The sequence below is a fragment of the Ruegeria sp. F12 genome, assembly GCF_056533885.1.
In genome coordinates, this window is record NZ_JBQFOV010000009.1 from 110546 (window position 1) to 156916 (window position 46371).

49 protein-coding genes are annotated in these 46371 nt (G+C 60.4%); 32 read left to right on the forward strand and 17 right to left on the reverse strand.

What is annotated here, in order from left to right; genetic code table 11:
• Positions 1-71: 71 nt before the first annotated feature.
• A complete protein-coding gene (locus ACR0CA_RS13495; RefSeq protein WP_480899629.1) occupies positions 72-563 on the reverse strand; it encodes a DUF3576 domain-containing protein in 492 nt (163 codons plus the stop codon).
• 282 nt (positions 564-845) lie between these two features.
• On the opposite strand from ACR0CA_RS13495, the gene ACR0CA_RS13500 reads away from it, so the two are divergent.
• The gene (locus ACR0CA_RS13500; protein WP_170774811.1) at positions 846-1880 is read left to right on the forward strand and encodes a porin; all 1035 of its coding nucleotides are present in this window, start codon (positions 846-848) and stop codon (positions 1878-1880) included.
• Between the two features lie 104 nt (positions 1881-1984).
• A complete protein-coding gene (locus ACR0CA_RS13505) occupies positions 1985-2644 on the forward strand; it encodes a YggS family pyridoxal phosphate-dependent enzyme (RefSeq protein ID WP_480899556.1) in 660 nt (219 codons plus the stop codon).
• On the opposite strand, the gene ACR0CA_RS13510 is transcribed toward ACR0CA_RS13505, so the two are convergent.
• Both ACR0CA_RS13510 and ribA read right to left on the reverse strand, forming a co-directional pair.
• Positions 2628-3128, reverse strand: coding sequence for a L,D-transpeptidase family protein (locus tag ACR0CA_RS13510; RefSeq protein ID WP_170783080.1), 501 nt, complete (start codon positions 3126-3128; stop codon positions 2628-2630). The two genes, ACR0CA_RS13505 and ACR0CA_RS13510, sit on opposite strands and share 17 nt — an antisense overlap.
• Positions 3125-4219 (reverse strand): GTP cyclohydrolase II, encoded by a 1095-nt coding sequence (gene ribA, locus ACR0CA_RS13515; protein ID WP_480899558.1) that lies wholly within the window; start codon positions 4217-4219, stop codon positions 3125-3127. The genes ACR0CA_RS13510 and ribA overlap by 4 nt, the downstream gene beginning before the upstream one ends.
• Positions 4220-4381: 162 nt before the next feature.
• Here ribA and ACR0CA_RS13520 point away from each other — a divergent pair, with 162 nt between their 5' ends.
• From ACR0CA_RS13520 to ACR0CA_RS13545, 6 genes are all read left to right on the forward strand, one after another.
• Complete coding sequence (locus tag ACR0CA_RS13520; protein ID WP_170355386.1) at positions 4382-5068, forward strand: response regulator transcription factor; 687 nt, start codon at positions 4382-4384, stop codon at positions 5066-5068.
• Positions 5069-5317: 249 nt separating this feature from the next.
• Positions 5318-6310 carry an NAD(P)H-dependent flavin oxidoreductase gene (locus tag ACR0CA_RS13525; RefSeq protein WP_480899560.1) on the forward strand — a complete coding sequence of 331 codons (993 nt, stop codon included), beginning with the start codon at positions 5318-5320 and terminating at the stop codon, positions 6308-6310.
• A gap of 75 nt (positions 6311-6385) precedes the next feature.
• Positions 6386-7174, forward strand: a complete 789-nt coding sequence (locus tag ACR0CA_RS13530) for an exodeoxyribonuclease III (RefSeq protein WP_480899562.1) — start codon at positions 6386-6388, stop codon at positions 7172-7174.
• Between the two features lie 76 nt (positions 7175-7250).
• The gene (trxA, locus tag ACR0CA_RS13535; protein WP_480899564.1) at positions 7251-8168 is read left to right on the forward strand and encodes a thioredoxin; all 918 of its coding nucleotides are present in this window, start codon (positions 7251-7253) and stop codon (positions 8166-8168) included.
• Positions 8169-8195: 27 nt separating this feature from the next.
• Positions 8196-8837: an LON peptidase substrate-binding domain-containing protein gene (locus tag ACR0CA_RS13540; RefSeq protein ID WP_480899567.1), complete on the forward strand. Its 642-nt coding sequence runs from the start codon at positions 8196-8198 to the stop codon at positions 8835-8837.
• The gene (locus ACR0CA_RS13545) at positions 8834-9013 is read left to right on the forward strand and encodes a Trm112 family protein (RefSeq protein WP_170355381.1); all 180 of its coding nucleotides are present in this window, start codon (positions 8834-8836) and stop codon (positions 9011-9013) included. Before ACR0CA_RS13540 ends, ACR0CA_RS13545 begins: the two co-directional genes overlap by 4 nt.
• Here ACR0CA_RS13545 and ACR0CA_RS13550 read toward each other — a convergent pair.
• Positions 9010-10236 (reverse strand): FAD-dependent monooxygenase, encoded by a 1227-nt coding sequence (locus tag ACR0CA_RS13550; RefSeq protein WP_480899569.1) that lies wholly within the window; start codon positions 10234-10236, stop codon positions 9010-9012. The genes ACR0CA_RS13545 and ACR0CA_RS13550 overlap by 4 nt on opposite strands.
• An 89-nt stretch (positions 10237-10325) precedes the next feature.
• Here ACR0CA_RS13550 and ACR0CA_RS13555 point away from each other — a divergent pair, with 89 nt between their 5' ends.
• The 4 genes from ACR0CA_RS13555 (at position 10326) to ACR0CA_RS13570 (ending at position 16479) form a co-directional block, all read left to right on the forward strand.
• A complete protein-coding gene (locus ACR0CA_RS13555) occupies positions 10326-11654 on the forward strand; it encodes an amidase (RefSeq protein ID WP_480899571.1) in 1329 nt (442 codons plus the stop codon).
• 107 nt (positions 11655-11761) lie between these two features.
• The gene (locus tag ACR0CA_RS13560; protein ID WP_480899631.1) at positions 11762-12943 is read left to right on the forward strand and encodes an aminotransferase class I/II-fold pyridoxal phosphate-dependent enzyme; all 1182 of its coding nucleotides are present in this window, start codon (positions 11762-11764) and stop codon (positions 12941-12943) included.
• A gap of 14 nt (positions 12944-12957) precedes the next feature.
• The gene (locus ACR0CA_RS13565) at positions 12958-15843 is read left to right on the forward strand and encodes a DNA translocase FtsK (RefSeq protein WP_480899573.1); all 2886 of its coding nucleotides are present in this window, start codon (positions 12958-12960) and stop codon (positions 15841-15843) included.
• Positions 15844-15882: 39 nt separating this feature from the next.
• A complete protein-coding gene (locus ACR0CA_RS13570; protein WP_480899576.1) occupies positions 15883-16479 on the forward strand; it encodes a LolA family protein in 597 nt (198 codons plus the stop codon).
• Positions 16480-16491: 12 nt separating this feature from the next.
• Here ACR0CA_RS13570 and ACR0CA_RS13575 read toward each other — a convergent pair whose 3' ends face one another.
• On the reverse strand, positions 16492-17073 hold the full coding sequence (locus tag ACR0CA_RS13575; RefSeq protein WP_170774790.1) for a transglycosylase SLT domain-containing protein: 582 nt from the start codon (positions 17071-17073) through the stop codon (positions 16492-16494).
• A 60-nt stretch (positions 17074-17133) separates the two neighbouring features.
• Positions 17134-18015, reverse strand: coding sequence for an AEC family transporter (locus tag ACR0CA_RS13580; RefSeq protein WP_480899578.1), 882 nt, complete (start codon positions 18013-18015; stop codon positions 17134-17136).
• An 80-nt stretch (positions 18016-18095) separates the two neighbouring features.
• Here ACR0CA_RS13580 and hspQ point away from each other — a divergent pair, with 80 nt between their 5' ends.
• On the forward strand, positions 18096-18422 hold the full coding sequence (hspQ, locus tag ACR0CA_RS13585; protein WP_170774786.1) for a heat shock protein HspQ: 327 nt from the start codon (positions 18096-18098) through the stop codon (positions 18420-18422).
• 24 nt (positions 18423-18446) lie between these two features.
• Here the strand turns inward: hspQ and ggt are convergent, their stop codons facing one another.
• The 3 genes from ggt to ACR0CA_RS13600 all read right to left on the reverse strand — a co-directional run bounded on the left by ggt (position 18447) and on the right by ACR0CA_RS13600 (position 21045).
• Positions 18447-20024, reverse strand: a complete 1578-nt coding sequence (ggt, locus tag ACR0CA_RS13590; protein ID WP_480899580.1) for a gamma-glutamyltransferase — start codon at positions 20022-20024, stop codon at positions 18447-18449.
• Between the two features lie 209 nt (positions 20025-20233).
• Positions 20234-20674, reverse strand: coding sequence for an ATP-binding protein (locus ACR0CA_RS13595; protein ID WP_480899582.1), 441 nt, complete (start codon positions 20672-20674; stop codon positions 20234-20236).
• Positions 20675-20706: 32 nt separating this feature from the next.
• Positions 20707-21045: an STAS domain-containing protein gene (locus ACR0CA_RS13600; RefSeq protein ID WP_170791196.1), complete on the reverse strand. Its 339-nt coding sequence runs from the start codon at positions 21043-21045 to the stop codon at positions 20707-20709.
• A gap of 105 nt (positions 21046-21150) precedes the next feature.
• On the opposite strand from ACR0CA_RS13600, the gene ACR0CA_RS13605 reads away from it, so the two are divergent.
• A complete protein-coding gene (locus ACR0CA_RS13605; RefSeq protein WP_170791194.1) occupies positions 21151-22323 on the forward strand; it encodes an acetyl-CoA C-acyltransferase in 1173 nt (390 codons plus the stop codon).
• A gap of 94 nt (positions 22324-22417) precedes the next feature.
• On the forward strand, positions 22418-22870 hold the full coding sequence (locus ACR0CA_RS13610; RefSeq protein WP_170774774.1) for a GAF domain-containing protein: 453 nt from the start codon (positions 22418-22420) through the stop codon (positions 22868-22870).
• Positions 22871-22876: 6 nt separating this feature from the next.
• On the opposite strand, the gene ACR0CA_RS13615 is transcribed toward ACR0CA_RS13610, so the two are convergent.
• Positions 22877-23158 (reverse strand): DUF1294 domain-containing protein, encoded by a 282-nt coding sequence (locus ACR0CA_RS13615; RefSeq protein WP_170783661.1) that lies wholly within the window; start codon positions 23156-23158, stop codon positions 22877-22879.
• Between the two features lie 87 nt (positions 23159-23245).
• On the opposite strand from ACR0CA_RS13615, the gene ACR0CA_RS13620 reads away from it, so the two are divergent.
• From ACR0CA_RS13620 to rarD, 9 genes are all read left to right on the forward strand, one after another.
• Positions 23246-23845 (forward strand): helix-turn-helix domain-containing protein, encoded by a 600-nt coding sequence (locus ACR0CA_RS13620; RefSeq protein WP_237218064.1) that lies wholly within the window; start codon positions 23246-23248, stop codon positions 23843-23845.
• The gene (locus tag ACR0CA_RS13625) at positions 23846-24469 is read left to right on the forward strand and encodes a LysE family translocator (RefSeq protein ID WP_480899586.1); all 624 of its coding nucleotides are present in this window, start codon (positions 23846-23848) and stop codon (positions 24467-24469) included.
• A 4-nt stretch (positions 24470-24473) separates the two neighbouring features.
• The gene (locus ACR0CA_RS13630; RefSeq protein ID WP_480899588.1) at positions 24474-24854 is read left to right on the forward strand and encodes a GFA family protein; all 381 of its coding nucleotides are present in this window, start codon (positions 24474-24476) and stop codon (positions 24852-24854) included.
• Positions 24855-24869: 15 nt separating this feature from the next.
• A complete protein-coding gene (locus ACR0CA_RS13635) occupies positions 24870-27317 on the forward strand; it encodes a GcvT family protein (protein WP_480899589.1) in 2448 nt (815 codons plus the stop codon).
• Positions 27318-27319: 2 nt separating this feature from the next.
• Positions 27320-28372: a zinc-binding dehydrogenase gene (locus ACR0CA_RS13640; RefSeq protein WP_480899592.1), complete on the forward strand. Its 1053-nt coding sequence runs from the start codon at positions 27320-27322 to the stop codon at positions 28370-28372.
• 14 nt (positions 28373-28386) lie between these two features.
• Positions 28387-29280, forward strand: a complete 894-nt coding sequence (locus ACR0CA_RS13645; protein ID WP_480899594.1) for a homocysteine S-methyltransferase family protein — start codon at positions 28387-28389, stop codon at positions 29278-29280.
• Between the two features lie 4 nt (positions 29281-29284).
• Positions 29285-30229 (forward strand): GlxA family transcriptional regulator, encoded by a 945-nt coding sequence (locus ACR0CA_RS13650; protein ID WP_480899597.1) that lies wholly within the window; start codon positions 29285-29287, stop codon positions 30227-30229.
• A gap of 89 nt (positions 30230-30318) precedes the next feature.
• Entirely contained in the window at positions 30319-32772 is a 2454-nt protein-coding gene (locus ACR0CA_RS13655) for a GcvT family protein (protein ID WP_480899599.1), read from the forward strand.
• Between the two features lie 256 nt (positions 32773-33028).
• A complete protein-coding gene (rarD, locus tag ACR0CA_RS13660) occupies positions 33029-33934 on the forward strand; it encodes an EamA family transporter RarD (protein WP_480899601.1) in 906 nt (301 codons plus the stop codon).
• Here the strand turns inward: rarD and ACR0CA_RS13665 are convergent.
• Together ACR0CA_RS13665 and ACR0CA_RS13670 are read right to left on the reverse strand one after the other, a co-directional pair.
• Positions 33925-34629 (reverse strand): SGNH/GDSL hydrolase family protein, encoded by a 705-nt coding sequence (locus ACR0CA_RS13665; protein ID WP_480899603.1) that lies wholly within the window; start codon positions 34627-34629, stop codon positions 33925-33927. The genes rarD and ACR0CA_RS13665 overlap by 10 nt on opposite strands.
• A 1-nt stretch (position 34630) precedes the next feature.
• Positions 34631-35041, reverse strand: a complete 411-nt coding sequence (locus tag ACR0CA_RS13670) for a nuclear transport factor 2 family protein (protein WP_480899605.1) — start codon at positions 35039-35041, stop codon at positions 34631-34633.
• Positions 35042-35136: 95 nt separating this feature from the next.
• Here ACR0CA_RS13670 and ACR0CA_RS13675 point away from each other — a divergent pair, with 95 nt between their 5' ends.
• Positions 35137-35784 carry an RluA family pseudouridine synthase gene (locus tag ACR0CA_RS13675; RefSeq protein WP_480899607.1) on the forward strand — a complete coding sequence of 216 codons (648 nt, stop codon included), beginning with the start codon at positions 35137-35139 and terminating at the stop codon, positions 35782-35784.
• Here the strand turns inward: ACR0CA_RS13675 and ACR0CA_RS13680 are convergent.
• Positions 35781-35966 carry a hypothetical protein gene (locus ACR0CA_RS13680; RefSeq protein WP_480899609.1) on the reverse strand — a complete coding sequence of 62 codons (186 nt, stop codon included), beginning with the start codon at positions 35964-35966 and terminating at the stop codon, positions 35781-35783. The genes ACR0CA_RS13675 and ACR0CA_RS13680 overlap by 4 nt on opposite strands.
• Positions 35967-36068: 102 nt before the next feature.
• Here ACR0CA_RS13680 and ACR0CA_RS13685 point away from each other — a divergent pair, with 102 nt between their 5' ends.
• The 4 genes from ACR0CA_RS13685 to ACR0CA_RS13700 all read left to right on the forward strand — a co-directional run bounded on the left by ACR0CA_RS13685 (position 36069) and on the right by ACR0CA_RS13700 (position 39028).
• Entirely contained in the window at positions 36069-36761 is a 693-nt protein-coding gene (locus tag ACR0CA_RS13685; RefSeq protein WP_480899611.1) for a helix-turn-helix transcriptional regulator, read from the forward strand.
• A gap of 118 nt (positions 36762-36879) precedes the next feature.
• On the forward strand, positions 36880-37542 hold the full coding sequence (locus ACR0CA_RS13690) for a YiaD family glycine zipper/OmpA-like lipoprotein (RefSeq protein ID WP_480899613.1): 663 nt from the start codon (positions 36880-36882) through the stop codon (positions 37540-37542).
• 112 nt (positions 37543-37654) lie between these two features.
• On the forward strand, positions 37655-38197 hold the full coding sequence (locus tag ACR0CA_RS13695) for an NADPH-dependent FMN reductase (RefSeq protein WP_480552307.1): 543 nt from the start codon (positions 37655-37657) through the stop codon (positions 38195-38197).
• 39 nt (positions 38198-38236) lie between these two features.
• Complete coding sequence (locus tag ACR0CA_RS13700; protein ID WP_480899615.1) at positions 38237-39028, forward strand: HTD2 family dehydratase; 792 nt, start codon at positions 38237-38239, stop codon at positions 39026-39028.
• On the opposite strand, the gene ACR0CA_RS13705 is transcribed toward ACR0CA_RS13700, so the two are convergent.
• On the reverse strand, positions 39020-40054 hold the full coding sequence (locus tag ACR0CA_RS13705) for an NAD(P)/FAD-dependent oxidoreductase (protein WP_480899617.1): 1035 nt from the start codon (positions 40052-40054) through the stop codon (positions 39020-39022). The genes ACR0CA_RS13700 and ACR0CA_RS13705 overlap by 9 nt on opposite strands.
• Before the next feature lie 55 nt (positions 40055-40109).
• Between ACR0CA_RS13705 and mnmC2 the strand changes: the two genes are divergently transcribed.
• Together mnmC2 and ACR0CA_RS13715 are read left to right on the forward strand one after the other, a co-directional pair.
• On the forward strand, positions 40110-40775 hold the full coding sequence (mnmC2, locus tag ACR0CA_RS13710; RefSeq protein WP_480899619.1) for a tRNA (5-methylaminomethyl-2-thiouridine)(34)-methyltransferase MnmC2: 666 nt from the start codon (positions 40110-40112) through the stop codon (positions 40773-40775).
• Positions 40772-41641, forward strand: coding sequence for a DMT family transporter (locus ACR0CA_RS13715; protein WP_480899621.1), 870 nt, complete (start codon positions 40772-40774; stop codon positions 41639-41641). Before mnmC2 ends, ACR0CA_RS13715 begins: the two co-directional genes overlap by 4 nt.
• On the opposite strand, the gene ACR0CA_RS13720 is transcribed toward ACR0CA_RS13715, so the two are convergent.
• A complete protein-coding gene (locus ACR0CA_RS13720; RefSeq protein ID WP_480505336.1) occupies positions 41615-43579 on the reverse strand; it encodes a lytic transglycosylase domain-containing protein in 1965 nt (654 codons plus the stop codon). The genes ACR0CA_RS13715 and ACR0CA_RS13720 overlap by 27 nt on opposite strands.
• Before the next feature lie 134 nt (positions 43580-43713).
• Here ACR0CA_RS13720 and dapA point away from each other — a divergent pair, with 134 nt between their 5' ends.
• A complete protein-coding gene (gene dapA, locus ACR0CA_RS13725; protein WP_480899623.1) occupies positions 43714-44586 on the forward strand; it encodes a 4-hydroxy-tetrahydrodipicolinate synthase in 873 nt (290 codons plus the stop codon).
• Positions 44587-44683: 97 nt separating this feature from the next.
• Here the strand turns inward: dapA and ACR0CA_RS13730 are convergent, their stop codons facing one another.
• Complete coding sequence (locus tag ACR0CA_RS13730; RefSeq protein WP_170791156.1) at positions 44684-45556, reverse strand: dimethyl sulfoxide reductase anchor subunit family protein; 873 nt, start codon at positions 45554-45556, stop codon at positions 44684-44686.
• Positions 45556-46305: a 4Fe-4S dicluster domain-containing protein gene (locus tag ACR0CA_RS13735; protein WP_170783045.1), complete on the reverse strand. Its 750-nt coding sequence runs from the start codon at positions 46303-46305 to the stop codon at positions 45556-45558. The genes ACR0CA_RS13730 and ACR0CA_RS13735 overlap by 1 nt, the downstream gene beginning before the upstream one ends.
• Between the last annotated feature and the right edge of the window lie 66 nt (positions 46306-46371).

A 46371-nucleotide genomic window follows, 5' to 3' on the forward strand; every position in this document is an offset into this window, starting at 1 on the left:
GTGCGGTCCTTCGTGAATGAAAACGCCGGGACAGAGCCCGGCGTGGTAATATTGTGATTTGCAGCGGGTGGCTAGAGCTTGTTGTCCGCAATCCGCAACTGACGGGCCCGCGACAGGATTGCATCTTCAACCGCGCGCGTGGTTGCAGCGCTGACAGGAGCGCCTCCGCTGGTTTGAAGCGATACCGAAAGCGAACGCGCCGCGAGGGCCGGATCACTGATATGCACTGTGGCGCGATATTGACGACCACCACCCGGAGGTGTGCCGTAACCCGTTACGATTACACCGGTAAAGGGGTCCACCTCTTCGACAGGTAAGAAGTTCAGAATGTCCAGAGACGCCGACCACAGGTAGCGATTCACATTGGTGACCTGCTCGGCATCAGCGGTATCGAACACATCCCAGATCGTCGAGCGATTCGGGTCGTTCAATTCGCGCTCGGAAGAGCTGGTGCCATCCGACGTCAGCTGCAGGTTTGGATTCGGTGGTTCAGAGTTGCCCAACCCGCAAGATGAGACCAGGGTGGTCACAAGGATCAAACCGAAAATCGTCTGCGGGCGCATCGTCGAAGGGTCCTGTATCATTGGGTCTCACTCGTTCAGAGATACTCCTAGACAAGGTCAGGTGCCGCAACAAGTCTATTCTTGTCACTTTAGGGTGGGATTGGCGGTGTGACAGGACGGGTAACCGACTGTGGCATCCTTGCACCAATCCGTAGCCAATGCGGCGCGAGGCTTTATGCCAAGCTTGCGCGAAGGGGGTAAAAAGAGCGAAACGGTTCCCGTGCTGAGACACGTGCAACGACATGTGTCGAGTAGAAAAACTTTGAAACCGAGGGAAACAAGATGAAAAAAGTTCTCTTCGCATCGACCGCTCTGCTGGCAACCGCAAGCATGGCGTCGGCCGAAATCAAATTCAGCGGCTACGGCCGCTTCGGTATTGGGTACCTGGAAGATCGTTCCGGTGCCGTGACCAACATCACCGTCACCACCACCGCATCTGGTGCAATCAATGTTGGCACCGGCACTGCCGTTGTTGACACCGACGACGTGATCCTGATCTCGCGTTTCCGTCTGAACATCGACGGCATCGTTGAAACCGATGGCGGCGTTGAGTTCTCGGCTCGTGTTCGTCTGCAAGCTGACGAAAACGCCGGTAACGGCGAAGCTGGCGAAGCTCAGCTGAGTGGTGCACGCTTCACCGTTCAGTACGGTGGTCTGCGTGTTGACGCGGGCAACGTATCGGGCGCCTTCGACAACTTGGCAAACTACTACGGTAACGAGCCTGGTCTGGAAAACTTCATCGGCCAGTACTCGGGCGTGAACTATGACTTCCTGGCCTTCTCGTCGACCGGCGCAGGTTCGAACGCTGTGTTCTTCCAGTATGCTGTTGGTGACTTCGCGTTCGGCGCGTCTTACGACCAGCTGACCGGTGGTCTGAATGGCGAAGCGATTGATCTGGACCGCTGGGACATCAGCGCGACCTACACCTTCAACAACATCACCGCGGCGATCGCTTATGGTCAAACCGACGCTGGTGACCTCGGCCTCGAAGATCCGAGCCTGCTGGTTCTGACCCTGGGTGCTGACTTCGGCGACTTCTCGGGTACCGTGTTCATCGCTGACGATAAAACCGAAATCGACGCAACCGACGGCACTGCATGGGGTGTTTCGGCAGCCTACAATGTTGGCTCTGCTCTGACCCTGACCGCAGCTTACGGTGACGGTAACGCAGATGCTGACACTCAGCAGTACGGTATCGGCGCGATCTACGACCTGGGTGGCGGTGCATCGCTGCAAGGTGGTATCGGCAACAGCGACTGCGACATCTGCGAAGACTCGACTCTGCGCGCAGACTTCGGTGCTCGCTTCAACTTCTAAGTTGAGCTGAACCGCAAGGTTTAAGGGGGCAGGTCTTCGGGCCTGCCCTTTTCTTTTGCGCCGACATGGTGTTTTCCTGCGCGCAGGTCAATTCGAGGGAACCCATGCCGCTGCACGATATCTCAACCCGTATCACCAAGGCCGAGGCTGCCGCAGGACGCGTTGCTGGCAGTGTCAAGCTGATCGCGGTGTCCAAGGTTCAGCCGAACGACCGCGTACTGGACGTTCTGGCGCAGGGCCAAAGGTGCTTTGGGGAAAACCGGGTGCAGGAAGCGGCCGGAAAGTGGCCCGGTTTCATGGAAATATATCCCGATGTCGATTTGCACCTGATCGGCCCTTTGCAAACCAACAAAGCCCGTCAGGCGACCGAGCTGTTCAGCACAATACACTCAGTTGATCGCCCCAAGCTGGCCAAGACACTCGCACGGTTGGCGCAAGAAGTGGGCGCATGCCCTGACCTGTTCATTCAAGTCAACACGGGGGAAGAGGCGCAAAAGGCTGGCATTAAACCATCCGAAGCTGACACGTTTATTGCCGAATGCAGGGCGCTGGACCTGCCGGTCGTCGGGCTGATGTGCATCCCTCCGGTCGATGAAGAAGCCGCACTGCATTTTGCATTGCTGGCGAAGATCGCCGCCCGCAATGGGCTTGAGGGGCTGTCGATGGGTATGAGCGACGATTTCGAAAAGGCCATCGCCTTGGGTGCAACCCATGTGCGTGTCGGCTCGGCGATCTTTGGCGAACGCGTCAGGCCCGAGGAATAACTACCCGCGTCCCGGGCAGCACCCTTTGCGCGATCCAGTGCAGATGATCGCGCCGAAAGGCAATGCAACCTTCGGTCGGAAATCCGGGTCGCCGCCATTGATGCAGAAAAATGGCCGACCCACGACCCGGAACTGCATTGGGCCAGTTCCAATCCGTCAGCAGCACAACATCGTAGAGCGGATCAGCGCGGCGCAGTCTCTCGTGGCTGAACGGGTAGGGCGCACGTACCAATTGATTATATCGAGAATCGCTTGCGTCATCGGACCACAGATCCTGCGGTCCAGTCGGGATGGCCCAAGAGATCGGAGCCACAACACGATCCGGTCGGTACAGAAGCCCGACGATGTGATGAATGCCGGTCGGGGTCGCCCCATCGCCCTCGCGTTTGTCGTTGCTCAGCCCGCCTTTACCGATTGAGCAAGGAAACAAACGCCCGGCAAACCGAACGCCGCGCGGGGTCAGAACCAGATCTTGCGGGGTCACAGCAAGTGGCCGGACTTGGCCGCCTTGGTCGCCAGATATCCGCGGTTATGCGCGGTTTCGCCCACCTTCAGCGGTACACGCTCGGTCACGGCGATGCCGGTTTTCTCCATCATCGCAATCTTGGCAGGATTGTTCGTCAGCAATCGGACCGAGTTGAATCCCAGCGATTTCAGAATATCCGAACCCAATCGGAAATCACGCTCGTCATCCTCGAAACCCAGCCGGTGGTTGGCTTCGACCGTGTCGAACCCCTGATCTTGCAGGAAGTAGGCGCGCATCTTGTTGGCCAACCCAATACCCCGCCCCTCTTGGTTGAGGTAGAGCAGCACCCCGGCGCCCTCCGAACCCATCTGCGCCAGTGCCCCCCGCAGTTGCGGGCCGCAATCGCATTTCAAGCTGCCCATCAGGTCGCCGGTGAAACAGGCCGAATGCAGCCGCGCCAATACTGGTTTGCTTCGGTCCGGTCGGCCGATTTCGATGGCGTAATGTTCTTCGCCGCCATCTTCGGGGCGGAATACGTGCAACCGGCCTGCCTCGGACACCTCCATCGGAAGGCGCGCGGCGACAACGGCATTCAGGATGCTGCGATCGGCCAGATGCGGTGCGGCGCGAGTGTGGTCGATGCAGGTCAGACCGTGCGCCGCGGCAAATGCGCGCCCGTCCTCGACCGGGACCACAACGGCTGCGGGCAGCAGACGCGCTGATTTGATCAGCGCAATGGCGATGCGGTGCAGATTGGCATTACCCTGACGTTCCGTCATCAGGGGGCCCTTCATAGGTGCGTTCAGATCGTCCGAAGGGTCGGCCACAGCCTGAACCCAACCGATATCGGTATCTGCCGGAATGACCACCCGCGCGAGATCACCGTCATAGGCCCGCGCTTTCAGAGTCTCAGCTCGTCTTACGGTGATTGCAACCACTGGCTCGCCGCCTAGGCTGCGCAAATCCGCAAGCCGTTGGGCGCTCAGGGTTTCTGAGGCAATGGCCAGCACGTTGAATCCACTGTCATCCGTTAGCACGACCGGGACACCCATACGCAGGTCCGCGCGGGCGCGTGCCAGCAGTTCCGATATGTCGGGGATAAGACTCATTTATGTTACCCTGTAACGATCAGCCTCTTTCTGTATCCTGATCCGCAGGAAATGTGAAATAATTCCTACTCGCCGGACACGAGGGCGTGAGACGATTGCAGCAAACCTTGTTGATTGCATATTCGACACGCAAGTGTCCGAAAAGGCTTAGGAGGACCGGGAATGGCACAGCTTAAGAAAATCCTGCTGGTGGATGATGATGAAGACCTGCGCGAGGCGCTGAGTGAGCAGCTCGTGATGACAGAAGACTTTGACGTGTTCGAAGCGTCAGATGGTGCCTCGGCCATGGAGCGAGCCCGCGAGGCGATTTATGACCTTGTTATTCTGGACGTCGGTCTGCCTGATACGGACGGGCGCGAGCTGTGCCGCCTGATGCGCAAGCAGGGCGTCAAAAGCCCGATCCTGATGCTGACCGGTCACGACAGCGACGCCGACACCATTCTGGGCCTGGATGCCGGTGCCAATGACTATGTTCCTAAGCCGTTCAAGTTCCCGGTTCTTTTGGCCCGCATCCGTGCCCAGCTGCGCCAGCACGAACAGTCCGAAGACGCCGTCTTTGTTCTTGGGCCGTATACGTTTAAGCCTGCGATGAAGATGCTGATCACCGAGGAGGATCGCAAAATCCGCCTGACCGAGAAAGAGACGAACATCCTTAAGTTCCTCTACCGCTCGGCGGATGGCGTGGTCGCGCGCGACGTGCTGCTGCACGAAGTGTGGGGTTACAACGCTGGTGTCACCACCCATACGCTGGAAACCCACATCTATCGCCTGCGTCAGAAGATCGAGCCTGATCCGTCCAATGCTCGCCTTTTGGTCACAGAATCGGGCGGATATCGTCTGGTCTCTTAACTGCCGGTGGATTGATGTGGATCAAAGTGATACCCTGAAGTCATCATTAGGTTACTCCCAACCCGCGCATGTCCGGGTTATGACATGCACCTCCCTGTTGGACTGCCGGGCCTGATGGCCCGGCCTTTTTTTGTGGAACGAGTCTGTATGACGCCCGGCCACCGTCCGTGACCACCCAAATTCCGGACGCGCTTGACTTGTCCCCCGGTACCGGTGCCAACTCGGCCCATCGTTTTGGGGGGATGGGATTTGTCCAGTGACATTCGTGAATTGTTGAAGATTGAAAAGCCAATTTTGTCAGCGCCGATGGGGGGCGCGGCGGGACCGGATCTGGTGGCGGCTGTCTGCAATGCGGGCGGTTATGGCGTCATCCCGTTGTGGGGCAAACCCGCGGCGCAGGTTGCAAGCGGCATTGAGGCGGTGCGTGCCCTGACGGACCGTAACTTTGCGGTCAATATCAACCTTGAATTTCCGTATGAGGAACAGCTTCAGACCTGTATCGACAAACAGGTTCACGCGGTTTCGCTGTTCTGGGGGATGGAGCCTGAGGCGATTTCCAAAGCCAAAACGGGCGGCTTGCTGGTGATGGCCAGCGTCGGCAACGCAGCCGAGGCCAAGGCGGTGGAAGAGGCTGGCGCAGATATCATTGTCGCCCAAGGGTGGGAGGCCGGAGGCCACGTCTGGGGCCAGGTCGCCACCATGGCGTTGATTCCCGCCGTTGTGGACGCGGTTTCGGTTCCGGTTGTTGCGGCGGGGGGCATAGCGGATGGGCGCGGCATGGCGGCTGCATTGATGCTGGGGGCTTCGGCCGTTTGGGTCGGCACCCGGTTTCTAGCCAGCGTTGAGGCCACGATTCATGACGAATACCGCCGCCGCGTCCTGAACGCGACCGAGGCGCAGACCGAATGGTACTACGACCTCTATGATGTGAAATGGCCGCAAGCCCCGCATCGGGCGCTGGCCAATTCCACCGCGCAAAAGTGGAAAGACGCAGGGTCCGCCGCGCCGGGCCAGCGTCCCAACGAACAGGAAATTATCGGCCACCGTCCTGATGGTGAGGCCGTGGTGCGGTACCAAAGCTATACCCCGCTGCCCGAAACACAGGGCGATGTCGAGGCAATGTCGCTTTGGTCCGGGCAAGGCGTTTCGATGGTGCACGAGGTGATGCCCGCCGCACAGATCGTCGATGAGATATTCAACGAGGCGCAAGCCCTGCTGAATGCGGCGCCGTGCCGGCTCTGACATACCGGTTTTTCCGATGGCACCCCGCCCCGCACCGCGCTAACGTCGCGCCCAACCGCGACAGAGGAGTCCCCCATGCCCTTTACTCTTGCCACCTGGAACATCAACTCGGTCCGCCTGCGCGAGCCTATCGTGCTGAAATTGTTGCAGGAAGAGGCCCCAGATGTGTTGTGTCTGCAAGAGTGCAAGTCACCGGTCGAGAAGATCCCGACCGAAGGCTTCGCCGAGCTGGGGTATACCCACATGGTTGCGCGGGGGCAAAAGGGCTACAACGGTGTCGCCATCCTGTCCCGCATCCCTATGGAGGAGGTGGGCGACAAGGATTTCGCCAGTCTCGGCCACGCCCGCCACATTGCGGCACGGCTGGAAAACGGCGTGACCATCCAGAACTTCTATGTCCCCGCAGGTGGCGATGTGCCCGACCGCGAGGTGAATGAAAAGTTTGGGCAAAAGCTGGATTACCTCGCCGACATGCGCGATTGGTTTCGCGCTGAAAAGCCCGAAAAATCCATTCTGGTCGGCGATCTGAACATCGCCCCACGCGAAGATGACGTGTGGTCGCACAAACAACTGCTCAAGGTTGTCTCGCACACCCCGATCGAGGTCGAGGCGCTGGCTGAGACGCAAGATGCAGGCGGTTGGGTTGATGTTACCCGTCAGGACATCCCCGAGGGGCAGCTCTATAGCTGGTGGTCCTACCGCGCGCGTGACTGGGAGGCAGCGGACAAGGGGCGGCGACTGGATCACGTCTGGGCCACGCCCGATATCTCGAACGCGGGACATTCCAGCCGCGTTCTTCGCGACGCGCGCGGGTGGGAAAAACCCAGCGACCACGCCCCGGTCTTTGCCACATTCGACCTGTAATCGCGCAAGTCAGCCCTTGGTTTCTGCCTGTTGCGGTTGCATATAGGGCGCAAGTACGAACGAAAGAGTGACTGCCATGGATCTTCTGAATACCGCCCCCGACTCTGCCGCTGCCGACCTGATCAAGGAAGGGTCCGAGGCCACTTTCATGGCCGACGTTGTGGAAACCTCGCAAGAGGTGCCGGTCATCGTCGATTTTTGGGCCCCGTGGTGTGGCCCGTGCAAAACGCTGGGCCCGATGCTGGAAGAGGCCGTCACCGCCGCCAAGGGCGCGGTCAAGATGGTCAAGATCAACGTGGACGAGGCGCAGATGATCGCCTCGCAAATGCGCATTCAGTCGATCCCGACGGTCTATGCCTTTTTCAAGGGCCAGCCTGTCGACGGGTTTCAGGGCGCGCTGCCGGGGTCCGAGATCAAAGCGTTCGTTGATCGGGTGATCGAGGCGGCAGGCGGCGAAAGCCCCGGTGGTCAGTTGGACGAAGCCGTTGCCGCTGCCGAGGAAATGCTGGCCGAGGGCGCGGCAAGCGATGCGGCCCAGACTTTTGCCGCGATTTTGGGCGAAGATCCCAACCATGCCGGCGCTTACGGCGGTCTGGTGCGCGCGCATATCGCCGCAGATGATCTGGAACAGGCCGAGGCAATTCTGAACGGTGCCCCGGCCGAAATCTCCAACACTCCGGAACTGGAAGCCGCCCATGCGCAGTTGGAACTGGCCAAGCAGGCTGCGGATGCGGGTCCCGTGGCCGAGCTGACTGCGGCGGTTGAGGCGGACCCAGACAACCATCAGGCACGCTTTGATCTGGCGCAGGCGCTGCACGCGAACGGGGACGTGGAAGAGGCCGTCGCGCAATTGCTGGACCTGTTTCGCCGCGACCGCGAGTGGAATGACGGCGCCGCCAAGGCGCAGCTCTTCACGATCTTTGATGCGCTCAAGCCAAATGACCCGATTGTCTTGAACGGGCGGCGTAAACTTAGCTCGATGATATTTGCCTAATTTCTGAACAGAGCTACACTCCGGTCTATGATGCATCCCGCCGACCTGCCGGAAACGGTATCCGTTTTTCCTTTGCCCGGGGCGTTGCTGTTGCCCCGTTCGCGCCTGCCGCTGCACATTTTCGAGCCGCGCTATTTGCAGATGCTGGACGATGCCCTGAAAACGCCTGAGCGGTTGATCGGAATGGTGCAGCCGAACCCCTGTCAGAGCAACGACTCCAAACTGCATCAGATCGGTTGCGCCGGACGCGTCACTCAGTTCTCTGAAACCGAGGATGGGCGCTATCTGATCACGCTGACCGGCATTTCCCGGTTTCGGGTGAAATCTGAACTCGACGCTTTTACCCCTTATCGGCGGTGCGCGGTGTCATGGGACGGGTTCGACCGGGACTTGGGCAAAACCGAACAGGATGACGGGTTCAATCGACCGCGGTTCCTGAATCTGTTGGAAAAATTCTTTTCGTCGCAGAATCTTTCGACCGATTGGGGCACGCTGAAAGACGCGGATGATGAGTTGCTGGTAAATTCGCTGTCCATGCTGCTGGATTTCGACCCTGAAGAGAAACAAGCCCTGCTTGAGGCCCCGTGCTTACGGACCCGGCGCGAGACGTTGGTAACATTGATCGAATTCGCCATGCGCGGCGGATCGAGGGAGGAACATTTGCAATGACTGAACACGCGTTTGACCGTCACATGCTCGAGGCGCTGATTTGCCCGCAGACCCACACGACCCTGCACTATGATGCGGACAAACAAGAACTGGTGTCGAAAGCCGCCGGTCTGGCCTTTCCGATCCGCAATGGCATTCCGGTGATGCTGGTGGATGAGGCGCGCGAGCTGGACTAAATCGCGCGACCCTGCAGCAATTTGGGCAGGTCCCCGGTCAACCCGGCGGCCTCGCGCACAAAGCCGCGTCGTAGGCCTGGCAGCGATCCGACGATTCCCATCCCGATATCGCGGCCTGCACGCAGAAGCGGATTGTCGTTGGAAAACAGCTTGTTGAACACGTCTGTCGCCATCGCCAGCGAGGCCGTGTCGAAGCGCCGCCACTCCTGATAACGCTCTAACACCAGCACCGATCCGATATCCTCACCCCGTCGCCCAGCTAGGGTCAGAACCTCGGCCAATGCGCCCACATCGCGCAGACCGGCATTCAGGCCTTGCCCTGCGATTGGGTGCATACCGTGGGCGGCGTCGCCCACCAGCGCCATGCGGTCACCGATAAAGGAATTGGCTATGGTCAGGTTCAGCGGATAGGTGAACCGGTCACCTTGCAGCCGGATGTCGCCCAGAAAATCGCCGAAGCGGGGGCGCAGGACTTGCATATAGTCGGCCTCGGACAGAGCATTGATGCGCTCGGCAGCTTCGGACCGTTCGCTCCAGACGATCGAACTGCGATTGCCAGTCAGCGGTAGGATGGCCAGCGGGCCGGGCGGCATGAAGAACTGATGCGCGATACCGTGATGGGGCAGGTCATGTTCAATCGCACACACCAGCGCGGTTTGGCCGTAATCCCACCCCGTCCGCTTGATGCCCGCGCGCGCAGCGGTGCCGCTGCGGCGGCCATCGCAGCCCACCAGCAGCCCGCCCGTCACGGTCGCGCCATCATCCAGTTTCACGGTCACGCCGGTCGCGTCAGCCTCTTGCGCGACAACCGTGCGTCCGTTGATCTGCGTGATCCGGGTCTCGTCGGCCATGGCGTCCAGAAAGGCACGACGCAGGTGGCGATCTTCGACCATGTAGCCCATCGGGCCCTCTTCGATCTCGGCATGGTCGAAATGCATGAAGAACGGCGAGGGGCCCACGCCCGCATGTCCATCCGTGACCTTGATTTCAAGCATCGGCTGGGCGTGACCAGAGACCTTATCCCACACGCCCACAGCATCCAGCAGCCGTTGCGAGGCCAGCGCCAGTGCATAGGCACGCCCGTCAAACGCAGCGTTCTTGCGGACTTTCTGGGCCAAGCTGTCGATCACGGTGACAGAATGCCCTGTTTGGGCCAGCGCCAAAGCCAAAGCCGGGCCGTTCAGCCCGCCGCCTACGATCAGGATATCGGTCTTGTGTTCCATGCCTCGCAATATGCGCGCCCTTTCGGGATTGTCCATGTGCGGTCCTGTCGCTACCGTCGCCTCATAGCAGAATTTCCAAGGGGGTAGGGATGCAGGACTGGCTGACCATGACGGCGTGTGATCTGGGGCGGGGGATCGGCATGGGCCAGATTGACCCGGTCGAGCTGACCGAGATCTATCTGACCGCCATCGACGCCCATCCCTACCGCGACCGCATCTATGCGCGCGTCACCCATGATCGCGCCCGGGCCGAGGCGAAAGCCGCGCAGGATCGCGCCGCGCTGGGTCTGCGCCGGTCGCTGCTGGACGGGGTGCCGATCAGCTGGAAAGACCTGTTCGATACCGCTGGTACCGGGACCGAGGCCGGATCAGCCCTGCTGAAAGGCCGTGTGCCGCAGGCGGACGCGGTTGTCGTGCGCAACGCCACGGCCATGGGCACGGTGTGTCTGGGCAAAACCCATATGAGCGAGTTGGCCTTCTCGGGCCTTGGTCTGAACCCCATCACCGACACACCGCCCTGCATTGATGATGTGGATGCCGTGCCGGGCGGGTCATCCTCAGGCGCGGCGGCATCGGTCGCTTGGGGCTTGGCGGCCTGTGGGATTGGGTCCGACACCGGAGGCTCGGTTCGTATTCCATCCGCATGGAACAATCTGGTGGGTCTGAAAACAACCGCAGGGCGGGTCAGCCTTGAAGGCACGGTACCACTGTGCCTGCGCTTCGACACTGTGGGCCCGCTGGCCCGGTCGGTTGAGGACGCGGCGCATATGCTAGCCCTGTTGGAAGGCCGCACACCCGCCGACCTGCGTGGCGCTGGCTTGAAAGGCAGCCGCTTTGCCGATCTGCAAAACATCGCCAAGGATGACCTGCGCGACGCTCCTCGTGCCGCCTATGACAGCGCGCTGGAGCGTCTGCGCGATGCAGGGGCCGAGATCGTGCCGCTGGAAGTGCCCGAACTGGCGGATGCGATGGCGCTGTCTGGTGTGCTTTACACGACCGAGGCCTATGGGCTGTGGCGCGATGTGATCGAAGCCAACCCGGATGCGATGTATCCAGAAATCCTCGAACGGTTCCGCACGGGCAAGAATGTCTCGGGTGCGGATTACATCGCGGCGTGGTCCAAGCTGAAGGCCTCTCGCGCTGCCTGGGATGCGGCCACATCCGGGTTTGATGCTGTTCTGGCTGCAACAGCGCCGATTCTGCCGCCCAATCTGGAGCGTTTGCTGACCGATCACGACTACTACGTCACCGAAAACCTGCTGGCCCTGCGCAACACGCGGATCGGCAACCTGATGGGTCTGGCCGCGCTGACCTTGCCGACAGGAACACCGGGCTGCGGGTTGATGATGATGGGCTATCCGGGGTCCGAGGAGGCTCTGCTACGGATCGGATCAGCGGCCGAGGCGGCATTGGCCTGAATGCCACAATCCCCTGATTCGCCGCCACTTTGTCTGGACGAAGTGGGGTGCGACCTGTAACCTGCCTTAAAACGGGGCGGTATGATCCCGAACTTGAGGCAGTAGATATGAATTTCCCCGAGCGGTTTTCGAACCTACCGGAATACGCTTTCCCGCGTCTGCGCACCCTGTTGGACCACCATCAGCCGGGCGGCGATGTGATTCACATGACTATCGGCGCACCGATGCATGATTTCCCGGCCTGGGTGACGGATGTCATCTCTGAGAATGCCGCAGGGTTTCAAGGTTATCCGCCCAACGAAGGCTCACCCGAGCTGCGTGGCGCGATCACCGACTGGATCGCGCGCCGCTATGGCGTGACGATGGACCCCGACACCAACGTGATGGCACTGAACGGCACGCGCGAGGGGTTGTATAACGCCGCCATGGCGCTGTGCCCCGAGGAAAAGAATGGCGAGAAGCCGGTCATCCTGTGCCCGAACCCGTTCTATCAGGTCTATATGGTAGCCTCGATCTCGGTCGCGGCGGAACCTGTTTTTGTATCGGCCACTGCCGCCACTGGCCATCTGCCCGACTATGTAGGCCTGCCCGAGGATGTGCTGAACCGCACTGTCGCGGCTTATATCTGTTCGCCCGCCAACCCGCAGGGCGCTGTGGCCTCGCGCGACTATTGGGCCGAACTCATCGGGTTGGCCGAAAAGTACGATTTCCGCATCTTCGCGGATGAATGCTATTCCGAGATTTACCGTGAAGAGGCACCAGTGGGCGCCCTGACCGTCGCGCAAGAGATGGGCGCAGACCCCGAACGTGTGGTGCTGTTCAACTCACTCTCGAAGCGGTCGAACCTGGCAGGGTTACGCTCGGGTCTGATTGCGGGCGGGCCGGATACGATCAAACGGGTCAAGCAGCTGCGCAACTATGCCGGATCGCCACTGCCCCTGCCGTTGCAGGCCGCCGCTGCACGTGTTTGGGCCGACGAAGAGCATGTCATCCAAAACCGCGCGCTTTATCAGGAAAAATACGCTATCGCGGATGAGGTGTTTGCGGGCGTGCAAGGTTACATGTCACCCGAGGCCGGGTTCTTCCTGTGGCTACCGGTCGACAACGGCGAAGAGACCGCATTGAAGCTGTGGCGTGATACCGGGGTTCGGGTTCTGCCAGGCGCATATCTTTCCCAAGGCGATCCGGGGCAAAACCCGGGCGAGCATTTTATACGGGCCGCGCTTGTGGCTCCAAAAACAGAGTTGCAGCAGGGGCTAATCACGCTCCGCGACTGCATCTATTCGTGAGGTACGAGGGCAAAATGGCATCATTGAACGCGCGCAACCGCGATCCATTGCTGGACAGTACAACGCAAGCCGCCATTGAACGGCGCAGCAAAGAGCTGATCGGGATTGCCTTGATCCTGCTGGGGTTGGCCTCGGCGGCGATGATCTGGTCCTACACGCCGGATGATCCGAACTGGATGGTCTCGACCGATGCGCCGGTGCAGAACTGGATGGGGCGGATTGGGGCCTCGATCGCGGCACCCTTGTTCATGATCGTGGGCTGGGGCAGTTGGAGCATCGCCTTGGTCCTGATCGGCTGGGGCGTGCGCTTTGCCGGGCATTTTGGCGAGGATCGCGCGATTGCACGGCTGATCTTTGCGCCGATTTGGATTGCCGTCGTCTCGGTCTATGCAGCGACTTTGGTGCCCGATGAGGCTTGGCGTTCGACCCATAGTTTTGGTCTGGGCGGGCTGTTTGGCGACACCGTCATGGGCGCGTTGCTGACACTGTTGCCGGTCGCATCGCATTTCATGGTCAAGCTGATGTCACTGGCCATGGCGCTCGGAATGCTGGCGCTGGGCGTTTTTGTTCTGGGCTTCACGCGCGACGATGTGCGCAAAGGATTCCGGGCGTTTCTGCTGGGTTTGGTTATGTCCTATGACGGGTTGATGAACCTGCTGGGTCGTGGGGCCGCCGCGACCGCGCAGGCCGCCCGTGATCGCCGAGCGCAATGGGATGAGCGCAAGGTCGCGCGCGCCGAGGCCGCGGAGGCTGTATTCGAAGATGAACTGGCCTACGCCGACCCGGTCTTTGACGAACCGCCGCTGACCGCGCCCGAGCCCGCGAAACCGGGCCTGCTGTCACGCATCCCCGATCTGATCCGCCGCCCCGATCCGATGCCCGAGCCCGAACTCATTGACCGGGAATCTCTGGTCGATGTTGACGAGATGCCAGGCGAGGACCGCATCCGGTCGAAGATTTCCGCCGCTGTACGCAACCGCAAGGTCGCCGCGGGTGAGATGGCGCCCGAATATGACCCGAACCTGCCGCTGACCAAGGGGCGGGGGCGTGGGCCTGATCCGTTGATCCTGAACTCAGGTGCGGGCGAATTGCCGCCGGAACCGCCGATGACTTCGACTGGTTTCCCGCCCAAGTCTATGCTGACGGCAGAACCAACCGAATGGCAGGAGCCCTTACATCAGGACTTCGCGCCCGAGCCGGACTATGACGACGCCGTATTCGAGGACACGCCCGAGCCTGCGCTGCAGTCTCGGCCCGCGATGAAAATCCCCGTGGCGGAGCCACGCAAACCGGTTGTCGCGCAACCTGTGCGCCGCGCGCCTCAGCCTTCGCGCCGCGCGCAGGCCGAAGCGCAGCCTGCGCTGTCGTTCGAGGACAAGCATTCCGATTTCGAATTGCCGCCTTTGGGCCTGCTGGCCAACCCGGCGAACATTCAGCGCCATCACCTCAGCGATGAAGCGTTGGAGGAAAACGCCCGGATGCTGGAAAACGTTCTGGATGACTATGGCGTCAAGGGGGAGATCGTCAGTGTTCGCCCGGGTCCGGTTGTTACTATGTACGAACTAGAGCCCGCGCCCGGTCTGAAAGCCAGCCGTGTGATCGGTTTGGCCGACGATATCGCACGCTCGATGTCGGCGCTGTCGGCGCGTGTTTCGACCTTGCCAGGGCGCTCGGTCATCGGCATCGAACTGCCCAACGAAAATCGCGAGATGGTGGTGCTGCGTGAAATCCTTGCCAGCCGTGATTTCGGCGACGGCAACCATGCGCTGCCGTTGGCCTTGGGTAAGGATATCGGCGGTGAGTCAGTCGTGGCGAACCTTGCCAAGATGCCTCACCTGCTGATCGCAGGGACCACGGGGTCCGGTAAGTCGGTGGCGATCAACACGATGATCCTGTCGCTGCTCTATAAGTTGACGCCTGATGAATGCCGCCTGATCATGATCGACCCCAAGATGCTGGAACTGTCTGTTTATGACGGTATCCCGCATCTGCTGTCGCCCGTTGTGACCGACCCGAAAAAGGCGGTTGTCGCCCTGAAATGGGTCGTTGGCGAGATGGAGGATCGTTATCGCAAGATGTCCAAGATGGGCGTGCGCAATATCGCGGGCTATAATGGCCGTGTGAAGGATGCGTTGGCCAAGGGCGAGATGTTCAGCCGCACGGTCCAAACGGGCTTTGACGATGAAACCGGCGAACCCACCTTCGAGACCGAAGAATTCGCGCCCGAGGCAATGCCCTATATCGTCGTCATCGTCGACGAGATGGCCGACCTGATGATGGTCGCGGGCAAAGAGATCGAGGCGTGTATTCAACGTCTGGCGCAGATGGCGCGGGCCTCGGGTATTCACCTGATCATGGCGACGCAGCGGCCCTCGGTCGATGTGATCACCGGCACGATCAAGGCAAACTTCCCCACCCGGATCTCGTTCCAGGTGACCTCGAAAGTCGACAGCCGCACCATTTTGGGCGAGATGGGTGCCGAGCAACTGCTGGGGCAGGGCGACATGCTCTATATGGCCGGCGGGGCCAAGATCACCCGTTGCCACGGCCCGTTCGTGTCGGACGAAGAGGTCGAAGAAATCGTCAACCACCTGAAACAGTTCGGCCCGCCCGATTACATGAGCGGTGTCGTCGATGGTCCGGCCGAGGAAAAGGCCGACAATATCGATGCAGTTCTTGGCCTGAATACCGGTGGCAACACCAATGGCGAGGACGCTCTCTATGATCAGGCTGTGGCGATTGTGATCAAGGATCGCAAGTGCTCGACCTCTTATATCCAGCGGAAACTTGCCATCGGTTACAACAAAGCCGCGCGTCTGGTTGAGCAGATGGAGGACGAAGGCGTTGTTTCCGCTGCCAATCACGTCGGAAAGCGCGAAATCCTCGTCCCCGAGCAATAGGATATTTAATAACAAGGGCAGAAGGCCTATCTGTGCCTCATGAAACAGATTGCTTTTGCCCTTGCTTTGACATTGTCCGCACCCGCCGCGTGGGCGGCGGACAAGCTGCCGCTATCGCAGATATCAAACTACCTGAACGAGCTGAAAACCGTTGAGACCACGTTCACGCAGATCAACGATGATGGCTCGCTCAGCACCGGGAAATTGTGGATCGAACGCCCTGGCAAGATGCGGTTCGAATATGATCCGCCCAACAGCGCAGTGGTACTGGCGCGGGCTGGAACCGTTCAGATATTTGATCCCAAGTCCAACCAGCCGGCTGAGCAATATCCACTAAAACGTACGCCCCTGTCGCTGGTGCTGGCGCGGAATGTGAATCTGGGACAGGCCAATATGGTGGTCGGTCACGATTTTGACGGTACCGCCACGGTCGTGACGGCGCAGGATCCCAAGAACCCGGATTCAGGTCGGATCGAGCTGATGTTTACCGGTGATCCGGTCGAACTGCGCAAATGGGTGATCCACGATAACGCAGGCAGCCAAACGACCGTTCTGCTGGGTCAGCTGGAAACTGATGGCAAGCTGAACAGCGACCTGTTCACGAAAAGGGCGCGGAGCGGGTCAGGCGATCGCTGACCCGCTGGGCTGTTAAATTCGGCAGCCCGCCAGCTGCGCCTGATAGAGTTTGGCGCGCGCGTCCACATCATTGGCCACGTTCAACAACCATGTTTTGCTGTAATGGCTGCCACGTGCGTAGCCAGTATGCCCTTCGTGATAGGCCAGATACTGGTTGCGGGTGTCATGCAGCTGGATGCCGTTGCGCTGGTTGGTTTTGTTCATGTACCAGCCGATGAAATCCGACGCGTCGCGGATACGGTCGCGCTTGGCGCGGCGTTTGCCGGTCTCGCGCTGGTATTCCTCCCACGTGCCGTCCAAAGCTTGACTGAACCCATAGGCGCTGCTTTGGCGGCCCATCGGGATGACACCCAACACGTATTTATGCGGGGTGCGCGCATCGTGGCGATAGCGGCTTTCCTGATAGATCGTCGCCATCTGAACGTGAACGGGGACACCCCATTTCCGCTCGGTGCTTTTGAAGGCTTTGATAAAATCAGGACGTTCGCGCGCAATGCTGCACGCGTCATTTAGCTTGCTGGGCGGCTGTTTGGAACCGCCACTACAGGATGCCAAAAGCAGCACCCCGAAGAGTACGATAAGAATTCTGCTCATGTGCCTCGTGCCTTTTTTCTTTATTCTAGCGCAGATTGAGGCTTTAGGAAATCACAATCGCTACAACACAATAGCTAGAATTAAAGGCAACGCGCCCACAGATAGGACAGTTGACACCATAACCAGGCCTGCGACGGCGTCTGCATCGGCCTCGAACCGTTCGGCCAGCAGGTACGAGGTCACAGCCACCGGGGTGCACAATTGCAGGACCAGAACGCCAAACGCGACGCTATCCAGGTCAAATACCAGCGCGATGCCCCAGCCCAGCCCAAAGCACACGGCCAGTTTCAGCGCAGACAGCCAAAGCGCCTGTCCCAAACTGCGCGAGGTCAGCCGCGCGATCGCCACGCCCAGCGTGATCAGCATCAGGGGGATGGCCATTTGCCCAAGCAGGTCCAGCGTATTGGTCAGGAAAACGGGCGTTTCCCAACCGCGCCACAGGAACAGGGCACCCAGCAGGGTGGCCCAGACCATCGGTTCGCGTGCGGCTTTGCCGAACGCGCCTTTGCCCGCCACAAGATAAATCCCATAGGTAAAGGAAAACAGCGCCGTTACGGCCAGAAAAACCACCGCAAAACCCAGCCCCGCCTGCCCAAAGGCGAAGATGCACAGCGGCACCCCCAGATTGCCTGTGTTGCCAAAGATCAGCGGGGCCAGAAATGTACGGCGATCCAAGCCGCTGAGCCGCACGAACAGGCCAAAGGCCACCGCAAGCACCACATGCCCGGTGATGGCCGCCAACGTGAACCGCGTCAGCTCGGTGGCTGTGATCTCGGTCTGCATCAGGGCGACAAAGATCAGACAGGGCACCGCCAGCGTAACGCCCAGACGGGTCACAAATTGCAGCCGGTATTCGAACCCCAGCTTGACCCACGCAAATCCGATCCCGGCCAAAAGAAAGACCGGAGACGCAATTTCGAACACTGTTAGTAGAAGGTTCACAGACTGTTTCCCTTAAAATCCGATCATTGATTGGCATTTCCGCCGGGAAAAGAGTAGTAAGTTCTTTGGGGGCTGAAGATATGCTGAAGACACATGCCAAGTACAAATTGGGCCAGGTGGTCCGTCACAAGAAACATCCCTTCCGAGGGGTGATTTTTGACGTGGACCCGGAATTCTCGAACACCGAAGAATGGTATCAGGCCATCCCCGAAGATAGCCGCCCGATCAAGGATCAGCCGTTCTATCATTTGTTGGCCGAAAACGACCAATCCTTCTATGTTGCTTATGTTTCTGAACAAAATCTGGTTGCCGATCAGTCCGGCGAGCCGGTGGAACATCCTGATATTCCAGACATGTTCGGCCCGTTTGAAAACGGCGCATACCCGCTGCATTTCCACCTAAACTGATCGGCGCATCGTGCGCGTTCAGGATCAGTAGCCAAGAGCGCAACCGTCTTTTCGGGGGTCGCTGGCACCTTCCAGAACACCGTCATCGCGGATTCGGATAGCCTGCGCTCCACCCAGTGGCGTTTCCGGGATTTGAACGTTGTGGCCCAGATCTGACAATTGTTGCACGACGCTGGGCGGAATTCCGCGTTCCAGTTTCATAACGTTTCCATCGGCGAAGGCGCGCGGGGCGTCGATGCTGTCCTGCAATCCCAACCCGTGATCCGTCAGGTTGGACAACAGGCGTGCGTGTCCGGTGGGTTGAAACGATCCGCCCATTACGCCGAATGGCATGGTGATGCGGTCGTTCTGTTTCAGCATACCGGGAATGATTGTGTGCATCGGGCGCTTGCCCGGCCCCATCTCATTCGGATGTCCGGCCTGCAAGGTAAAGCCAGCGCCCCGGTTTTGAAGCAGTATCCCGTATTTCGGTGAGGCGATGCCCGACCCAAAACTGTGAAAGATCGAATAGATCAGAGACACGGCCATCCGATCCCGATCGACGACGGTAATATAAACCGTATCCTTGTGGATCGCCTCGGTCAGCGGAGCGGCGGCTGGCATCGCCCGCTTAGGATCGATCAGGGCGGCGAGCTGATCTGCCAGCGCCTGATCGGTGAACTTTTCAGCCTGCGTGGCGTGATCAGGATCGGCGATAAAGCGATTACGCGCGTCATAGGCCAGTTTTGAGGCCTCGGCCTCGATATGAATACGTTCCGCGCTGAACGGTTCCATCCCGGAAAGGTCGAAATTTTTCAGGATATTTAACAACAAAAGCGCCGTCGCCCCCTGACCGTTGGGGGGGTGTTCGTACATCTCGACACCGTTGTAGCTGCTGTTGACTGGTAGGGTGACGGTACATTGGGTGGTCCGAAAATCTTCGATCGTGTGAACACCGCCCAATTGCGACAGTGCGGCAACCATGTCCTCGGCAATGTCGCCGGTATAAAACGCATCGCGCCCGTGTTGTGCGATTTGGCGTAGAACTTCTGCCTGACCCGGAGAGCGGAAGATTTGCCCCGTTTTGGGGACCTTGCCGTCGATCAGGTAGTGATCTCGCGCGGATCCTTGCAGCGTGGCTGCTCCAATATTCCAGTCCAAAGCCACGCGCGGGGCCACAGGCACGCCGGTATCCGCATAGTGGATGGCAGGGCTAAGGACCGAATCCAACCCGATCCGGCCCTCGGTTTCGGCCAGGTGGCAAAAGGCATCGACCGCGCCTGGTATTGTCACCGCCTCGGGCGAGGACAGGGGAACCGCATTCAGACCCTGTGAGCGCAAGGCGTCCGCATTGGCCATCGCGGGAGCGCGGCCTGATCCGTTAAGGGCGCGGATTTTGGTTTCGCCAGCACGGTTGAACAGGACAAAGCAATCTCCGCCCAATCCGGTCATCTGTGGCTCGCACAGTCCCAGCAGAACTGCGCCCGCAATCGCGGCATCCATCGCATTACCGCCCTGTTCCAGAATGCTTATCGCAACTTGCGCAGCCAGCGGGTGCGATGTTGCGCACATGCCTTCCGTTGACAGGACTTCGGACCGACCCGGAACGTGAAAATCGCGCATAACAGTATTCCCCAATAACTCGCGCCGAAGGTATCGCGCGTCGATCTATTGTCCAGTCAAATCAAGGGGAAATTCCTCGGCGCCGTTCACTGGGTGGGGGCTGTGACACTTGGCGCCGAGGGAAGCTATCTGAGCTACAGGTAAATGTATGACCCTGATTTGCGGCGCGACAATGGTTCGATTTGGGCGTTATTGTGACCTTTTACCTGTCACTCGGCGTCCGGGAAATCAAAGCGCAGGGACAGCCTGTTGCAGCCGTTACTGCGCTCATACCGGATATCGCTGGTCAATTCATGGATCAGAAACCAGCCAAATCCGCCCTCGGGCAGTTCGTCGCGCGATGACCCCAGCGCTGCCGGCACGCCTTCGGGTACCCGAAATCCGGGCAAAGGGTTGCCGGTGTCTGAAATCAAAATCTCCAGCCAGCCATGGTTCAGCCGACACCGCACCTTGACCTGAGCGGGTGTGACCCCGGCATAGGCATGCTCAACCACGTTGTTGATCGCCTCGGCCAGCGCGATTTTGACGTCCCCCGCCTTGTGCGCGGGCAGGCCTTGCGCTTTCAGGCAGGCGCTGAGCTGAGCGATGCCCGCGCTGGCATCGGACGCTGTGGCTGAGAACTGAAGATCCAGGCAGTTACCGGTACACATGGGCAGGGCGCTTATTCATTCGATCTGCGGGCTCAGTCGGCGGTGGACGCAAGCGCGTCGCCCAGCGTCGGGTATAGCTTGAAAACCGTGTCCATACGGGTCAGGCGAAAAACCTTTTCGACAAAGGGGTGCAACCCCGCCAGATCCAGCCTGCGATCACTGCCAAGCTGTTTCATGGCGGCGACGATCGCCCCGAGACCGCTGGAGTCGATGAATTCCACCCTCGTCAGATCTAGCACCACCCGCGCAGCACCGCCTTCGGCCTCTTGCCGCATCTCTTCCTTGAATTGGATGGCCATGGCGGCGTCGATCCGGTCGGAATGCACCGTGATAATCTGGGCCGAGTCGGTTGTTTTGCTGGTCAGGCTCATGCGCGCCGGTCCTCTGAATTGCAAATCATGCGTAGAAATACGCTAGACGCCAATTCTTACCATTCGGTATCCATCCATACGGAAAAGCAGAAAAGGAGCCTCCCGATGAAGCAAGTTGTAATCGCAGGTGCAGCACGGACCCCGATGGGTGGGTTTCAAGGGATGTTCGATGGCATCAGCGCCGCTGATCTGGGCGGAACGGCAATCCGCGCCGCCTTGCAGGGCGCCGGGGCCGATACTGCGGACGAGGTGCTGATGGGCTGCGTCCTGCCCGCGGGTCAGGGCCAAGCCCCTGCGCGGCAGGCAGGTTTCGCCGCCGGTCTGGGTGAAGAGGTTCCCGCGACCACCCTCAACAAGATGTGCGGGTCGGGAATGAAGGCTGCGATGATGGCCTATGACCAGATCGCCTTGGGGCACGCAGACACGATGGTTGCTGGCGGGATGGAGAGCATGACCAACGCCCCCTATCTGTTGCCCAAAATGCGCGGCGGCGCCCGGATCGGCCATGGGCAGGTGGTTGACCACATGTTTTTGGACGGGCTCGAGGACGCCTATGACAAGGGGCGTTTGATGGGTACCTTCGCCGAGGATTGTGCCGAGGCCTATCAGTTCACCCGCGAGGCACAGGATGACTACGCGCTGCAGTCTCTGTCGAACGCGCTCGAGGCACAAGAAACCGGCGCCTTTGCGGATGAGATCACGCCTGTTACCCTGAAAACGCGCAAAGGGGACGTCACACAATCCACCGACGAGCAACCTCTTTCGGCCCGGCCCGAGAAAATCCCGACCCTGAAACCGGCCTTCCGCAAGGATGGAACGGTGACAGCGGCCAATGCCTCGTCGATCTCGGACGGGGCTGCGGCCTTGGTGCTGGCGTCGGAGGAAGCCGCCCAGGCGCAAGCCCTGACCATCCGCGCCCGTATTCTGGGCCATTCCAGCCACGCACAGGCCCCCGGCCTGTTTACGACTGCCCCGGTGCCTGCCGCGCAAAAACTGCTGACGCAGATCGGTTGGACCACTGATGATGTGGACCTGTGGGAGGTGAACGAGGCCTTCGCCGTCGTGCCCATGGCCTTCATGCACGAAATGGGTTTGCCGCGCGACAAGGTGAACGTGAATGGCGGCGCGTGCGCTCTGGGCCATCCCATCGGCGCATCCGGCGCGCGGATCATGGTCACATTGCTGAATGCGCTCGAGAAACGAAACCTCAAACGCGGCGTTGCGGCCATCTGCATCGGGGGTGGCGAAGGCACCGCCATTGCCATAGAACGCGTTTGACCATTCTTCTTGTTCCAAATACGGCGGAGGTGAATTGAGCCACCGGCTCATGAGGGGGCAGCGCCCCCTGATACCCTTGCCTCAAAGTGCTGCCATGACCGTTGACTATTCCACCCTCGCAAAAACCATCGCCGCCCTGACCGAAGGCGAAACGGATCAGGTCGCCCTGATGGCCACTGTCACCTGCGAGGTGCATCACAGCGATGACCGCTTCAACTGGACCGGGTTTTATCGCGTGACCGAGCCCGAGGTGTTGAAGATCGGGCCGTATCAGGGCGGACATGGCTGTCTGGTGATCCCGTTTGCACGCGGCGTCTGTGGAGCAGCAGCCCGCACCGGAGAAGTGCAAATTGTACCCGATGTGGAGGCTTTTCCTGGTCATATCGCCTGTGCGTCCTCGACCCGGTCGGAACTGGTACTGCCTGTCTTTGACTCGCAGGGTGAGGTGATCGCGGTGTTTGATATCGACAGCGATCTACCAGATGCGTTTACCCAAGCGGATGCTGATGAGCTCGCTGCCATCTTGCGCGATGTGTTTGCGCGTTAAGGTCGGTTAGCCCAGCAACGGGGGCAGATAGGTGAAGGCCGCATAGCAAGCAGCGGCCTGAACTATCAGAATTGCAAACAGCCATGCTGAAAACCGGCCTTTGCGGGTTTTGTGGCGAAAAATCCAGCGCCCAACCACGGCTCCGGGGCCGCCACCCAGCGCCGCCAGCCACAAAAGGCGGCGTTCCGGCACCCGGCGCTTGCGCCGCCGCGCGCGAAGTTTGTCCCAGCCAAAGGCCAGCAGAGTCAGGGTATTGATCGCCCACAGATACATCACTGCTATCCACATGCGTGACCGATACCGAACCCGGCCGCGTGACCCAAGTGAAAAAACGCTTGGTTTTTTCATCGATTCGCGCCATCGTGAAAAACAGGGATGAAATTTCACGACAACGCGGAGCGGCAATTGAACTCGCAGGCCCCCCAAAGCGCGACCCTCGGTGCCGATATCCGCGCCTTGCGCAAAGCGCGCGGACTGACGCTGAGCGAGATCGCGGCGCGGTTGGGCCGCTCGGTCGGCTGGCTGAGCCAGGTCGAGCGGGATATGTCTGACCCGTCCATCTCGGACCTGCGACAGATGGCCGATTGTCTGGGCGTGCCCATGTCGATGCTGTTTGCCCATTCTGCCGCCCCGGCGGCCGAACAGGGATATGTCGTCCGCGCAGGCTCGCGCCGTCCAATGGGATCGGGTGAGGAAGGACTGATCGAGGAATTGCTCTCACCCGATCTGACCGATGATTTTGAGATGGTGCATTCCACCTTCGAGCCCCGCTCGCAGATGCAGACCCCTGCCAATCGTCCGACGCAAGAGGTGGGCTATATGATCTCGGGGCGGTTGGACCTAACGATTGGAGGACGGCAGTTCTCGGTCGGGCCGGGCGACAGTTTCCGTATCAAACACGAACCCTATCACTGGGCGAACCCCTATGATGAGCCCGCCGTGGCCATCTGGGTCATCGCCCCGCCGGTGTATTGAATGAGCTTCGAGGCTTGGACCATATTCGCTCTGTTCTGGGTGGTGTTCGTCACCACACCGGGGCCGAATGCGGTCAATTGCATCTCAAACGGAATGAGCCTGCCCTTTGCCAGGGCTATGTTGGGCGTGCTGGCGATCCTGACACAGGCCAGCGCCTTTTTGATCCTGTCCGCGCTGGGCGTCACGGCGCTGATCGCGGCGTCACCCACCGGGTTTTTCATCGCCAAACTGATCGGCGCGGGGTTCTTGATCTGGATGGGCATCCGCGGCTGGATCAATGCCAGCAAACCCGCGCCCGCGTCCGAGCGACCCGCGCGCCACGTCTATCTGTACGCACTGGCAGTGGCGACCATCAATCCCAAAAGCGTGGCCGGGTATCTGGCGGCGTTTTCGCAATTCGTTCAACCCGAGGTTCCGGTCTGGCAGCAGATGGGAGTGATCATGCCCACCGCGTTGGTCATCACAACGCTCAGCTATACCGGGTTCACCTTGCTGGGCGCGCTGATGGGCAAGGCTGCGCTGGGGGCTGTGTTCAACATCTGGGTCCGCCGCGTGATGGCGACCTGTTTCATCATCTACGGCGTGTTGCTGGGTACCAGCGCAACGCCTACAGCAAGGGGGTAAAGACATGCACACCGGTTCCTGCCTCTGCGGCAAGGTGGCGTTCACCATTGACGGAGACCTCGCCGCACCCAATGCTTGCCATTGCGGCCAATGCCGCAGGCAATCTGGGCATCTCTGGGCCTCCTGCGAGACGCATGAAGACAACCTCAACTTTACCTCCAGAGAGACGTTGGGCTGGTATCGCGCCTCGGACATCGCCAAGCGCGGCTTTTGCAGCGCCTGCGGCTCGTTCCTGTTTTGGCAGCACAATGATGAGGACACGATTGCGGTTTCGGTAGGGTCTTTGGATGAGCCCACCGGGCTGAAACTCGCCCAACATATCTTCGTCGCCGACAAGGGCGACTACTACGATATTCAGGACGATCTGCCCCAGCGGGCATACTAACAGGGAAGCAAAACCATGAGTAATTTTCCAACCAAGGCCCGTGTGGTCATCATCGGCGGCGGCGTCGTCGGCTGTTCATCGCTTTACCATCTGGCCAAGAAGGGCTGGACCGACTGCGTTCTGCTGGAAAAGAACGAACTGACAGCGGGCTCGACGTGGCACGCGGCGGGCAATGTGCCGACCTTTTCGACCTCATGGGCGATCATGAACATGCAGCGCTACTCGACCGAGCTGTATTCGCGGCTGGCGGATGAGGTCGATTACCCGATGAACTACCACGTCTCGGGCTCGATCCGACTGGCGCATAGCAAGGAACGGATGCAGGAGTTCGAACGCGCCCTGTCCATGGGCCGCTATCAGGGCATCCCGATGGAGATGTGGACAGCAGAAGAGGCCAAAGAGCGCTATCCCTTCCTTGAAACCCATGATCTTGAGGGCGTTCTGTATGATCCGACCGACGGCGACATTGACCCGGCGCAGCTCACGCAGGCTCTGGCCAAAGGCGCGCGGGACATGGGGCAAAAGATCATCCGTTTCTGCCCCGCAACCGGGGTGACACAGCACGACGATGGCACATGGACCGTTCACACCGAAAAGGGCGACATTGCCTGTGACTATGTGGTCAACGCCGCCGGGTACTATGCGCAGCGTGTAGGTGAATGGTTCAAACCCTTTGGTGGGCGCACGGTGCCTGCGATGGTCATGAGCCACCAATACCTGTTGACCGATGAAATCCCCGAGGTCGAGGCATGGTCGAAGGAAAATGGTGGTAAGCTGCCGCTGCTGCGCGACGTGGATATCTCGTACTATCTGCGGCAGGAAAAGAACGGTTTTAACCTTGGCCCGTATGAGCCCAACTGCAAGGGCCATTGGATGACCGAAGACGATCCGATGCCTGAGGATTTCAGCTTCCAGCTGTGGAACGACGATCTGGACCGTATCGAAGACATCGTCACTGACGCGATGGAGCGGGTGCCGCTGATGGCAACTTCGGGCGTGGGTCGGGTGATCAACGGACCGATCCCCTATGCGCCGGACGGTTTGCCTCTGATCGGGCCGATGCCCGGCGTGACGAACGCGTTCGAGGCGCACACCTTCACCTTCGGCATCGCGCAGGGCGGGGGGGCCGGCAAGGTGCTGGCCGAATGGATCGTCGATGGCGCGACCGAATGGGATATGTGGGCCGTCGATCCCCGCCGCTACACCGATTACACCGATCAGGACTACTGCAACCAGAAGGGCATGGAGGTCTACGGCAACGAATACGCCATGCACTTCCCGCATCATGAATGGCCTGCGGCGCGCGACAAAAAGCTGTCTCCGGTCCATGACAAGATCAAGGAACTGGGCGGCGTGATGGGCGCCTATAACGGTTGGGAGCGTGCCAACTGGTTCGCCAAGCCGGGCGATGACACCTCGCTGGACGCGACGCATACATGGGCCCGATCCGGCCCGTGGGCGCAGCGGATCAAGGAAGAATGCGAGGCCGTGCGCGATCACTGCGGCGTGCTGGACTTGCCGGGTTTCTCGCGCTTCATGGTCAAGGGGGAAGGCGCGGCCGAGGCGCTGCGTGGGCTGGTGACGGGTGGTCTGCCCAAGGTGGGCCGGATCAATCTGGTCTATATCGCCGACGACCGGGGCCGCATCCTGACCGAAATGTCCTGCCTGCGTCTGGGTGAGGATGAGTTCGTCATGATCACCGCCGCCACCGCGCAATGGCATGACCGGGACATTCTGGTGAATGCGATGCCCTCAGGTGTCAGTGTCGAGGATGTGACCACCACACGCGACACGCTGATCGTCACCGGCCCAAAATCGCGTGAGATCCTGTCGGGTCTGACCGATGCCGACCTGTCGCTGGGCTGGCTGACCCATCAGGCCGCCACTGTGGCAGGGAAACCCGCCTATCTGATCCGCGTATCCTTTGCTGGCGAACTGGGTTGGGAGGTTCACGCTCTGAACGACGACATGCCTGCGATCTATGACGCGATCCTTGAGGCTGGTGCCACGCCGTTTGGCATGTATGCGCTGAACTCGCTGCGGATCGAAAAAGGCTACCGCGCGTGGAAGGGCGATCTGTCCACCGATTACTCGCTGTTGGAAGGCGGGCTTGGGCGTTTTGTCAAACTAGACAAGCCGCAGGATTTCCCCGGCAAGGCCGCGATCCTGAATGAAAAGCAGCAGGGGGTGAAGAAGTCGTTCGTGACTCTGACGGTCGAGGCAGGTGACTGCGACGCGCCCTATATGTCCTGCATCTGGCAAGGCGATCAGATCGTGGGTGAGACGACGTCCGGCGCATGGGGCTATCGCGTGGGCAAATCCATCGCGCTGGGCATGATCAAGTCGGAACTGGCAAATCCGGGCACCGCGTTGGAGGTCGAAATCTACGGTCAGAAATACCCCGCTGTGGTGCAAGAGGATCAACCCCTCTGGGATCCGGCCAACAACCGGCTGCGGGCCTGACCATGGCTGTTCCGCGCGTTATGCAGGGCGTTCACCTAACCCGCCACGGCGGGCCCGAGGCGCTGGAATTTCGCGCGGATATTCCCGTGCCGCAACCCGGACCCGGTCAGGTTCTGGTCCGGGTCGCGGCAGCCGGGGTGAACAACACCGACATCAACACGCGCGTCGGCTGGTATTCCTCGGATGTGACCGGCGCGACAGATGCTGTGGATCAGGAGGTCGACGCGGGCGGTTGGGGCGGTGCGCTTGAGTTCCCGCGCATTCAGGGCGGCGATCTGTGCGGCATCGTTGAACTTGCCGGACCCGAGACTGGGTTCCAACCCGGCCAGCGTGTAACCTGCCCGATCAACCTGCCGCGCCCACGCCCCGGCAACCCGACCGGGTTTATCGCGCTGGGGTCCGAGATTGACGGGGCCTTCGCGCAATATTGTTTGGTTGAGGCGTCGGACCTGTATGACGTCTCGGCCTCACCGCTGTCGGATGCCGAGATCGCTGCCATCCCCTGTGCTTTTGGCACGGCGGAAAACCTGCTGACCCGCGCAGGCGTGACTGCAGGCCACGAGGTTCTGATCACCGGGGCCTCGGGCGGGGTCGGACTGGCCGCCGTGCAACTGGCCCGACTGCGCGGGGCGACCGTGTGGGGCGTCACCGGTCCAGCCAAGGCTGAGGTGGTAAAGGACCAGGGGGCAACGGATACGTTCGATCGTAACGCGCCCTTGCCGAAAGACATGTTCGATGTGGTGATTGACGTGGTCGGCGGCCCCGCGTGGCCCAACCTGATCCTGTCGCTGAAACCCGGCGGGCAGTATGCGGTATCCGGTGCCATCGCCGGACCCATCGTTCAGGCCGATCTGCGCGACGTATATTTGCGCGACATCACCATCCACGGCTGCACTCATCAGGCGTTCGAGGTTTTCGGACGATTGGTTGAACTTATGAACGCAGGCCGGATCAAACCTTTGATCTCAAAAACCTATCCGCTAAGAGATATCGCCAAAGCGCAAGAGGACTTTCAGTCCAAAGCATTTGCGGGAAAACTGGTTCTCATTCCCTGAGGAAAGGTAAGGCTATGGCGGATATAACCCTGTTGGACGGCTCGATCGGGCAGGAATTGGTCAAACGCGGCGGCGAAAAACCCACACCTCTGTGGTCGACGCGCGTGATGATCGACCAACCCGACCTGGTGGGTCAGGTCCACGCGGATTACTTCCAACGGGGCGCGACGGTTGCCACCACCAATACCTATGCCATCCACCGCTCGCGCTTGGTGCGGGAAGGGATCGAGGATCAACTGCCTCATCTGATTGACCAAGCGTTGACCCAGGCCGAACGTGCGCGCGGATCACGCCACAAACGGATTGCGGGGGCGCTGGGGCCTCTGCTGGCGTCGTACAGACCAGACCTGAAGCCCGATGTAGACGATGCAGCGGTGAAATTTTCCGAACTGGTGCAGATGATGAACGACCGGGTGGACCTATTCCTGCTGGAAACCGTCTCGTCCCTGCAAGAGGCCGAAGGCGCGTTGCGCGGGACGGAAAGCGCAACCAAACCCGTCTGGCTGGCGCTGTCAGTGATGGACAATGACGGCACCCGCCTGCGTTCGGGTGAGCATCTGGCGCAGGTTGCGCCGCTGGTCGATCGCTTCGCGCCCGATGCGGTTCTGATCAACTGTACTCGCCCGGAATCGGTGATGCCCGCGCTAATGATCCTTGAAACGATGGGCCGCCCTTACGGGGCCTATGCCAATGGCTTCACTGGCATCACGCAAGGGTTTTTGGAAGACGCCCCCACTGTTGATGCGCTGGAAGAACGTCGTGACCTGACCCCGGAAGCCTATGCCGATTTCGCGATGAAGTGGGTCGAACACGGGGCCACCATTGTCGGCGGCTGCTGCGAGGTCGGCCCCGATCATATCGAGGCGCTGGCCCACGCGCTGCACGCCGCCCGACACCGGATCGTCTAGGGCGATGGCGGGTCAGCAGCATTTCGATATCCTCGTCGCCCCCGGCTATGTGCTGCTGGAACTGGCGTCGCTGGTCGAGGTGCTGCGGCTGGCCAATCGCGTCTGCCCGCACCCGCCCTTTACCTATGCGTATAAGTCGCTGAAGGGTGGACCGATCCATTCCAGCAGCGATGCGATGATCCAGACCGAGGCTGTCTGCACCCAGCCCAAGGCGGATTACCTGTTTGTCATCGGCAATACCGACCCTGACCATCCCGACCTTTCGCTGGGCCGCGTGGTTTCGGATTACACATATCGCGGCGCACAGGTGTTTCTGCTGGCCGAAGCCGCCAGTCGTTACATCGACGAACACGGGACCGAGGATATGGCAACCCATTGGGAAAACGCCTCATTCCTGCGCGAACGCGGCGCCCGGTTCGAGGCCAAGCTCTCCATCGCCACCCAGCAAGGCGCCGTCGTCACCTGCGCGGGGATGGAGGCGACGACGGATGTGGCGCTGTCGGTGATTGGCCGTCACATCTCGGGGCCCGCCAAGATGACCGTGGCCGATATCATGTTGCACGAGAACATCCGCGATTTTTCTTCGATGCAGCCGTTTTCCGGCTCGCGTTTGACCGCCACCGGGGATGCCAAACTGGACCAGTGCATCAAGCTGATGCAGGCCAATATCGAAGATCCCCTGCCGATCCATCAGATCGTCGAGGAACTGCATCTGTCCAACCGCTCGCTTGAGCGGAAGTTCAAGACCTTCTTCGGCACCACCCCCAACGGTTTCTACCGCGAGATGCGGCTGGCCAAGGCCAATAACCTGCTGCTCAATACCACCATGAGCGTGCGCGAGATCGGCCTTGCCTGTGGATTCCCAAACGGGTTTTCCTCGGTCTACAAAAGTTTTTTCGGCGTCACGCCCTTTGTTCTGCGTCGCGAAAAGCGCGCGGCACATCGGTGAAAATTACTCGTTTTGTGACGCTTTTGGTGCATTTATTGTCGATCCTTCGTGGCATTTTGGCCCAAACCTGACAGTGCGGAGATTTCAGGATGGTTGATCTTCCCCCAAAGGCCCGTGTGGTCATCATCGGCGGCGGCGTCATCGGATGCTCGGTCGCATATCACCTGACCAAGAAGGGCTGGAGTGATGTCGTTCTGCTGGAGCGCAAGCAGCTGACCAGCGGCACCACATGGCATGCCGCCGGTCTGATCGCACAGCTGCGGGCGACGGCGAACATGACCAAACTGGCGAAATATAGTCAGGAACTTTACGGCTCGCTCGAAGAAGAAACCGGTGTTGCCACGGGGTTCAAACGCTGCGGCTCTATCACCGTGGCGCTGACCGAGGAGCGTAAGGAAGAGATCTATCGTCAGGCTGCCATGGCCCGCGCCTTTGGGGTCGAGGTCGAAGAAATCTCGAACGAGCGCGTCAAGGAGATGTACCCACATCTGAATGTCGAAGACGTCAAGGGCGCGGTCTATCTGCCGCTGGACGGGCAGGGCGACCCGGCCAATATCGCACTGGCGCTGGCCAAGGGCGCGCGGCAACGCGGCGGGATCGTCAAGGAACGGGTGAAAGTCACCGAGATCGTCAAGCAGGGGCGTACAGTCACGGGCGTTGACTGGATTGCCGATGACGGCAGCGCCTCGGGCCATATCGAATGCGATATGGTGGTGAATTGCGCGGGCATGTGGGGGCATGAGGTCGGGCGCATGGCAGGCGTGAACGTCCCGCTGCACGCGTGTGAGCATTTCTATATCGTGACCGAAGGCATTGACGGCCTGACCCAGCTGCCGGTTCTGCGCGTGCCGGATGAGTGCGCCTATTACAAGGAAGACGCGGGTAAAATCCTGCTGGGCGCGTTTGAACCCAACGCAAAACCCTGGGCGATGGAGGGCATCCCCGACAGTTTCGAGTTTGACCAGTTGCCCGAGGATTTCGACCACTTTGAGCCGATCCTTGAGGCGGCGGTCAATCGGATGCCAATGCTGGCCGAGGCGGGGATTCATACCTTCTTCAACGGGCCGGAATCCTTCACGCCCGACGACGCCTATCATCTGGGCCTCGCGCCTGAGATGGACAATGTCTGGGTCGCTGCCGGGTTCAACTCGATCGGTATCCAATCCGCAGGCGGCGCAGGCATGGCGCTGGCCGAGTGGATGGATAGCGGTGAGAAGCCGTTTGATCTGGGCGATGTGGATATCAGTCGGATGCAGCCGTTTCAGGGCAACAAGAAGTATCTGTTTGAAAGGTCAAAGGAAACGCTGGGCCTGCTTTACGCCGACCATTACCCCTATCGCCAAAAGGCCACCGCGCGTGGCGTGCGGCGCACGCCGTTCCACCATCTCCTGCTGGAACACGGTGCCGTCATGGGTGAACTGGCCGGGTGGGAGCGCGCCAACTGGTTCGCCAATGCAGGTCAGGAACGCGAATACCACTATAGCTGGAAACGTCAGAACTGGTTCGAAAACTCTGCCGCCGAACACCGCGCGGTGCGTGAGAATGTCGGCATGTATGACATGTCCTCTTTCGGCAAAATCCGCGTCGAAGGGCCGGATGCCGAGGCGTTCATGAACTACATTGGAGGTGGCGATTACTCCGTGCCCAATGGCAAGATCGTCTACACCCAGTTCCTGAACCGCACCGGTGGGATCGAGGCAGACGTGACCGTCACCCGTCTGAACGAGACCGCCTATCTGGTGGTCACCCCCGCAGCCACGCGCTTGGCCGATCAAACCTGGATGCAACGCCACGCGGGTGGGTTCAACGTGGTCATCACTGATGTCACGGCAGGCGAGGGCGTTCTGGCCGTCATGGGTCCCAACGCACGCACGTTGCTGCAAAAAGTCTCGCCTGCCGATTTCTCGAACGCGGCCAACCCGTTTGGCACAGCGCAAGAGATCGAGATCGGCATGGGCCTCGCCCGCGCGCATCGCGTCACCTATGTGGGCGAGCTGGGGTGGGAGATCTACGTCTCTTCCGACATGGCGGGGCATGTATTCGAAACCCTCCACGAGGCCGGGCAGGATATGGGTCTGAAGTTATGTGGCATGCACATGATGGATTCATGTCGGATCGAGAAAGGCTTCCGCCATTTCGGCCACGACATTACCTGCGAGGATCATGTGGTCGATGCCGGGCTGGGCTTTGCCGTGAAAACCGACAAGGGCTGCGACTTCATCGGACGCGAGGCAGTGATCGCACGAAAGGAAACCGGACCACAAAGCCGGTTGGTCCAGTTCAAGCTGGCTGACCCAGAACCACTGCTGTTCCACAACGAACCCATCCTACGCGACGGCGAATACGTGGGATATCTGAGTTCTGGCAACTATGGCCACACATTGGGCGGCGCTATCGGTTTGGGCTATGTACCCTGCGCCAGAGAAAAGGCTGCGGACGTTCTGAACTCCAGTTATGAGATCGACGTTTGTGGTGTAAAGGTCAAAGCCGAAGCTTCGCTGAAACCGATGTATGATCCCAAATCGGACCGAGTAAAGGTTTGAAGCGTGGAAAAAGGGGGCGCTGCCCCCGCCGCCCGTTCCGGACGACTCCCCCGGGATATTTATAGCCAGATGAAGCAGAGGATCCGCTCTTCATCTGGCTATAAATATCTCGGAGCGCGAGGCAGAGCCTCGCTTGTCAATTCGTTGACTTTTTTACGACGTATCAGAATTCCTGATGGGGTTCTTCACGGTTTACGAGCTTCCCAACGTGGCTCGTTTTGCCTTAGAGACTCCTGATAGCACCAGGAGAGCCATTGTGGCAGATACCCCCGTACCGCCCAAGAAAGAAGATACGCCCAAGGGATTGGCACTGGCCGTAACGGCTTATGTACTATGGGGTTTTCTGCCCCTTTACATGAAGGCAATGGCGCATATTGGGCCGGTCGAGATTGTGGCGCATCGGATCATCTGGTCGGTGCCAGTTGCCGGGGCTTTGTTAATTGTGTTGGGGCGAACGCGGGACTTGAAGGCCGCTTTGCGAGACCCGAAAATGTTGGGTATGGCGTGCCTGACAGCAGCATTGATTTCGGTGAATTGGGCGATCTATGTTTGGGCGATAGCCAGTGGGAACGCGCTGGACGCGGCCTTGGGCTACTACATCAACCCATTGTTCAGCATCGCGCTGGGCGCGGTTTTGCTGAGAGAACCTTTGAGCAGAATGCAAATTGTTGCGGTGGGTCTTGCTGCAGCGGGTGTGTTGACTCTGATCTGGCAGGCAGGAAGCCTGCCTTGGGCCGCCTTGGGATTGACCGTGAGCTGGGGCTTTTACGCCTTTTTCAAACGCTCTTTGCCGATTGGGCCTAATCAGGGTTTCCTGCTTGAGGTGCTGATCCTGCTGATTCCGGCACTGGCTTATGTCACATGGCTTGGAGCGCAAGGCGCCGGGCATTTTGGGGACGTGATCTCAGACACAATGCTATTGCTGGGTTGCGGTGTTGTGACAGCGATCCCGCTGCTGGTCTACGCAAACGGGGCCAAACTCGTACGCCTTTCGACGATGGGAATTTTGCAATACATCGCCCCAACCATGATCTTCATCACTGCCGTTGTGGTTTTCGGCGAGCAGATTGACAGGGGCCGCATGATAGCCTTTCCTCTGATCTGGGCAGCGCTTGCGATCTACTCCATCCCGATGATCCGGCAGATGCGCGCTCAGGCCTGACGGAGCAGCCGGGCTGCGGAATCGGCCCATATTTCATAAGTCTTGGGACTGGGATGATAGCCATCTGGCGCGGCCAGTGCCGGGTCATCCGGCAAGTCCAGAATCAAGTGCCGGGCCTCGGGATATTGTGCGACGACGCCTTGTAGCGCCTGATCTAATCTGGCTGCCTGTTGGCCCAGCACCCAGGCCAGAGGGTGGGGCAACGCGGGAAAGCGGTGCATCTGTGGAACCGCCGTCACAACAACGCGTCGTACCTCCAATGGGCCAGTCAACAGTTCCATCAACCGGGCCTGCCGGTCTGCGAAGACCTTCGCAGAGACAAGACGGGTCACGTCGTTGACGCCCAAGGCCGTGATTGCCATGTCGAAGGGATCATCCAGCCTTTCCAGTCGAGCGATCGTGTCTTGTGTCATGTGGCCGGTGGTGGCCTCCAGCCGCCATTCGACGCAGTAGTGACGGGATAGATTGCGAACCAGACACCCTGACAGGGCTTGCGTTTGCGTACCAGCGCCCACCCCAGCGGCCGAACTGTCGCCTGCAATCAGCAAGCGCAGACGCGGACCGCGGCCGAAACGCCCGGCGCGGGGGCCTGTCGGTTCAGGCAGCAGCCGCGCGTTCCGCCGCACGGCCAGCCCTTGTGCCGCCAAGACCGGCAGCAGCGGGACCCGCAGCAATTGATCGGCGGCGAAGGGCATCTTAGCTGAGCGCGTCTTTGAACTTGAGGAACCGCGCGTCGGTCATAACACGGGACATCATCGCTTCGCGCAGAGCGCCAATGGTTTTGTAGGGGCGCATGACGACCTCGAATTCCTGAATCAGGCCGTCGTCGCTGAGTGTGATCAGGTCGACACCCACCGCATCCAGTTCTCCGACCTTGCATTGGAATTCCAGCGCCCAGTCCTTGCCCTCTCCCATGATCCGGCGATAGCGGAAATCAGAAAACACCTGCCCCACATGCCCCAGCACCGCGGCCACGGGTTCGCGACCAGACCATGTGCTGTAGTAGGTTGGGGGCGAGAAGCGCACGTCCTCGGCCAGCAATTCATGGATCAGGGTTTCGTCCCCTTTGGCGACGACCTCTTGCATGCGGGCGATTGTGGGGTGCATGTGTTCTCCTCCGCTTTGGGCCAGATTTGCTGAACTGTTGAGTTCAGGCAAGGCCGACGTTGCGGGAGGTTGCGCTGTAGGATAGGCAGGCGCGCATGAGCGACGCCTATGATCCCCCCCTGACACCCTTAGATGTGCTGCACGAAGATGCCCACCTGATCGTGGTCAACAAGCCTTCGGGGCTGCTATCCGTGCCAGGGCGAGGTGACCATCTGGCCGATTGCCTGCTGACGCGGGTTCAGGCCGCGTTCCCGCAGGCGCTGTTGGTGCATCGGCTGGATCGGGATACGTCGGGTGTGATGGTATTTGCGCAGACGCCCCATGCGCAGCGTCATCTGAGTATGCAGTTCGAAAAGCGTCAGACCCGCAAGACCTATGTCGCCCGCGTCTGGGGGCAGGTTGCTGACAAGACCGGCACCGTTGACCTACCGCTGATTGTCGATTGGCCCAATCGTCCGCGCCAGATGGTGTGTCATGAAACCGGCAAGCCCGCCGTGACCGACTGGCGCGTGGTAAAACATGAGGGTCAGACGACCCGCATCCGGCTGTTTCCGAAAACCGGCCGCTCGCACCAGTTGCGGGTGCATATGCAGGCGTTGGGCCATCCCATTCTAGGTGACCCGTTTTATGCCGAGGGTCCGGCGCGGGACTTCCCGCGCCTGATGCTGCATTCCGAGGAGTTAAGGCTAAAAAGCCCCGATGGAGGCGCATCGATGAAGTTTCGAGCCAAGGCAGACTTTTAGAACAGCCCAACCCATAGCAGTTTCAAGTTCCCAAGGGATAATCGCCTTTTGCGCCGACGCGGGGCGCACGGTTGGCGCGCGGCCATGATCTCGCGCTCGATCTCGAAGGCGCGCAGCCTGTGGCCTTGGGACCATGGGCCCAATTGCAGTGTCATCATCACATGATTGTCGCGGCTTGGCATGGGGACCTCCTTTGTTGCAGGTCCAATCTGGCGGCTCACTGCTGACACCACCTTGTCAGGGGGCTGTGTTAAGGTGTCAGCAGATCAACCCCGGAGACGCCGATGCGCCGCTCGACCCGCTTGTTTGAAATCATCCAGATCCTGCGCGCCACAGACGCGCCGGTCACAGCCGAGGCGCTGGCCGAAAAGCTCGAAGTGTCGGTGCGTACGGTGTACCGCGACATCGCCGCGCTTCAGGCGCAACGCACTCCGATCGAGGGCGAAGCCGGGGTCGGTTACATAATGCGGCGCGGGTATGACCTGCCGCCGCTGAATTTCGACGCCGAAGAGGTTGAGGCCCTGTGGGTTGGGTTGTCGATGCTGACCCGGACGGGTGACAGTACCCTGCAGCAGGCTGCCGACCGGGTGTGTCGCAAGATCGAAGCCCTGCGTGCGCCTGCGGATTGGCTGCAAGTGGCCCCCTGGGGCGCGCCAATGGATGACCCTGCCAAGGGATGTGTCCCGATTGTCAATTACCGTGAGGCGATCCGTTCGGAACGCAAACTGCGCATCACCTATGTGAACGCCGAAGGCCAGCGGACCGAACGTATCGTGCGGCCTGTCGCGCTGATCTATCACATCGAATGCACCATGCTGGCGGCATGGTGCGAGCTGCGCAACGGGTTTCGCCATTTCCGCACCGACCGCATCTGGGCCTGCGCCCCGACCGAGGATCACTTTTGCGGGCAAGGCGCGCCTTTGCGCGCGATCTGGCAGGAACAGGACCCTTGGACTGATCCCACGCCACCGCACTGAACGGCGTGATCCCGCCACGTTCACCCGATTGTTGCTTGAGCCTGCGTTCAAGCGGCGCGATATAATGCGGGAAAGAACGTGGCCCCGGCAAACGGGCGCCAGAGCAGAAGGTGAACTTATGACGATTTCCAAGTTTTTTGTTGTCGCCGGGCTTAGCTCGGCTTTGGTTTTGGGGGCCTGTACGGACCCCGGTACGCTGAACCTGCCCGCTGATCCCAACCAAAACGCCAAGCAAGGCGCGATTCTGGGTGGTCTGGTTGGCGCAGGCGTTGGCGCGATTGCCAATGATTCCGACCCCTTGTTGGGCGCATTGGCCGGTGGAGCCATCGGGGCCGCTGGCGGCGGCCTGATTGGTAACCAGCTGGACCAACAGGCCGCAGAGCTGCGCCAGCAGCTGGCCAATGACGGTATCATCATCGTCAATGCCGGTAACCGCCTGATCGTAACTGTGCCAAACGACATCACGTTCAACACCGACAGCGCTACGGTGCGTCCGGCGCTGCGGGCCGATCTGGTGAAGGTCGGGCAGAACCTGAACAAATACCCCAACTCGAATGTTGAGGTGATCGGCCATACCGACAGCGATGGTGAGGCGTCGTATAATCAGGGTCTGTCCGAACGCCGTGCACGCTCGGTCGCGGATATCCTGCAGGCCAACGGCGTGAACGGATCGCGGATCACCACCATCGGTCTGGGTGAAAGCCGCCCGATCGCATCGAACCTGACCGCTGCGGGCAAAGCGCAAAACCGACGCGTAGATATCGAGATCACGCCCAACTGACGGGGCCGCTCTGATAAGAGCGATTTATGCACAGTGACTGCGCGTCAACCATGCTTTGGCGCGCAGCATTCTTGGACTAACTAAAAGGAAACGAACAACCCGGAGTTTCCTCATGTCCGAACCGATCCTGCTGGGCCTCTCTGGCTCATTGCGCAAAGACGCCACCAACCGCAAGCTGCTGCACGAGGCGGCACGCCTGTTCGAGGCGGGCACTTTCATTGACGCTGACCTGAACCTTCCCCTTTATGATGGTGATCTGGAGGCGCATGAGGGTATTCCCCCAGCGGTTCAAACACTGTCCGACCAGATCGCGCAGGCCCATGCGGTGATTATCTCGACCCCGGAATACAACAAAGGGCCGTCGGGTGTTCTAAAGAACGCGCTGGATTGGGTAAGCCGCACCAAGACAAAACCATGGGCTGACAAGCCGGTTGCCGTGATGTCGGCTGCCGCAGGTCGCGCCGGGGGTGAGCGCGCCCAGATGGTGCTGCGCGGCTTTATGGTGCCGTTTCAGCCGCGCATTCTACAAGGGCCCGAATTCCATCTGGCAGACAGCTCGAATGAGTTTGACGAGGCTGGCCGGCTACGCAGCGACAGGTACGAGAACATGCTGCGGAGCCTGATGCAAAAATTGCGCGCCGAAGCAGGTCTCTGAACGGTTGTTCGGGACGGGCCGGATGCCTAGTCTGGCCCCATGCAACAGGACATCCAGACTGATATGATCGACCCGGTGCGCGCCTGTGCGATGCAGGCCGCGCTGGGTCAGAAGCCCTCCATCTCGGCAGACACGGTGCTGCCGCCTTTTTTCCATCAGCTTTACTTCTGGACGACCGAGCCGCCACAAGGACTGGGTCGCGACGGCCATCCGAAACGGGGCGGCTTGATCCCCGATATGGGCCTGCCACGCCGTATGTGGGCGGGTGGGCGGCTGAGCTTCCACACCCCTCTGGTCGCCGGTGAGCGGGCCGAGCGTCGCTCTGTCTGCGAAAGCACCGCGCGGAAAACCGGACGCAGCGGGCCTTTGGGATTTGTGACACTGCGCCATGAGATCTCGCAGCGGGGCAGGCTGTGCTTGACCGAATGGCAGGATCTGGTCTACCGCGAAGACCCAACTGGCCCGGCCCCCACACCCCTGAAGGCGCGGACAGATGAGACCGAGACGCAGCAAGTCGCCTTCGACACCACGTTGCTGTTTCGATACTCGGCCCTGACCTTCAATGGCCACCGTATCCACTATGATCTGGATTACGCGCGCGATGTCGAAGGATATGCGGGGCTGGTCGTTCACGGCCCGCTATTGGCGCAGTTGCTGATGCTGTTTGCCGAGGCACAGATGGGACCTTTGGCGCGGTTTTCCTTCCGGGCGTCGTCGCCGCTGATGCATTTCGAAACCGCAACCTTGTGCCGGAACGGATCCGACCTGTGGGTGTGCGGCCCCGACGGGCGTCTATGTATGCAGGCCGAGGCGCATCGCCGGTCAGAGTGACGCTTCGGGGCGGAAATCATCAGGGATGGTGTCGCGCCCCTCAAGCATCAGATCGGCCATGACCTCGGCCACTTTCGGGGCCATGCCGAAGCCGATCTTGAACCCTCCGTTGGCGATGAACTTTCCATGATGCAGCGGATGTGCCCCCAACATCGGGGCGCGGCTTTTGCTGCGTGGGCGAACCCCGGCCCAGCGTTCGATTACCTCGGCCCCGTGCAGCAGCGGCACAGCCCGGATGGCGCGGTCCAATACGTCGTCCAGTGCATCATCGGTGTTGGTTGGATCGTCATAATCACGTTCCGAGGTCGACCCAATCGCCAGCGTGCCATCCGCATGGGGGACGAGGTGAATGGCATCGGCAAAAAGCTGCGGCACCTCTCCGGCATCAAATCGCAAAAGGGCGGCTTGTCCTTTTACGCCATTGCCGACCGTCTTGCCCAAGGCGTTATTGAGCTCGTGTAAACCCGCCAAGCCGGTGGCGTGGACAACCTGCCCCGCGTCGGGCGCATCGGACTGCACATGCACACCCATCACCTGCAACGCAGCGACCAACGCGGCACAGGCCCGGCGCGGGTGCATCCGCGCGCTGAGCGTGTCGTGGATCACAAAACCAGTGGGGCTGGGCGGGCACCATGCGCCTACTTCAGTGGTCTCGACCACACGCCACTCGGCCCGACCCTGCCATAGTTCGGCCGCTGTCACCGCGCGAGCGTGGGCCAGTTCCAACATGCGTTGATCCGCGATGGGTTGCAGCCGCCCCAATCGCCCATAACCGGGCGAGACGCCGCCCGTGGCCTCAACCTGCGTCCAGAACGGCTCCGCCATGATCAGGCTGTCGAATTGAAAGGCTTTCTTGGCGTTCCAGTTCTCGGGCACATGCGGGGCCAGCGCACCCACTAACCCGCCGCTGGAGCCTGCGCCGGGGCCAAACGGGTCCACCACCTGCACCTTGGCGCCACGTCGGGCGCAGGTCCAAGCGATGGACAGGCCAAAGATACCCGCGCCCCGCACCGTCACATCGACCATTGCCAAACCTCATTTCCTTGTTCAGTGTCGCGCCGCTTAGCTACAGGATTCCCCGATGGCAGACCAGCGTGCCGAACTGACATGGCGGGACGGGCAGATCCCCGTCTCGGACCGTTTCGACGATCCCTATTTCTCGCTCCAGAACGGTCTGGAGGAAACGCGGCATGTCTTTCTGGCGGGCAATGATCTGCCTGCACGGTTCGCGCCGGGGTTCCGCATAGCCGAGCTGGGATTCGGCACCGGGCTGAACATGCTGACGGTCTGGTCTGCGTGGGAGATCTCGGGCCAGACAACCCCGCTGAGTTTCACCAGTTTCGAGGCCTACCCCGTGGGTCGCGATGACATGGCCCGCGCGCTGGACGCCTTTCCCGATCTGACCCCGTGGGCCGAGCGGTTTCTAAGCGCATGGCAGGGTGGGGCTTGTGATCTGAGCACCCTGCGGCTGGAGGTGATCGAAGGCGATGCGCGGAAGACTCTGCCTGCGTGGTCCGGGCAAGCGGATGCGTGGTTTCTAGACGGGTTCTCGCCTGCCAAAAACCCTGAACTATGGGGCTCAGACCTGATGCAACAGGTGGCGGATCACACGGCCAAAGGCGGCACTGCGGCGACCTATACGGCGGCCGGATTTGTTCGGCGCGGACTGGCCGATGCGGGCTTCACCGTGGCCCGAGCCCCCGGATATGGCCGCAAACGTCACATGACCCGCGCGGTGAAGGAATGAGCCAGCAGAACAATATCCGCGCCGGTATCGCGCTGATGATCGCGGCGACGGTTGTGTTTGCGTTGCAGGACGGGATCTCGCGCCATCTGGCGGCGACCTACAACACCTACATGGTCGTCATGATCCGCTATTGGTTCTTTGCGGCTTTTGTGATCGCATTGGCCGCACGCGCGCCCGGAGGGCTAAAGGCAGCGGCACAGACCAGCCAGTTGGGCTTGCAGGTCTTCCGGGGCGTCTTGCTCGCGGTCGAGGTTTGCGTGGCCGTGTTCGCCTTTACAGTGCTGGGCCTGATCGACAGCATGGCGGTGTTCATCTGCTATCCGCTGTTGGTGGCAGCGCTCAGCGGGCCGGTTCTGGGCGAAAAGGTTGGCTGGCGACGTTGGCTGGCGATCGGGGTGGGGTGCGTCGGCGTTCTGATCATCCTGCAACCGGGGATGGGCGTGTTCAACCCGTGGGCCATCGCGCCGCTGATCTCGGCCTTTCTGTTTGCGTTGTATGGCCTGCTGACCCGCTATGCTGCCCGCAAGGACACTGCGGCCACCAGTTTCTTTTGGACCGGCATAGCCGGGGCAGTGGCGATGACCCTGGTCGGCATGTGGTTCTGGGAGCCGATGGCCCGTGCCGATTGGGCGTGGATGTTACTGCTTTGCGTCGGAGGTGTCTCGGGTCACTGGCTATTGATCAAATGCTATGAGCTGGCCGAGGCCAGCGCGGTGCAACCTTTTGCCTATTTTCATCTGGTCTGGACCGCTATCATCGGTATCTCGATCTTTGGCGAAGCCCTGCGCGCCGAGGTCATTCTGGGCGCAGCTTTGGTCGTTGCGGCGGGCCTCTTTACCCTATGGCGCGAACGCCGCCAGGGTTGAACCCGTCAGCTCTTGCGAGAACGGCACCGGCAGGGCGGGCTGCCCCAGCCGTGCGCGGTAAACCGGCAAGCTTTCCGCCACGCGCATCACGTAGTTACGGGTTTCGCTGAAGGGGATGGTCTCAATCCAGTCGACCACGTCAATCTCGCCTGCCCGCGGGTCGCCATAGCGTTCCATCCACGAGATCGGACGGCCCGGCCCGGCGTTATAGCCAGCCGCCATCATCACCACATTGCCGTTGAAGTCCTCGGCCAGACCGGACAGGTAATTCGCCCCCAGCTTGGCGTTATACTGCCAGTCCGACGTGAGGCTCGAGGTCTTGTGCCCGCTAAGGATGCCCAGATTCCGCGCCACGTTCTGGGCGGTGGCGGGCATCACCTGCATCAGTCCCCGCGCACCTGCGCCGCTAATCACGACGGGGTCAAATTCGCTTTCGCGACGGGCAATGGCCAGCGTCATCTCTTTGGCCATCGGAAGACCCAGATCAGCCACCGGATGCACCGGGTAATAGGCCGCAGGCAAAACAATGCCCACTGTGGCCGCGCGCTTGGCAATCATTACGGCCAGATGGGGTTCTTTCAGTTCAATGGCCAAATCGCCCAGTTGGTTGGCTTGCGTGGAGTCCAGGCTTTCGACCAGATGAGTCAGGAACCGTTCCGACAGGTTGTCCTCACCAGCCTGCAACAGCAATAAACCGGCCTCTAACACGCTGGAATCGGCAAAATCCGCCTGCTTCCAATGTGGTGCCCGGCGCGGGTTCGCCAATTCGCTGTCAAATGGACGCCCAATCTGTTCGGCCGCCAGCAAACCATAGAATGAAGTCTGATAGTCCGCCCCCATCGCATAGGCCGCATAAGCCTTGTCCGCATCGCCCAGCGCCGCGTAGGCTCGCCCCAGCCAATACCCGCCGCGTCCTTTCGAGATCGGAGATGCCACTGCATCCGAGAAATTCTGGAAATGCCGCACCGCAGTGGCCGGGTCATTCAGTTTCCGCAGCGCCAGAAACCCGGCCAGCCACTCCAGATCGGCATAGCCATACCCATTTTCGGGCGTCATATGGTGATTGGCCGCGATTTCATAGGCTTTGGCCGCGCTGCCATTGCGCATCTCAAGCCGCGCCAGCCGGCGGCGGCCCTCGGCCCATTTGTCGGGCTCACCCAGTGCATCGGGCCCGGTCGAGCGCGCGAGCATCAGGTCAATCGCGCTGTCGTCCAGCTCTTTCTTGTCGCGCCAGACAAAGCGGTCAAAGGCCAGCCCAGGCGCATCCACCAGTGATTTAGGCACTGCGGCAACCTTGCCATCCACGCCGGGCTGGCGTTTTTGCAAGGCGATCCGCGCCACGGCCAGCTTGCGCTGATCGGCACTAACCAAAGGCAGCATCTGCCCCGCACTGACCAGATGGCCATCCCACAGCATCCGATCCAGCCGTGCCGTGTGATGAGGCCGCAGCATCGCCTCAAAATTCTCAAGATAGTTTTTTTGCAGACCCGCCCCCATGGGCATGGTCCGCCATGCGGTCACGATATCGGCCTCGGCATCCCCGGTGCGTCCCTTGGCCTTTAGTGCCACGGCGTAGTTCAGCGCCCCTTCAGCGGTTTGCGGAGGGAGGTCGTCATAGAACTTCACCACCCGGTCGGGATCAGCCCCGGTAAAGGCTGGCTCGCTCTTGCGCCGCAACCAGGCCAGGCCAGGCCAATCAGGACGTCGATCCAGAAATACCAGTACATCGCCCGAGGTCCCGAACCCTTCACGCAGCCAATGCCAGACGATGATATCGCGCGACACCGATCCTCGTGCACCGGATTCGCGCAACGCTGCGTTCCAATCACCCTTGCGCATCTCATTCATCCCGGCGCGCAGATCACCCACCGCGTCGGCCCTTGCTTGCCCGAATGAAATCAGAATCACAGCTGTCAAAAGCGCCAGAACGCGTGTCATGCCTTGCATTTCCCAACCAACCAAGGATAGAGCCATTCAGGATAAACCTTGCACCGCCGGGATCAACACACATCGCCAAGATTGTGATGCCGCGCGAGGCAAAAAATTGCTAACCGCACACCAAGGAGCGTGTCATGTTCAAAGGCTCAATGCCAGCCCTCGTCACCCCGTTCACAAACGGCGCGTTGGACTTGGATACGCTCAAACACTTGGTCGAGTGGCACATTCAGGAAGGCTCGACCGGATTGGTCCCTGTAGGCACGACGGGTGAAAGCCCCACACTCAGCCACGATGAACACGAAACCGTCGTGGCCGAGGTCGTCAAAGCTGCCGCTGGTCGCGTGCCGGTGATCGCGGGGGCGGGCTCGAACAATACCGATGAAGCCATCCGCTTTGTGCAATTTGCTCAAACGGTTGGGGCAGATGCGGCTCTTGTCGTGACCCCATACTACAACAAGCCCACGCAAAAAGGGCTGATCGCACATTTCCGCGCGTTGCATGAATGCGCGGATATCCCGATCATCATCTACAATATTCCGGGTCGTTCGGTCATCGATATGTCGCCCGAAACCATGGGCGAACTCGCAAAACTGCCGGGTATCATCGGCGTCAAAGATGCGACAGGCGATCTGGCGCGGGTCAGCCAGCAACGCGCCACCTGCGGTCCGGATTTCTGCCAGTTGTCGGGCGAGGACGCCACAGCGCTGGGCTTCAACGCCCATGGCGGCGTCGGCTGCATCTCGGTTACTGCAAACGTAGCCCCCAAACTCTGCGCCGAGTTCCAGCAGGCCACGCTCGCGGGCGACTATGCCAAGGCGCTGGACTATCAGGACCGTCTGATGCCTCTGCACGAGGCGATCTTCATCGAACCCGGCCTTGTCGGTGCCAAATACGCACTGTCCAAACTGGGCTTGTGCAGCACCGAGGTCCGCTCGCCGCTCACGGAATTGGAAGACAGCACCAAAGCCGCGATCGAGGCTGCGATGAAACACGCGGGCCTGCTGTAACGCCGGGCCTCAACCCGGGTCCGAACTTCATCTGGCCATAAATATCCCGGGGGTGAATTGAGCCGCACGCTCAAGAGGGGGCTGGCCCCCTCATGCCCTATCGTTTGCCGTAATACAGCCCAACAACATGTTCGGCCTGCGCAAAGAACAACCAGCGTGACACCGCAACTCCTGCCAAATGAGACAACACCGCCAAGGCGGCAAAGAAATGGCTGAACGGCAGAACCAGCAGTAACACCGGGACCATGAAGGCCAGAACAAACGCGATGATGCGCAGTTTCTCGGCGTGTTTGCGACCCACCACAAAGACGAATTCGCGCAGAAGGTAGTTGGTTCCCGTATGCGGCGGTTCAAAGGCCCGTACCGCGCCGCGTGCACCCAAACCGGTGGCAGTGCCAAGGTCTGTGCCAGAGGTGGCAAAGGCTTTGTCCCCTAGCCACCAATAAAATGCCTGAACAAACGCCGCCGCCAGCAAAAGCGGAACTGCGAGGCTCGTCTGACCCGCCAAGAGCGCCCCACCAGCAAGGCTGAAGCTGAGAAACATGGCTGGTGTCAGTTTCATGTTCCAGCGCGGGATCGTTTTGAGTTGGGTATAGATCATTGAGGTTGTGAAAACGGTCGCCAAGGCGAATCCGGCGCCGATAAGGCCGAAAAGCCCCCAACGCTGGCCAAAGAAAACAAGACCAATGGCATAAAGCCCCATCACGAGCAAAGCGATCACAGCACACCAACCCTCACGGCTGAGCCAGCTGGAACGCCATTGGGTGAATGCCTTCAAAGCCCGTTCCGGGTGGCCAAGGTGGAAGGTCGAGGCCATCAGCCCTCCGACCGACAGGCCGTAGGCGATGACAAAAAACACAAAGGCCACCCAGCCCGAAACGTCAGGCATCCCGAGGCCCAGAAAGAACAGCAACCCAAATCCCAGGCCTGAAAGTGTGGTGAAGATGATGACGGAAGGGGCTGGATGCATCAGAGCTTCTCCAGTGTTTTATCGAGCCAACCAAGGAAGCCTTTGGGTTCTTCAGCGACTGGGGCCAGAAGCGGGGCGAGGATGTCGATCTGGTCCTCAATCTGGTCCTTGGGTCGCGGCGGCAGGTATTTGTTGACGGGTTTGGTGCCCATTTCGGGCATCAGATCCATGCCCTCGCGTTCGGCGACCAGCTTGCTGACATCGCTTTCCGGGTCGCCGAGGTCTCCGAAATGACGAGCGCCGGCGGGGCAGGTGCGCACGCAGGACGGCACGCGATCCACCTCGGGCAGGTTCTCATTATAGATGCGATCCACGCAGAGGGTGCATTTCTTCATCACGCCCTCCGCCTGATCCAATTCGCGCGCGCCATAGGGGCAGGACCACGCACATAGCCCGCACCCAATACAGTCGCTTTCATTGACCAGAACGATCCCGTCCTCGACCCGTTTATAGCTGGCCCCGGTAGGGCAGACGGTGACGCAGGGGGCATCCTCACAATGCAGGCAAGACTTGGGGAAATGGATGAGTTGTGCGGGACCTTCAGCGGGTCGCACCTCGTAGGAATGCACGCGGTTGAGGAAGGTGCCCGAGGGGTCGGCCCCATAGGCGTCCTGATCCGACAGTGGCGCGCCGTAGTTTTCGGTGTTCCAGCCTTTGCAAGAGATCACACAGGCGTGGCAACCGACGCAGGTGTCAAGGTCGATGACGAGGCCCATTTTGCGGTCGGTCGATGAGGGGAGCTGGGTCATGTGCTTTGACCTCCGCGTAGGTGGTGAGGGTCGGTGCGAGGGGCCAGCCCCTCGCGCTCCCCGGGA

Excerpts from the sequence above, each read along its gene's own strand:
- ACR0CA_RS13655 (WP_480899599.1), top strand. The coding sequence starts at position 30,319 with ATGGTTGATCTTCCCCCAAAGGCCCGTGTGGTCATCATCGGCGGCGGC.
- ACR0CA_RS13665 (WP_480899603.1), bottom strand. The coding sequence starts at position 34,629 with ATGCCCTTCGCCGCCGATCAATTGCTGCGGGTCCCGCTGCTGCCGGTC.
- mnmC2 (WP_480899619.1), top strand. The coding sequence starts at position 40,110 with ATGGCAGACCAGCGTGCCGAACTGACATGGCGGGACGGGCAGATCCCC.
- ACR0CA_RS13600 (WP_170791196.1), bottom strand. The coding sequence starts at position 21,045 with ATGAGCCTGACCAGCAAAACAACCGACTCGGCCCAGATTATCACGGTG.
- ACR0CA_RS13615 (WP_170783661.1), bottom strand. The coding sequence starts at position 23,158 with ATGTGGATAGCAGTGATGTATCTGTGGGCGATCAATACCCTGACTCTG.
- ACR0CA_RS13690 (WP_480899613.1), top strand. The coding sequence starts at position 36,880 with ATGACGATTTCCAAGTTTTTTGTTGTCGCCGGGCTTAGCTCGGCTTTG.
- ACR0CA_RS13705 (WP_480899617.1), bottom strand. The coding sequence starts at position 40,054 with ATGGTCGATGTGACGGTGCGGGGCGCGGGTATCTTTGGCCTGTCCATC.
- ACR0CA_RS13720 (WP_480505336.1), bottom strand. The coding sequence starts at position 43,579 with ATGACACGCGTTCTGGCGCTTTTGACAGCTGTGATTCTGATTTCATTC.
- ACR0CA_RS13540 (WP_480899567.1), top strand. The coding sequence starts at position 8,196 with ATGATGCATCCCGCCGACCTGCCGGAAACGGTATCCGTTTTTCCTTTG.
- ACR0CA_RS13545 (WP_170355381.1), top strand. The coding sequence starts at position 8,834 with ATGACTGAACACGCGTTTGACCGTCACATGCTCGAGGCGCTGATTTGC.
- ACR0CA_RS13635 (WP_480899589.1), top strand. The coding sequence starts at position 24,870 with ATGAGTAATTTTCCAACCAAGGCCCGTGTGGTCATCATCGGCGGCGGC.
- ACR0CA_RS13520 (WP_170355386.1), top strand. The coding sequence starts at position 4,382 with ATGGCACAGCTTAAGAAAATCCTGCTGGTGGATGATGATGAAGACCTG.
- ACR0CA_RS13650 (WP_480899597.1), top strand. The coding sequence starts at position 29,285 with ATGGCGGGTCAGCAGCATTTCGATATCCTCGTCGCCCCCGGCTATGTG.
- hspQ (WP_170774786.1), top strand. The coding sequence starts at position 18,096 with ATGCTGAAGACACATGCCAAGTACAAATTGGGCCAGGTGGTCCGTCAC.
- ACR0CA_RS13555 (WP_480899571.1), top strand. The coding sequence starts at position 10,326 with ATGCAGGACTGGCTGACCATGACGGCGTGTGATCTGGGGCGGGGGATC.
- ACR0CA_RS13640 (WP_480899592.1), top strand. The coding sequence starts at position 27,320 with ATGGCTGTTCCGCGCGTTATGCAGGGCGTTCACCTAACCCGCCACGGC.
- ACR0CA_RS13715 (WP_480899621.1), top strand. The coding sequence starts at position 40,772 with ATGAGCCAGCAGAACAATATCCGCGCCGGTATCGCGCTGATGATCGCG.
- ACR0CA_RS13560 (WP_480899631.1), top strand. The coding sequence starts at position 11,762 with ATGAATTTCCCCGAGCGGTTTTCGAACCTACCGGAATACGCTTTCCCG.
- ribA (WP_480899558.1), bottom strand. The coding sequence starts at position 4,219 with ATGAGTCTTATCCCCGACATATCGGAACTGCTGGCACGCGCCCGCGCG.
- dapA (WP_480899623.1), top strand. The coding sequence starts at position 43,714 with ATGTTCAAAGGCTCAATGCCAGCCCTCGTCACCCCGTTCACAAACGGC.
- ACR0CA_RS13570 (WP_480899576.1), top strand. The coding sequence starts at position 15,883 with ATGAAACAGATTGCTTTTGCCCTTGCTTTGACATTGTCCGCACCCGCC.
- ACR0CA_RS13730 (WP_170791156.1), bottom strand. The coding sequence starts at position 45,556 with ATGCATCCAGCCCCTTCCGTCATCATCTTCACCACACTTTCAGGCCTG.
- ACR0CA_RS13645 (WP_480899594.1), top strand. The coding sequence starts at position 28,387 with ATGGCGGATATAACCCTGTTGGACGGCTCGATCGGGCAGGAATTGGTC.
- ACR0CA_RS13695 (WP_480552307.1), top strand. The coding sequence starts at position 37,655 with ATGTCCGAACCGATCCTGCTGGGCCTCTCTGGCTCATTGCGCAAAGAC.
- ACR0CA_RS13700 (WP_480899615.1), top strand. The coding sequence starts at position 38,237 with ATGCAACAGGACATCCAGACTGATATGATCGACCCGGTGCGCGCCTGT.
- ACR0CA_RS13670 (WP_480899605.1), bottom strand. The coding sequence starts at position 35,041 with ATGCACCCCACAATCGCCCGCATGCAAGAGGTCGTCGCCAAAGGGGAC.
- ACR0CA_RS13530 (WP_480899562.1), top strand. The coding sequence starts at position 6,386 with ATGCCCTTTACTCTTGCCACCTGGAACATCAACTCGGTCCGCCTGCGC.
- ACR0CA_RS13675 (WP_480899607.1), top strand. The coding sequence starts at position 35,137 with ATGAGCGACGCCTATGATCCCCCCCTGACACCCTTAGATGTGCTGCAC.
- ACR0CA_RS13625 (WP_480899586.1), top strand. The coding sequence starts at position 23,846 with ATGAGCTTCGAGGCTTGGACCATATTCGCTCTGTTCTGGGTGGTGTTC.
- ggt (WP_480899580.1), bottom strand. The coding sequence starts at position 20,024 with ATGCGCGATTTTCACGTTCCGGGTCGGTCCGAAGTCCTGTCAACGGAA.
- ACR0CA_RS13550 (WP_480899569.1), bottom strand. The coding sequence starts at position 10,236 with ATGGAACACAAGACCGATATCCTGATCGTAGGCGGCGGGCTGAACGGC.
- ACR0CA_RS13735 (WP_170783045.1), bottom strand. The coding sequence starts at position 46,305 with ATGACCCAGCTCCCCTCATCGACCGACCGCAAAATGGGCCTCGTCATC.
- ACR0CA_RS13595 (WP_480899582.1), bottom strand. The coding sequence starts at position 20,674 with ATGTGTACCGGTAACTGCCTGGATCTTCAGTTCTCAGCCACAGCGTCC.
- ACR0CA_RS13575 (WP_170774790.1), bottom strand. The coding sequence starts at position 17,073 with ATGAGCAGAATTCTTATCGTACTCTTCGGGGTGCTGCTTTTGGCATCC.
- ACR0CA_RS13495 (WP_480899629.1), bottom strand. The coding sequence starts at position 563 with ATGCGCCCGCAGACGATTTTCGGTTTGATCCTTGTGACCACCCTGGTC.
- ACR0CA_RS13610 (WP_170774774.1), top strand. The coding sequence starts at position 22,418 with ATGACCGTTGACTATTCCACCCTCGCAAAAACCATCGCCGCCCTGACC.
- ACR0CA_RS13680 (WP_480899609.1), bottom strand. The coding sequence starts at position 35,966 with ATGCCAAGCCGCGACAATCATGTGATGATGACACTGCAATTGGGCCCA.
- ACR0CA_RS13605 (WP_170791194.1), top strand. The coding sequence starts at position 21,151 with ATGAAGCAAGTTGTAATCGCAGGTGCAGCACGGACCCCGATGGGTGGG.
- trxA (WP_480899564.1), top strand. The coding sequence starts at position 7,251 with ATGGATCTTCTGAATACCGCCCCCGACTCTGCCGCTGCCGACCTGATC.
- ACR0CA_RS13620 (WP_237218064.1), top strand. The coding sequence starts at position 23,246 with ATGAAATTTCACGACAACGCGGAGCGGCAATTGAACTCGCAGGCCCCC.
- ACR0CA_RS13685 (WP_480899611.1), top strand. The coding sequence starts at position 36,069 with ATGCGCCGCTCGACCCGCTTGTTTGAAATCATCCAGATCCTGCGCGCC.
- ACR0CA_RS13505 (WP_480899556.1), top strand. The coding sequence starts at position 1,985 with ATGCCGCTGCACGATATCTCAACCCGTATCACCAAGGCCGAGGCTGCC.
- ACR0CA_RS13630 (WP_480899588.1), top strand. The coding sequence starts at position 24,474 with ATGCACACCGGTTCCTGCCTCTGCGGCAAGGTGGCGTTCACCATTGAC.
- ACR0CA_RS13500 (WP_170774811.1), top strand. The coding sequence starts at position 846 with ATGAAAAAAGTTCTCTTCGCATCGACCGCTCTGCTGGCAACCGCAAGC.
- ACR0CA_RS13565 (WP_480899573.1), top strand. The coding sequence starts at position 12,958 with ATGGCATCATTGAACGCGCGCAACCGCGATCCATTGCTGGACAGTACA.